The sequence below is a fragment of the Mycoplasma sp. 1573 genome (assembly GCF_053851775.1).
Window position 1 is genome coordinate 230,686 of the sequence record NZ_JBSQBG010000001.1, and the last position, 57,671, is coordinate 288,356.

46 protein-coding genes (2 of these 46 only partly in view) are annotated in these 57,671 nt (G+C 31.4%); 30 read left to right on the forward strand and 16 right to left on the reverse strand.

Features of this window, described 5'->3' with window-relative positions; genetic code table 4:
* On the forward strand, nt 1–110 hold the end of the coding sequence (locus tag ACWXVT_RS00910) for a ZIP family metal transporter (RefSeq protein WP_438341435.1). It extends 901 nt beyond the left edge of the window; the window shows 110 of its 1,011 coding nt (coding positions 902–1,011); its start codon lies off the left edge, out of view; it ends in the stop codon at nt 108–110.
* 2 nt (nt 111–112) lie between these two features.
* Nucleotides 113–880 carry a hypothetical protein gene (locus ACWXVT_RS00915; protein ID WP_455967697.1) on the forward strand — a complete coding sequence of 256 codons (768 nt, stop codon included), beginning with the start codon at nt 113–115 and terminating at the stop codon, nt 878–880.
* Between the two features lie 17 nt (nt 881–897).
* On the opposite strand, the gene uvrB is transcribed toward ACWXVT_RS00915, so the two are convergent.
* Nucleotides 898–2,895, reverse strand: a complete 1,998-nt coding sequence (uvrB, locus tag ACWXVT_RS00920; protein WP_438341433.1) for an excinuclease ABC subunit UvrB — start codon at nt 2,893–2,895, stop codon at nt 898–900.
* A gap of 58 nt (nt 2,896–2,953) precedes the next feature.
* On the opposite strand from uvrB, the gene ACWXVT_RS00925 reads away from it, so the two are divergent.
* Nucleotides 2,954–3,772: a leucine-rich repeat domain-containing protein gene (locus ACWXVT_RS00925; protein WP_455967698.1), complete on the forward strand. Its 819-nt coding sequence runs from the start codon at nt 2,954–2,956 to the stop codon at nt 3,770–3,772.
* 40 nt (nt 3,773–3,812) lie between these two features.
* Here the strand turns inward: ACWXVT_RS00925 and ACWXVT_RS00930 are convergent, their stop codons facing one another.
* Both ACWXVT_RS00930 and ACWXVT_RS00935 read right to left on the reverse strand, forming a co-directional pair.
* The gene (locus ACWXVT_RS00930) at nt 3,813–4,121 is read right to left on the reverse strand and encodes a hypothetical protein (RefSeq protein ID WP_455967699.1); all 309 of its coding nucleotides are present in this window, start codon (nt 4,119–4,121) and stop codon (nt 3,813–3,815) included.
* 77 nt (nt 4,122–4,198) lie between these two features.
* The gene (locus ACWXVT_RS00935) at nt 4,199–5,734 is read right to left on the reverse strand and encodes an MATE family efflux transporter (RefSeq protein WP_455967700.1); all 1,536 of its coding nucleotides are present in this window, start codon (nt 5,732–5,734) and stop codon (nt 4,199–4,201) included.
* A gap of 600 nt (nt 5,735–6,334) precedes the next feature.
* Here ACWXVT_RS00935 and ftsY point away from each other — a divergent pair.
* Genes ftsY through ACWXVT_RS00965 form a run of 6 tightly spaced genes read left to right on the forward strand, consistent with a single transcriptional unit; the run spans nt 6,335 to nt 14,215 of the window.
* The gene (gene ftsY / locus ACWXVT_RS00940; protein WP_438341428.1) at nt 6,335–7,393 is read left to right on the forward strand and encodes a signal recognition particle-docking protein FtsY; all 1,059 of its coding nucleotides are present in this window, start codon (nt 6,335–6,337) and stop codon (nt 7,391–7,393) included.
* Nucleotides 7,386–7,628, forward strand: a complete 243-nt coding sequence (locus ACWXVT_RS00945; protein WP_438341427.1) for a sigma factor-like helix-turn-helix DNA-binding protein — start codon at nt 7,386–7,388, stop codon at nt 7,626–7,628. Before ftsY ends, ACWXVT_RS00945 begins: the two co-directional genes overlap by 8 nt.
* Before the next feature lie 60 nt (nt 7,629–7,688).
* Nucleotides 7,689–8,405, forward strand: coding sequence for a UMP kinase (gene pyrH, locus ACWXVT_RS00950; protein ID WP_438341426.1), 717 nt, complete (start codon nt 7,689–7,691; stop codon nt 8,403–8,405).
* A gap of 21 nt (nt 8,406–8,426) precedes the next feature.
* Nucleotides 8,427–8,978 carry a ribosome recycling factor gene (locus tag ACWXVT_RS00955; protein WP_438341425.1) on the forward strand — a complete coding sequence of 184 codons (552 nt, stop codon included), beginning with the start codon at nt 8,427–8,429 and terminating at the stop codon, nt 8,976–8,978.
* 1 nt (nt 8,979) lies between these two features.
* A complete protein-coding gene (locus tag ACWXVT_RS00960) occupies nt 8,980–9,903 on the forward strand; it encodes a phosphatidate cytidylyltransferase (RefSeq protein WP_455967701.1) in 924 nt (307 codons plus the stop codon).
* Between the two features lie 10 nt (nt 9,904–9,913).
* Complete coding sequence (locus ACWXVT_RS00965) at nt 9,914–14,215, forward strand: PolC-type DNA polymerase III (RefSeq protein WP_455967702.1); 4,302 nt, start codon at nt 9,914–9,916, stop codon at nt 14,213–14,215.
* Nucleotides 14,216–14,281: 66 nt separating this feature from the next.
* Here ACWXVT_RS00965 and ACWXVT_RS00970 read toward each other — a convergent pair whose 3' ends face one another.
* The 5 genes from ACWXVT_RS00970 to ACWXVT_RS00990 all read right to left on the reverse strand — a co-directional run bounded on the left by ACWXVT_RS00970 (nt 14,282) and on the right by ACWXVT_RS00990 (nt 21,560).
* Nucleotides 14,282–15,202: an FAD-dependent oxidoreductase gene (locus ACWXVT_RS00970; RefSeq protein ID WP_438341422.1), complete on the reverse strand. Its 921-nt coding sequence runs from the start codon at nt 15,200–15,202 to the stop codon at nt 14,282–14,284.
* Nucleotides 15,195–16,142 carry a prolipoprotein diacylglyceryl transferase gene (gene lgt, locus ACWXVT_RS00975; protein ID WP_438341421.1) on the reverse strand — a complete coding sequence of 316 codons (948 nt, stop codon included), beginning with the start codon at nt 16,140–16,142 and terminating at the stop codon, nt 15,195–15,197. The genes ACWXVT_RS00970 and lgt overlap by 8 nt, the downstream gene beginning before the upstream one ends.
* A 50-nt stretch (nt 16,143–16,192) precedes the next feature.
* Nucleotides 16,193–19,015 carry an excinuclease ABC subunit UvrA gene (gene uvrA / locus ACWXVT_RS00980; protein WP_438341420.1) on the reverse strand — a complete coding sequence of 941 codons (2,823 nt, stop codon included), beginning with the start codon at nt 19,013–19,015 and terminating at the stop codon, nt 16,193–16,195.
* Between the two features lie 118 nt (nt 19,016–19,133).
* Nucleotides 19,134–20,741: an MATE family efflux transporter gene (locus tag ACWXVT_RS00985; RefSeq protein WP_455967703.1), complete on the reverse strand. Its 1,608-nt coding sequence runs from the start codon at nt 20,739–20,741 to the stop codon at nt 19,134–19,136.
* 54 nt (nt 20,742–20,795) lie between these two features.
* Nucleotides 20,796–21,560 (reverse strand): hypothetical protein, encoded by a 765-nt coding sequence (locus ACWXVT_RS00990; RefSeq protein ID WP_438341418.1) that lies wholly within the window; start codon nt 21,558–21,560, stop codon nt 20,796–20,798.
* A gap of 76 nt (nt 21,561–21,636) precedes the next feature.
* On the opposite strand from ACWXVT_RS00990, the gene ACWXVT_RS00995 reads away from it, so the two are divergent.
* Complete coding sequence (locus ACWXVT_RS00995; protein WP_455967704.1) at nt 21,637–21,789, forward strand: hypothetical protein; 153 nt, start codon at nt 21,637–21,639, stop codon at nt 21,787–21,789.
* A gap of 112 nt (nt 21,790–21,901) precedes the next feature.
* Complete coding sequence (gene adhP, locus ACWXVT_RS01000) at nt 21,902–22,951, forward strand: alcohol dehydrogenase AdhP (RefSeq protein ID WP_455967705.1); 1,050 nt, start codon at nt 21,902–21,904, stop codon at nt 22,949–22,951.
* A gap of 46 nt (nt 22,952–22,997) precedes the next feature.
* Here adhP and rpsD read toward each other — a convergent pair whose 3' ends face one another.
* On the reverse strand, nt 22,998–23,597 hold the full coding sequence (gene rpsD, locus ACWXVT_RS01005) for a 30S ribosomal protein S4 (protein WP_438341415.1): 600 nt from the start codon (nt 23,595–23,597) through the stop codon (nt 22,998–23,000).
* A gap of 251 nt (nt 23,598–23,848) precedes the next feature.
* Between rpsD and ACWXVT_RS01010 the strand changes: the two genes are divergently transcribed.
* The 8 genes from ACWXVT_RS01010 (at nt 23,849) to gap (ending at nt 34,148) form a co-directional block, all read left to right on the forward strand.
* Nucleotides 23,849–25,561 carry a hypothetical protein gene (locus ACWXVT_RS01010; protein ID WP_438341414.1) on the forward strand — a complete coding sequence of 571 codons (1,713 nt, stop codon included), beginning with the start codon at nt 23,849–23,851 and terminating at the stop codon, nt 25,559–25,561.
* Nucleotides 25,561–26,718, forward strand: coding sequence for a tRNA uracil 4-sulfurtransferase ThiI (thiI, locus tag ACWXVT_RS01015; RefSeq protein ID WP_455967706.1), 1,158 nt, complete (start codon nt 25,561–25,563; stop codon nt 26,716–26,718). Before ACWXVT_RS01010 ends, thiI begins: the two co-directional genes overlap by 1 nt.
* Nucleotides 26,705–29,692 carry a DNA polymerase III subunit alpha gene (dnaE, locus tag ACWXVT_RS01020; protein ID WP_455967708.1) on the forward strand — a complete coding sequence of 996 codons (2,988 nt, stop codon included), beginning with the start codon at nt 26,705–26,707 and terminating at the stop codon, nt 29,690–29,692. Before thiI ends, dnaE begins: the two co-directional genes overlap by 14 nt.
* Entirely contained in the window at nt 29,682–30,563 is an 882-nt protein-coding gene (locus ACWXVT_RS01025; RefSeq protein WP_455967709.1) for a 5'-3' exonuclease, read from the forward strand. Before dnaE ends, ACWXVT_RS01025 begins: the two co-directional genes overlap by 11 nt.
* Nucleotides 30,563–31,114 carry a dephospho-CoA kinase gene (gene coaE, locus ACWXVT_RS01030; protein ID WP_438341410.1) on the forward strand — a complete coding sequence of 184 codons (552 nt, stop codon included), beginning with the start codon at nt 30,563–30,565 and terminating at the stop codon, nt 31,112–31,114. The genes ACWXVT_RS01025 and coaE overlap by 1 nt, the downstream gene beginning before the upstream one ends.
* A 72-nt stretch (nt 31,115–31,186) precedes the next feature.
* Complete coding sequence (locus ACWXVT_RS01035) at nt 31,187–32,095, forward strand: DnaD domain protein (protein WP_438341409.1); 909 nt, start codon at nt 31,187–31,189, stop codon at nt 32,093–32,095.
* A 3-nt stretch (nt 32,096–32,098) separates the two neighbouring features.
* On the forward strand, nt 32,099–33,058 hold the full coding sequence (locus tag ACWXVT_RS01040; protein ID WP_438341408.1) for a hypothetical protein: 960 nt from the start codon (nt 32,099–32,101) through the stop codon (nt 33,056–33,058).
* An 85-nt stretch (nt 33,059–33,143) separates the two neighbouring features.
* Nucleotides 33,144–34,148, forward strand: coding sequence for a type I glyceraldehyde-3-phosphate dehydrogenase (gene gap / locus ACWXVT_RS01045; protein WP_438341407.1), 1,005 nt, complete (start codon nt 33,144–33,146; stop codon nt 34,146–34,148).
* 183 nt (nt 34,149–34,331) lie between these two features.
* Here the strand turns inward: gap and ACWXVT_RS01050 are convergent, their stop codons facing one another.
* Genes ACWXVT_RS01050 through ACWXVT_RS01065 form a run of 4 tightly spaced genes read right to left on the reverse strand, consistent with a single transcriptional unit; the run spans nt 34,332 to nt 42,528 of the window.
* Nucleotides 34,332–35,981, reverse strand: coding sequence for a hypothetical protein (locus ACWXVT_RS01050; RefSeq protein ID WP_438341406.1), 1,650 nt, complete (start codon nt 35,979–35,981; stop codon nt 34,332–34,334).
* Nucleotides 35,982–35,987: 6 nt separating this feature from the next.
* A complete protein-coding gene (locus ACWXVT_RS01055) occupies nt 35,988–37,799 on the reverse strand; it encodes an ABC transporter ATP-binding protein (RefSeq protein ID WP_455967711.1) in 1,812 nt (603 codons plus the stop codon).
* Nucleotides 37,792–39,642 (reverse strand): ABC transporter ATP-binding protein, encoded by a 1,851-nt coding sequence (locus tag ACWXVT_RS01060; RefSeq protein WP_455967713.1) that lies wholly within the window; start codon nt 39,640–39,642, stop codon nt 37,792–37,794. Before ACWXVT_RS01060 ends, ACWXVT_RS01055 begins: the two co-directional genes overlap by 8 nt.
* A 60-nt stretch (nt 39,643–39,702) precedes the next feature.
* Complete coding sequence (locus tag ACWXVT_RS01065) at nt 39,703–42,528, reverse strand: cation-translocating P-type ATPase (protein ID WP_455967714.1); 2,826 nt, start codon at nt 42,526–42,528, stop codon at nt 39,703–39,705.
* A 106-nt stretch (nt 42,529–42,634) separates the two neighbouring features.
* Between ACWXVT_RS01065 and ACWXVT_RS01070 the strand changes: the two genes are divergently transcribed.
* The 3 genes from ACWXVT_RS01070 to ACWXVT_RS01080 are packed head-to-tail and all read left to right on the forward strand — an operon-like array spanning nt 42,635 to nt 45,287.
* A complete protein-coding gene (locus ACWXVT_RS01070) occupies nt 42,635–43,468 on the forward strand; it encodes a Cof-type HAD-IIB family hydrolase (RefSeq protein WP_438341402.1) in 834 nt (277 codons plus the stop codon).
* A gap of 9 nt (nt 43,469–43,477) precedes the next feature.
* Complete coding sequence (locus ACWXVT_RS01075) at nt 43,478–44,461, forward strand: lipoate--protein ligase (RefSeq protein WP_438341401.1); 984 nt, start codon at nt 43,478–43,480, stop codon at nt 44,459–44,461.
* Complete coding sequence (locus tag ACWXVT_RS01080; RefSeq protein WP_455967716.1) at nt 44,451–45,287, forward strand: alpha/beta fold hydrolase; 837 nt, start codon at nt 44,451–44,453, stop codon at nt 45,285–45,287. Before ACWXVT_RS01075 ends, ACWXVT_RS01080 begins: the two co-directional genes overlap by 11 nt.
* 32 nt (nt 45,288–45,319) lie before the next feature.
* On the opposite strand, the gene ACWXVT_RS01085 is transcribed toward ACWXVT_RS01080, so the two are convergent.
* Genes ACWXVT_RS01085 through ACWXVT_RS01095 form a run of 3 tightly spaced genes read right to left on the reverse strand, consistent with a single transcriptional unit; the run spans nt 45,320 to nt 49,585 of the window.
* Complete coding sequence (locus ACWXVT_RS01085) at nt 45,320–46,654, reverse strand: C1 family peptidase (protein ID WP_438341399.1); 1,335 nt, start codon at nt 46,652–46,654, stop codon at nt 45,320–45,322.
* 2 nt (nt 46,655–46,656) lie between these two features.
* A complete protein-coding gene (locus ACWXVT_RS01090) occupies nt 46,657–47,994 on the reverse strand; it encodes a C1 family peptidase (protein WP_438341398.1) in 1,338 nt (445 codons plus the stop codon).
* Nucleotides 47,972–49,585, reverse strand: a complete 1,614-nt coding sequence (locus ACWXVT_RS01095; RefSeq protein WP_455967718.1) for an ABC-F family ATP-binding cassette domain-containing protein — start codon at nt 49,583–49,585, stop codon at nt 47,972–47,974. The genes ACWXVT_RS01090 and ACWXVT_RS01095 overlap by 23 nt, the downstream gene beginning before the upstream one ends.
* Nucleotides 49,586–49,837: 252 nt before the next feature.
* On the opposite strand from ACWXVT_RS01095, the gene lysS reads away from it, so the two are divergent.
* From lysS to ACWXVT_RS01135, 8 genes are all read left to right on the forward strand, one after another.
* Nucleotides 49,838–51,313, forward strand: coding sequence for a lysine--tRNA ligase (gene lysS, locus ACWXVT_RS01100; RefSeq protein ID WP_438341396.1), 1,476 nt, complete (start codon nt 49,838–49,840; stop codon nt 51,311–51,313).
* A 66-nt stretch (nt 51,314–51,379) separates the two neighbouring features.
* Complete coding sequence (fmt, locus tag ACWXVT_RS01105; RefSeq protein ID WP_438341395.1) at nt 51,380–52,234, forward strand: methionyl-tRNA formyltransferase; 855 nt, start codon at nt 51,380–51,382, stop codon at nt 52,232–52,234.
* Nucleotides 52,215–52,880 (forward strand): uracil-DNA glycosylase, encoded by a 666-nt coding sequence (locus ACWXVT_RS01110; protein WP_455967720.1) that lies wholly within the window; start codon nt 52,215–52,217, stop codon nt 52,878–52,880. Before fmt ends, ACWXVT_RS01110 begins: the two co-directional genes overlap by 20 nt.
* Before the next feature lie 65 nt (nt 52,881–52,945).
* Nucleotides 52,946–53,920, forward strand: a complete 975-nt coding sequence (gene asnA / locus ACWXVT_RS01115) for an aspartate--ammonia ligase (RefSeq protein ID WP_438341393.1) — start codon at nt 52,946–52,948, stop codon at nt 53,918–53,920.
* 9 nt (nt 53,921–53,929) lie between these two features.
* A complete protein-coding gene (locus ACWXVT_RS01120; protein WP_455967722.1) occupies nt 53,930–55,288 on the forward strand; it encodes a M17 family metallopeptidase in 1,359 nt (452 codons plus the stop codon).
* 1 nt (nt 55,289) lies between these two features.
* Entirely contained in the window at nt 55,290–56,645 is a 1,356-nt protein-coding gene (locus ACWXVT_RS01125; protein WP_438341391.1) for a M17 family metallopeptidase, read from the forward strand.
* 155 nt (nt 56,646–56,800) lie between these two features.
* Nucleotides 56,801–57,478, forward strand: coding sequence for a hypothetical protein (locus ACWXVT_RS01130; protein ID WP_455967724.1), 678 nt, complete (start codon nt 56,801–56,803; stop codon nt 57,476–57,478).
* 61 nt (nt 57,479–57,539) lie between these two features.
* Nucleotides 57,540–57,671, forward strand: the beginning of a protein-coding gene (locus tag ACWXVT_RS01135) for an MIP family Ig-specific serine endopeptidase (protein ID WP_455967726.1). The gene runs 1,773 nt beyond the window's last position; the window shows 132 of its 1,905 coding nt (coding positions 1–132); it begins with the start codon at nt 57,540–57,542; the stop codon falls past the right edge of the window.

Here is a 57,671-nt window from a genome sequence, read left to right on the forward strand (position 1 = left end):
TTTTTTCAATCATTTTATTATCATTCCACACTCACAATGGTTCAGTGTCATTGCAAGGCGGTGATATCATTTACGAACAAGCAAAAAATCTTAAATACATAATGGTGTAAGTATGAGAAAAAGTCTTAAATTTATTTTCGGTTCGTTAGTTTTAACAGCATTTCTTGCAACACCAATGATTGTTACTTCTTGTGATAACAAAACAAATGACTTAAATGTTTCACAATTAGAAGAAGTTTTCAAAGGTTTTAAAATTGAAGTTAATAGTACCAACAATCTTTCTTTTGAAGAATTTCGTTCGTTGTTTGAAAAAACATATAAAAAAGTAAACAAAGATATTAAAAAAGTATTTAAAGATGAAGAAATTGCAAAATCAGTCAATGTAACATTGTTCAATGTTAATAAACTTTCATCAGGACACACAATAGAAATAAATCCAGTATTCAATAACAGCACAAAGCAATTTAAATTAAGAGTCAAAATTATTCACACTGCCGGAGAGTATGTAGAAGGACAAAAAGACATAACACAGGTAGGTTCTTTTGTTAAAAAAGGCTTGAGTGAAGAAGAAAGAAGCCAAGCTATCCAGTCATTCAAAAATGACTCAAAAACACTGCTTTTTACACTCAAAGAAGACTCAAAATACCAAGATTTCATTGACTCAATTGATACTAAAAATGTTTTTAGTTCACTATTGAAACAAAGTGTTATTTCTTTTAAACCACAAACAAATTCATATGACAAAAATATTTACTCAACATCATACAATCTTCAAACTGATGATGAAAGCAAGACAGCAACATTGTTAGTAGAACTTAAACAAAAAGAAGGTTCAGTTGTTTTATATTCTTATTTGAAAAAGATTGAGTTCAAAAAATAGAAAGCTGCAACAGCTTTCTATTTTTCTAAATCTCCACCTAATTCTAAAATCATGTCTCTTAATTTAGCAGCTCTTTCAAAATCAAGTGCTTGTGAAGCTTCACGCATTTGCTGACGTAATTTTTCAAAAAGTTTTTCTCTTTCAGTAACAGGAACTTTTGATTTTTTCGCTTCTTGTGCCATTTGTTCAACTTCTTCAAGTAATTCTTCATTTTCGATTGGTTCAACAATTTCTTTAATAATAGTTTTCGGAACAATGTTATGTTTTTGATTATATTTGATCTGAATTTCTCTTTTTACCTTGTTGTCTTGAATTGTTTCTTCCATTGCTTTACTCATTGTGTCAGCATAGAATATAACTCTCCCATGATCATTTCTTGCTGCCCGTCCAACAATTTGAATCAAACTTGTTGTATTACGCATGAAACCATTTTTATCTGCATCAAGTAAACAAATCAGACTGACTTCTGGTAAGTCAATTCCCTCACGTAAAAGATTAATTCCGATAACAACGTCATAAATTCCTTTACGTAGTTTCCTTAAAATTGTATTTCTTTCAAAAGTGTTAAATTCTGAGTGAATGTAAGCAGCCTTTACGCCCTTTGAAACTAAAAACTTATTCAATTCTTCAGCGTTTCTCTTGGTTGTTGTAAGAATTAGAGTGCGATCATTATTTTCTTTTTGTTTCTTAAGTTCATCAAAAATATTTTCCATTTGATTTTCGGTTGGTCGTATTTCGATGATAGGATCCAGCAATCCAGTTGGGCGAATAAATTGGGTAATAACTTCACCTTCTGTTTTATCAACTTCATAATCACCTGGTGTAGCAGAAATATAAACTTTTTGGAAAGGATATTCTTCAAATTCGTGGAATTTTAAAGGTCTATTATCTAGTGCCGATGGCAAACGAAAACCATATTCAACAAGAGTTTGTTTTCTAGAACGATCTCCATTAAACATTCCGTGTAATTGTGGAAGCATAATGTGACTTTCATCAATAAAAATAATTGCATCACTTGGTAAATAATCTAATAATGTGTATGGTTTTTGTCCTGGCTCACGTCCATCAATGTATCTTGAGTAATTTTCAATCCCACTAACATAACCGAATTCACTCAAACTATCCATGTCATTATTGATTCTTTCTTTTAGTCTTTGATACTCAAGAAGTTTACCTTGCTGTTCAAATTCTTTTAGTCTTTGCTGTAATTCTTCATTAATTTCACTGACTATTTTCTGTACTGTTTCAGGTTTAGTAGTGTAGGCTGTGGCAGGAAAAATGGTAGTAGCATGAATGTTTTTTAATACCATTCTGCTAACAGGATCAACAGTGACAATTTTTTCAATTTCATCATCAAAAAATTCTATTCTTAAATTGAATTCATCAGTTCAAGAAGGAGCGATTTCAAATGTGTCTCCTTTGAGTGAAAAATTACCCCTGTTGAGTGTTAATTGGTTTCTTGAATAACCCATTTGAACAAGTTTAACCATGAAGAAACGGCGATCAAAATTCATTCCAACTTCAATTGGCAAAAATGACTCACGATACTCACTAGGATTGAAAGCACCATAAATTGATGCAACAGACCCAACAACAATTGTGTCTCTTCTTAAGCTTAAAGCATTAACTGTTCTGTGTCTCATTGCTTCAATTTCTTTGTTATTTTTTGAAGTTTTGTCAATAAAAATATCTCTACTTGGTATGTACGCTTCAGGACGGTAGTAATCAAAATATGAAATAAAATATTCCACCCTGTTGTTTGGAAAAAATGTTTTTAATTCACTATATAACTGACTGGCTAATGTCTTATTGTGACTCAAAACTAAGCACGGACGATTAACACGAGCGATAACGTTAGCGATAGTAAAAGTTTTTCCCGATCCAGTAACCCCAAGCAATACTTGGTCTTGAACTCCATTGTTTAAATTTTCAACTAAGCGCTCAATTGCTTGCGGTTGGTCACCTGTTGGTTGATAGGCAGCAACAAGTTCAAATTTTTTATCTTCTTTTTCCATACTAACCTCCAAATTTATTAAAAATTATATAAGTTTTGTATTTGGTATAATAGTTTTTATGAAATTAACAAAGAAATTATTACTAACTTCAGTGTTATCATTGAGTGTTTTATCTTTACCAATTGTAGCTTTAAGTTGTGGGCAAACAGCGCAGGTAGTTAATGACTCTTTTGCAGTAACACAATGACAAAAATACCTAGATCAATATAATTCTTCAACTAAAACTTGAGATTTATCACAAGCCGACATTAAAGAAATTCCTAATCAAGGATTCAGTTTCATTGCTTTAGCAAATCTAACATATGGCGAAGAAAGAAAAGCAGATGGAACTATTGACAATTCTAAAGTTAAAAGAGCAGTTATTGAAAATATTATCTTACCAGCTTCATTACAAAAAATTGGTGACAGAGCCTTCTATAATGTCAGTGCATTAAAAAATGTCGATTTTTCAAAAGCAACCAGTCTATCATCAATCGGTTCTAATGCATTTGAAGGAACAAGTATTGAAAATATCCAACTTCCTGAGAGCTTAACTCAAATTGGTTCAGAGGCCTTCGAGAACACAAAACTAACCACAGTAAAAATTCCATCTTCAGTAAAAATCATTGAAAATAGTACATTCTTCGGTGCTAATTTACAAAGCGTAACTCTTGATGGAGTACAAAAAATTAGAGGTTATGCATTCGGAAATAACCCAGAACTAAAAGAAGTTGTACTTCCTGAATCAGTAAATGAAATGGATATCACTGCATTTGATAATGACCACGGTCAAGAATATCAATCACCAGTGAGTTTAACAGTAAACAATGTCGAACTTAAACAAGCACTAACAACAGAATTGCAAACAAACACCAATCACAATTTCACTATTAAATAATGAGTATGAAAAAAACTTGGTTCAAACAACCAAGTTTTTCTTATTCCATTGGAATTTTGTGAGTGAAATCATCCTTTATTAGCTCGGTATAATCGCTCATATCTTCCATTTTGAAAACATTGAAGCTGATCAATGATTTCTTGAACCATTCTACATCACGAAGACGTGTAACTAATTTATGAATTTTAGCTAAAACATCAAGAGTTTTACTGAAGTAAAAACTGTTTGATAATCAATGGAAACCATATTTACGCATCAAGGCACGAATTTCTTCATACCCTTGGTGATAGTCGCCTTTGTATTCTTTAATTAGTTTTTCTTTGTCAAGGTAAAAAACAATTCCGTACATCTGTTTACCTCCAAAATAAAAGCCCGTAACGGGCACCATTTTTCATAGATTTATAAAAATATTATAACAAAGTAAGACTAGAATTGCTTAATATACTTGTGTCAGGTCTTTCTTGTTCATCGTACAGTATAGATAAAGGATCTTAATAATGGGTCGCTAATTAGGCCAACAAATACTCAAATAAAGCACTCACTGGCTGTTTTGATTGACCCTTGTCCTTTATTGTAACCGACATTGATAATTAGATAAACTATTGATACTTGTACTGCCATCATAGTTACTATCGAAATAAGAATAGGTACTCAAATGTCACTAGCACTTCATAATGCTCTTAAGAATGTTAAATTAGCAACGTCAGCCAGGATTTTTGCAAGTGTTAGTGCTACAATAGCATATCCTAATGTTTTGATAACGTCCTTATCGACTTTGTAAAGCATGAAGAAAGGATGTGTTAGTGCTAAAAATACTATTCCAGAAATAATGGTTATATAGATACCTACCATAAACAATTGTCAGCCAAGATTGTAAGCTCTTTTTAAGTCATTTCTACCTATTTCAACTCCTATTAACACATTAGTAACAGCACCCAGAGCAGTGTTGAATGCAGAAAAGAACCCGCTTAAAACGACAATAACTCTTCACAATGCTACATATCTATCGCCTAGTTCACCATTACTAATTGCACTAGAAACTAAGAACTGACTTATAGTTCACACTCCATATTCCAAAGCAATAGGAGTACCTAATTTAAACGTGTCTCAACAGTATTTTCACTGAAATAGTTGTTTTATAGGAGTAGGGTATTTCTTCAAAATTAAAAAGTAGCAAAAAGCAAAATTGATACACAATTGAATAAAGGCACTAAGTACGTAATATGCGGATGCTCACATGATTGTGTCACCACTTTTTGGAATATATAGAACCATGTATAAAAATGCTATACCAACAAAATTACCAGTAATTGCACCAATAACAGCTATATTATTTTTCTTAATTGATTGCAGTGCGGCAGCGAAAACTTGTGCTGCTGAGTAAACAAACAGTCAATAAAGCATATTACGTAAGTATTGAGTAGCAAAAACTAACTCACTCCTGTGTAACACACTACCATTGACATCATAAATTGCTTTTGTATCTCTTGCACCCATTGCTTTTAACAATACACCAGCTAAAAAGTACATTAGAACAAAGAATACGAGTGAAATAATTAAATTGACTACTACTCCAGTTCAAATTATCTTTGGTAATTCTTCTCTTCTTTCTTGACCAATAACATTAGAACAAATTATTAATACACCACTTGTAACCAAAGAGGGAATAAACTTAATCAAGTTAAAAACGAGAATAATCTTGGCAGCAATGTAAAAATATGTCCCAGTTGTATCATTAGTGTCAGAGTGATAAATTTCTTTGTATCAATTAATACTTAAAGAAGCAACTAGTGTTGCAATCACGGTAATAAACACTTGAATAAAAATAGGGGTTGTTAATTTCATAATCATGCCGAAATCACGAGGTCAAAATAATTCTTTTAATGAACTAGTTTCAGTCTTTTTAAGAATTCATGACTTAATTTTGTTCGGTTTTTTTGTGATTTGTTCTTGATTTTGCATAATTTAAAAATTTTATAACATTTCTTAATTTTTTAAAATCCTTTTTGTTTGCTTGTGGTTTGCTTTTAGACCAAAGAATATATAATTAAGAATTATGAATAAGAAAAGAAGATTTTGTTTGCAGCTAGTAGGAGTTTTGATTATTTTAAATCTTTTTTTATTACCTGTTTTAATTCCTATAGCGCATCATCTTGATAGTGTTAATTGAGTCAAAAAATATTTCTTGAGTGTAGGACCAAATCTTGGATTAATCATAATTTTGTACTCATCTTGTGTACTTTTTTTATTAAAGCACGGAAATACTTGATACCACTCAATGTTCTTTTTCGCGAGTGTTAAGAAGATTGAAATTACGTTTAAAAAGCAGATATATTTACAAAAATTTTCAGGTCTAATAATATGCCTAGCCGCATGCTTTTTGACAATCTTTTTGAATGTTAGAAACGATTGATATTGATACATAAACTTAGGTTTCATACTGGCATTTTTATTAGATTTAGTTGTTGTCAATATTGTTTCAAAAAGAGAAAAATTGATTTTTTAAGTAAATAGCTTTGCCATTTGCTTTTATATAATTACTTATGATTAATGGAGTAAAATATGGGTTTTTTCAAAAAATTAAAAGACAGAATTTTTAAATCAAAAGAAGATGAAATTGAAAAAGTTAACGAAGAGATAAAAAACAAAAAAGCAAAAGAAATAGAAAAAGAGCTATCAAACAAGAAAAAAGTTGACAAATACATCTCAGGATTAAGTAGGTCGAATACATCTTTCAGTGAAATGATTAAATCACTTGAAAATCAACACAACGAAATTGATGAAGACTTTTTTGAAGAGTTAGAAGAAGTTCTAATTATGTCAGACATCAGTGTGAAGCTGGTTGACATAATAGTTCATGAAATCAAAAAAGAAGTAAAAAATGAAAATATTAAAGATATCAAGCTAATTAAAGAAATTATTGCTGACAAATTATTTACCATTTACACAGCAAACAGTGTGGTGGATACAACTTTAGATATTCAAAAAGGACGTTTGAACGTCATTTTAATGGTTGGAGTAAATGGAACTGGAAAAACAACTTCCATCATTAAAATAGCTAACAAGTTGAAAAATGAAGGTTATAAAGTTTTAGTTGCAGCAGGAGATACATTTAGGGCAGCCGCTGTAGAACAACTAGAAGTATGAGCACAAAGAGTAAATGTTGATATAGTTAAACCTAATGAAAACGAAACAGATCCAGCTAGTGTGGCGTTTAGAGCTTGTGATAAGGCTCTCGAAGGACACTACGATGTTTTATTGATAGACACTGCCGGAAGATTGCAAAACAAAGCAAATCTTATGAATGAACTAGCGAAAATCAAAAGAGTAATAAGTTCTAAAATCGAAAATGCTCCACAAGAAACACTTCTTTCCATTGATGCAACAACAGGACAAAATGGAATCAGTCAAGCAAAATTATTCGGTGAAGTTACTCCATTGACTGGAATTGTCTTAACAAAAATGGACGGAACATCAAAAGGTGGAATTGTCTTAACAATTAGAGATGAACTGGGTATCAATGTAAAATTCATTGGACTTGGTGAAAAAGTGGATGATTTACAAGAATTTGACTTAGATAATTTCATTTACGCGCTGACAATGGGGTTAAGTGATGAGTAAAATTGATGATAAAGACTTAGAAGAACGTGAATATTTAGTTGAATTATTTGAAAAATATCAACAACTTTTGCCAACTTCACAACGCCAAGCACTCTATCTTCACTTAATTGAAGATCTTTCATTTAGTGAAATGTCAGAGGAATTAGCAATGACTCGTTCTGGCGCTTTCGATGCAGTGAAAAAAGGCAAGAAAAAACTGTTGGAAATTGCAAAAAAATTAGAACAAAATCCATAGCTTTTTGACTTTAGGCAGTTAAAATGTTAAAATTTATTTAATAAATTTAGGAAGGTGGCTATGGCTTATAAAAGAGTTTTAATTAAATTATCAGGAGAAGGATTAGCAAACAAGTCTAAATCTCTTGCTATTGACTATGAACTAGTTAAGAAATTTGCCTCACAACTTAAAAAAATAGTTGCTAAAAATGTTGAAGTGGCAATTGTTGTGGGTGGAGGAAACTTTTGAAGAGGAACCAGTGCTGAAAAAAACGGAATTAATCGGGTAAGAGCTGACTACATCGGAATGTTGGCAACAACCATGAATGCTTTGGCACTACAGTCAGGTTTCGAAAATCAAGGTCTACAATGTCGTGTTCTTAATTCATTGACAATGGATCCAAAAGTGTGTGAAGTGTATGTTAATGAGAGAGCTAAAAAATATCTACAAGATGGTGAAGTAGTAATCTTTGCCGGTGGAACAGGTAGACCATTCTTTACTACCGATACAGCTTCAACTTTATTTGCTTCAGAAATCGGAGCCGAAGCTATTTTAATGGGTAAAAACAATGTCGAAGGAGTTTATGATAGCGATCCTAAATTAAACCCAAATGCCCAAAGATTTGATGAAATTACATATGACGAAATTCTTGCAAGAGACTTAAGAGTAATGGATCAAACTGCAGTATCAATGGCTAAAGATAACGATATTGAATTATTAATTTTTAACATTAATGAGGAAGATTCACTATTGAAAGCCATTGATGGCAACATTGTTTCAACAAGAGTGCACAAATAATTTTTAATAAGGAGACAAACTATGGAATTAGATTTTTATTTAATGCAATTAGAAGAAGAATGTCAAAAAGCAATCAATAATTTTGAAATTCAAATGCAAAAAGTAGCCGTAGGAAGAGCAAATCCTAATTTAGTAAACAAAGTTAAAGTTAATTACTATGATTCTATTATGAACCTAGATGAAATAGCAGCTATCTCAGTTGCGAGTGCATTGCAACTATTAGTAAAACCATACGATATGGGTTCAATCAAAGAAATTGAAAAAGCAATCAAAGATTACAAATTACCAGTTTCAGTTTCAAACGAAGGAAATCAAATTCGTCTTTCATACCCAGCAATGACCACCGAAAAAAGAAAAGAAATGGTTAAACAATTAAACCAACTAACTGAGCAAGCAAGAGTTGGAATTCGTCAAGCCCGTCAAGATGTTAACAAAGCAATCAAAGCTGACAAAGAATTAAGTGAAGACTTGCAAAAAAATTACCTTGATGTAGTGCAAAAACATGTTGACAAGCAAGTTGAAGTTGTTAACAAAATGAGCGAAGAAAAAGAAAAAGATTTAATGACTATATAAAATGAAAAATTTAACAAAAAGAGCATTCAGTGCCACGATTTTATTTTTAATACTAATACCTTTTGTTTTTATTACTTACTATGCCAATTTTGTCGGAAGAATAATTGGCATTTGTTTTTATATTGCCTTTGCACTTTGAGCAAGTTGGGAAATTATTAAGCATTTTAATATCGATTTAGCCTCAAAAATACTGCTTATGACTGGTATTTTACTCATGATGTTGTTACCTTATGAGATCTTTGCCAATCTAAAAAATCAAGCATTTTGAGCAATAGATTCCAAAATTTTATTGAACCGTTATGCCTTTTTGGCAATTTCGTTTAGTGACAAGCTATATTTTACAGACCTGATTTTTGCTTTTATCCCCTTTTTATTAGCCATGCTTTTAAATATAAAAAAAATCATATGATCACAGTGGCTTATTGCCTTGCTAGTACTGCTTATTGTGCCAATTTTTAGCAAGATTCTATTCATTGTTAATGTCAAAAATATTTATATTTTATTAGCAATAGAATTAGTGGCAGTTTCTGTCGATACTAGTGCAATGCTGGGTGGTATGGCTTTTGGACAAAAGACCATTAAAAGAAAATTTGCTCCTAGATTGAGTCCCAAAAAAACATGAGAGGGTGCGTTGTGTGCGTTTCTACTGGGTAGTTTAGCAGTCTATATGTTATTTTGTCTTCCAGGGATGGTGGCCAAAAATAGCATCACAACAATCTACACAAGTGATTTGCAAGTTGCTTTTGGAGTTTTGTTTCTTGCTCCTATTACAATCTATGCGGATTTATTATTTTCCGCTTTCAAAAGAAGTCTTAAAATTAAAGATTTCAGTAATTTAATTCCAGGACACGGTGGAATCATGGATAGATTTGATAGTGTGTCAATTCTTACCATTGCTTCAATGCTAATTTACACATATTTATAAAGAGGTAATTATGGAGATTTTTAAAAAGCTTTGTCTAAAATGTAATATTAAAGTCGATGATGAATTTAATTCATTTTCAGTACCGTATGCTAAATATAGTGAAGTAACCGATGCGATTGAGATGCAAATTGTTTTTGACCACCACATAACTCTTTCAAAATTCCGTTATTTTTATGAGTCATTAAACAAATGCTTTCCTAATTTAGATCTTAAGCTTTCAGTGCGTTTTAATTCAATGGATGCACACTTAATTTTTGACTATCTTCTGTTAGCAGCAGAGATGAAAAACAAGTCCCTTTATAATGAATTAATTAAAATATCTAAAACTAATGTTTCATTATCAGATGGAACATATTTAACAATTACCAGTTCTTACAAAAAAACTCTTGATGTTCTTAGTGCCTACAAAGATACAATTAATGCTTTTTTAGTTGGTTGGGGATTCAAAAATATAAGTCTTAAATTATCACTTAAAAAAGAAGAAACAAGAGATACAAATAAAGAAATTGAAAGACTCATTTCTGAAGCATCGGCACAAATTGAAGAAAGCAAAAAAATGGTCGAGAACGAGCAAAAGAAAACTGCTTTTGTTCCTCGAAAATCTTCACCACGCGAATACAAGCAAATAGCAATTAAGGATATTGATATTGAGTATGTTGAAAACGTTGAAATTAAAGGTCAAGTGTTCGGTATCGATGAAAGAAAAATTCGCGATAACTTTGTAATAAAAACCTTCACGGTTAGTGATTTTTCTGAAGCTATTACTGCCAAAATAATTAATAAAGACATTGAGATAAAGGAAAATTCCTTCGTTTCTATTAAAGGAAAAATAGAAATGGATCCGTATTTAAAAAGAAAAATTCTTCGTGTCGATTCTGTCGCCGAAATCGAACCATTGTGAAATAATAAAACTGACAATGCTCCAGAAAAAAGAATTGAGCTTGCATTGCGTTCAAATATGTCAACGCAAGACGGAGTTGTGTCAGCCTCTGACTATATCAAAACAGCTCAAAGATACGGACATCAAGCACTAGCAATAACTGATATAGATGGTGTTCAGGCCTTTCCAGATTTTTTCAATGCTACTAAAAAATTAGATTCATTAAAACCTATTTATGGAGCAACTTTATCTTCTATCACCAAGGATAATGGAACTGTATTATCAAGCCAAGATTTTGACCTAGCGACTCAAAGATACATTGTTTTTGACTTAGAAACAAGCGGGTTGAGTCCAATATTTGATGAAATCATCGAGTTTGGAGCAGTAATAGTTGAAAATGGCGAGACTATTGACAAAATTCAGTTTTTTGTTAAACCTTCGAAACCAATATCTAAATTTACTACTGAACTTACTAACATTACTAACGAAATGTTAGAAACATATGGAATTAGTCAGGAAGAAGCAGCACACAAAATTCACAAAATTCTTTCAAGTGGTATCGCAGTAGCTCACAATGCAAATTTTGACATCAGTCACTCAAAAGAACTGTTTAAACGTTGAAATTTACCATATCTAGATATTAAGGGTATCGACACAATGTTTGTTGCCAGAATTTTATTTCCACTAAACAGCAAATTCAGATTAGGAGTAGTGGCAAAAAAATTCGATGTTGTTTATGATGAAGAAACAGCCCACAGAGCCGATCAAGATGCGAAAGTATTGGCTGAAATTTGAATTAAAATGATAAGTAAACTAGCACGAGATTTGGAAATTACTACATCAGCTCAGCTACGTCAAAAAATCGATCCTGAATTCTATCGAAAAAAATTTCCTTATGAAATAAGATTGTTGGCAAAAAATCAAAAAGGATTGAAGAAACTATTTCAAATTGTATCTAAAGGAAGTACTGAAGACTATCACAATGGGTTAAGAGTATTTCTTGAAGATATACAAAAAGGTGAAGATTTATTGATAGGAACTTCTACTCATCTTTCTTATTTCTGAGACAAAGTTTTCACTGGTTGTTCAGAAGATATAGAAAAAGAAATTACTCGTTATGACTATATTGAATTCGCTCCCTTATCAACAATGCAATATCGTGTAGTGCGAGGTGATATAAACAGTCTGGAAGCAATAAAAACCGCTTATAAAATGGTTATTGAATTAGCAAAGAAACATAATATACCTTGTGTTGCGGTTTCAGATGCTCGTTATACTGAAGAAATTGAAAAAATTCTTCACCATGTGTATATTTTTGCGGATGGTGTTGGTGGTAAAAAACACTGATTGCACTCATTTAAAGATCAAAACACTAAGGCATACCCGGTTCTAGATTACAAGACAACAGAAGAAATGCTGGCTGAATTCAGTTTCTTGAATGACGATAAACTAATCAAAGAAATAGTTATTTATAACACTCATTTAATAGCAAACCAGATTGAAAAAATTGAAGTAATCAAGAAAGATTTATTTAAACCTATTTTTGATGATAGTACCAATAAATTGACTGAACTTGTATACAAAACAGCCCGCGAAAGATACGGTGAAATACTGCCTGAAGCCATTGCAAAAAGAATTGATAGAGAGCTTAAACCAATCACTGAAAATGGATACAGTGTTATTTATTGAATAAGTCATAAGTTGGTAAAAAAATCTAATGATGAAGGCTACTTAGTTGGAAGCCGTGGTTCAGTAGGTTCATCTATCGTTGCAAATTTATCTGGAATTTCAGAAGTTAATCCCTTAAATCCACACTACTTGTGTTCACAATGTAAGTTTTTTGAAATGTTCGATCCTAGTCCTGAATTATCAAGCGGTTGAGATCTAAAAGATAAATTGTGTCCGAACTGTGCTATTCCTTTGACAAAAGACGGACACTCAATTCCTTTTGAAACATTTCTAGGTTTTAATGCTGACAAGGTTCCTGACATTGATCTAAACTTCTCTGGAGACTATCAAGCATACATTCACAACTATGTTCGTGAATTATTTGGAGAAAGTCACACTTTTAGAGCTGGTACCATTTCAACTATTGCTTCAAAAACAGCATATGGTTTTGTTAAAAAATATGATGAAATAGTCAATGCTCAATCACGCTCATTTTCTACCGCCTACATTGAATTTTTAGCAGGAAAATCAACGGGAGTAAAACGTACAACAGGACAGCACCCTGGAGGAATTATCATTGTTCCAAAAGAATATGACGTTGAAGATTTTACTCCAATAAACTATCCAGCTAATGATAAAAGCAGTGATTGAAAAACTACTCACTTTGATTTCCATTCTATTCACGATAACTTACTGAAACTTGATATTTTAGGACACGATGATCCGACTGCTATTAGAATGCTAGAAAGACTAACTAAAATAAATGTTAAAAATATTCCTAAATCGGATGAAAAAGTTATCAAGTTATTTTCTACAACTGAGTCACTGAATATTGATCCAAATCAAATTGGCGGTGAGGTAACAGGAGCTAAAGGATTGCCAGAATTCGGTACTCAATTCGTGCGCCGGATGTTAAAAAGTGCAAAAGCCAAAAAATTTAGCGATTTAATTTCTCTTTCTGGTTTGAGTCATGGTACAGATGTTTGAACTGGTAATGCTGAAGAATTGATTAAAAAATACAATTTTGATCTATCGCAATTAGTTTGTTGTCGTGATGATATTATGAACACCTTAATCTTGCATCAAGTAGATCCTAAAAAAAGCTTTGATATTATGGAAAAAGTTCGTAAAGGTAAAGGATTGACTCCTGAAGAAGAAAATCTTCTAAGAGATCATAATGTACCTGATTGATATATTGAATCACTGCAAAAAATTAAGTACATGTTCCCCAAAGCCCATGCTACTGCCTACGTTATTATGGCCTGAAGAATTGCTTGATTTAAGATTTATTATCCACTTGAATACTACGCAACATATTTCACTACTAGAACAGAATCAAATGACATTAAGGTACTATCAGATTCAAAAGAAGCAATTGATCAAAGAATTGAAGAAATTAACACACTAATTAGAAATAAACAATCAACTACTAAAGAGCAAAATTATTTGGATGGTTTAGAAATCGGTCAAGAATTATATGCTCGTGGTTACAAGATTCTTAATGTTGACTTAGAACGTTCGCTTGCTAAAGAATGAGTAATTGATTATGACAAAAAAGCTTTGATTCCACCTTTTATCAATGTTGATTCACTTGGAGAATCAGTGGCAGAATCGATAATTAATGCTCGTAATCAAAATCCATTCTTGTCTGTTGAAGATTTGCAAGAAAGAACACAAATCAACTCTAGAATTTTAGAAAATCTAAAATCTTTAAATATTTTAGACAAATTAGACGAAAACAATAATATTAGTTTATTTGATTAAAATTAGCCTTGTGCTAATTTTTTTGTAACAAAAAAAAGCACCCAAAATGAGTACTTTTTCAGTCAATTATAGTTTGTTAGTAATATTCTTGGCAGCTATTGTTCCGTCGCTTACAGCTGTAGTAATTTGACGAATCTCTTTTACTCTAACGTCTCCTGCTGCATAGATATTAGGAACCGCTGTTTCCATGTTTTCATTGGTTATAATGAAGCCATTAGGAGCTAAAATATTTAAATCCTTTAAAAAACTTGTCGAAGGAATGAATCCAATGTATGGAAATAGTGCTGCCAATTTAATTGTTTTTATTTCTTCACCCATTTTAACCACAACACTTCCTACACTATCATTTTCATTAGGAAGTATTTCAAGAATTTGAGAGTTTTTAATAATTTCAACGTTACTTTTAGCTTCCAGTTCTTCGACTAGTTTTTTCTCAGCAATAATTTCATCTCTTACAAAAATATAAACTTTAGATGCAAAAGAAGCAACATATGCCCCTTCTTCAATGGCAGAGTTTCCACCACCGATGATTCCAATAGGTTGGTTTTTAAAGTTAGGCCCATCACAAATAGCGCAGTAACTTACACCTTTACCATCAAAATAATCAATACCTTTGATTTCTTTTGGGATTCTGTTTTGCATTCCGGTCGCAATAATTATTGTTTTTGTTTCAATAACTTGTCCATCATTTAGAATCACTTTTTTAGCAAAATTATCATTAGGATCGTTTTCTATTTTAACAACTTCACCATAAATAAATTCCGCACCATTTTCTTGTGCTTGTTGAAACATTTTTGTCGCTAACTGAGCTCCTTGAATTAATAATTCTCCGGGTCAATTTTCAATCTTTGACTGAAATGGTAATTTTCCACCAGGAACTTTGTTTTCAATAAAGACAGTTTTCAAACTGCTTCTTGTTGTATAAACTGCGGCAGTTAGTCCAGCAGGACCTCCCCCAATAATAACCACATCATACTTGTTATTCATGTACCGCCTCCAATTTTTCTTTGTTTTTTAGCAAATTGATTCTTTCAATTTCTTTTTGGCGGCGCATAGTAAATGAAACTGAATCTTCTCAAACAATGAAGTAAATTCATTTGGTTCCATACTGATTAACTTTGTAAATTGTGTAGCGTTTGTTAGTTGTGAATTCAAATACAAGTACAAGAAGTACACCTACAACTATGTAAATTACCGAAAGAACATTATAGAATGTATAACTTTCAGCACGTAAATTTTCCATTGATAAACGAACCACACCGTATCAAATTCAGTATAGTCCACCAGTAGTTCCTGGTCTCAATCAATTTCATTTATTTAGAACTCAAACTAAAATAATATATCCTAGCAAGTTTGCCATCGATTCATACAAGAACAATGGAGCACGGTATGCTGTTTCACCACCGTCAGTTATATACATGTGTGATTTGATGAAGTTTGGCAGTCAAACTATTGATCAATCGTCAGCACCTACAATTTGTCCAAAAACTTCATGATTTGCGAAGTTTCCTCATCTACCAATTGCTTGACCGATGAAGACAGTTGGCAAAATGATTGAAAGACATTTGCGTAAATCTACTTGTTTTCTGAAAAATGATAGAAAAATCAAGTCAGCAATGGCAGCAGTGACAACCCCCCCTTGAATTGAGAGTCCACCCTCTCAAATTTTGTACCAATGCTTAAGTGTTATTCAATCCTTGACTGCAATTCTTTCGAAAATAAAGAATAAACGCGCTCCAATGATAGCTGAAGGTAAAGTGACTATTACTACTCACACGAAAAGGTCAAATTTATATTTCTCTCTTTTTCAAAATCAATAGACGGTAAGAATAGCACAAAACATTCCTAGCATCATTAAAAAAGAATAAAGACGAAGATCTCCTAATTTTAAGACCGTACTTTGATCATCAGGGATATATGCTGTCATATTCCTCCTTTATGTATCTTAAATTTTAATAAATAACCTTTAATATTGAGTTATTTTTTCAACATTTCAGCAAGGTATTTACCTGTCAGCGAACCGTTTACTAAGCTAACTTGCTCTGGAGTACCAGTAGCCACTATTTTTCCACCATATCTTCCGCCACCTGGACCTAAGTCAATTATGTGGTCAGCAGACTTAATTACATCTAAATTATGTTCTATTACTAAAACACTGTCGCCACTATCAACAATGCGGTTAATTACTGAAAGTAATTTTTTAACATCGTGAGTATGAAGACCAGTAGTTGGTTCATCAAGTACATACAATGTTTTACCTGTGGGTTTCTTTTGTAAAAACGTTGCTAGCTTGACCCTTTGGGCTTCTCCACCACTCAATGTTGTTGCACTTTGACCTAGCTGAATGTAATCTAAACCAACATCCATTAGTGTTTTTAGTTTGTCTTGAATTTTCTTTTTAGCAGCAAAAAATTCATAAGCTTCTTTTATTCTCATATTTAGTACATCATTAATGTTTTTGCCATGATATTTGATTTCTAAAGTTTCCAGATTGTAACGTTTTCCATCACAGTGATCACAGTCAACATAAACATCAGGCAAGAAGTGCATTTCGATTTTAATTACTCCGTCCCCTTGACATTTATCGCAACGCCCACCAGGAACATTGAAACTGAAACGGCCTTTTGTGTATCCTCTGAATCTTGACTCTTCAACATTAGCAAAAACATCACGAATATCATCGAAAACAGAAGTATAAGTAGCTGGGTTAGAACGCGGTGTACGACCGATCGGACTTTGTGTTATTTGGATAATTTTGTCGATATTGACATAACCACTCATTTTTGCTATCTCAGACTCATAATTGAACTCATTTATGTATTTATTTAATTCATTAACTATAACTTCATTTACTAAAGTACTTTTCCCTGAACCACTAACACCAGTAACACAGACCAATTTACCTAAAGGAATATCAACATCAACCTTCTTTAAGTTATTCATTGATGCACCTTTGATTTTTAACACTTTGCCATTTCCACTGCGGCGTGATTCTGGGACTGCGATTTTTCATTCTCCAGAAAGATATTTACCAGTGATAGACTCAGGTGCTTTGGCAATGTCTTCAACTGAGCCAGTAGCTACAACATAACCGCCTTCTTCTCCAGCTTTAGGTCCTATATCAACAATATAATCGGCATCAAAAATTGTTTCTTCATCGTGTTCTACAACAACAAGAGTGTTACCGATATCAACCATTTTTCTTAGTGAATTCAGTAACTTACGATTATCAGCCTGATGTAATCCAATGCTTGGTTCGTCTAAAACATATAAAATTCCAGTTAAATTTGCTCCAATTTGTGTGGCCAAACGAATTCTTTGGCTTTCTCCCCCACTCAATGTTTCAGCCTTACGATTTAGGGTTAAGTAGTCTAAACCAACGTTTACCAAAAACTCAAGACGGTGTTTAATTTCAATAAGAATTAAGTTAGCAATTTCCTTTTCGGTTGCATCTAATTCTAAGTTATTAATAAATTCAAGCAAGGTGTTTATGTCATTTTTGCAAGCTTCATAAATATTTTGATTTCCTAATTTAACTGCCAAAGCTTTAGGATTTAATCTAGCTCCCTTGCAAGAAGAACAAACAATTTCTGACATAAATTTTCCATATCAGGCTCGAATATCTTCACTAGTGGTTTCAAGATATTTACGTTCTAACATTGTTGCAATACCTTCAATGTACCCACTGCGATTATATTTATTTCCTGAAGCTGAAATCAGTGTATAAGTTAAAGGTTCATCTGAACCATACAATAAAATTCTCATTTTATCTTGTTCGATTTTCTCTAGCGGTAAGTCAATACTAATGTCATAGTGATCAAGCAGTACTTTAAATTCTTGTCACTCAAGATTCGTTGTGTTGACTGTATTTTCAAAATATTTAATTCCACCACCACGAATGCTTCGTTTGAAATTAGGAATTAATTTGTTGACATCAACTGATTGTTTAACACCTAGACCCTTACATTCCTCACACATTCCAAATGGAGAGTTGAATGAAAATAATTTAGGTTCAATCTTAGGCATATCAAAATCACCATACTCACAAGCATGGAAAATTGAAAATTGTTGAGTAGCACCATCAACTTCATGAACATTGACTAGTCCTTTTGAGTATCCTAAGGCAATTTCAACTGCTTCAGAAATTCTTTGACGCATGTCATATTTCAAGGTTAAACGGTCAATGACTATATCAATATTTCAACGTTTATTTTTATCTAATTTTATTTCATCGTCAAGACTAAAAATTGCGTCATTAATTTTGACACGCACGAAACCATCTTTTTTTAGTTTTGCTAGCAGTACTTGATGAGTTCCTTTTTCACCTTGTACAACAGGAGCGAGAATATATAATTTAGTATTTTCCGGTAGTTGAAAAATTGCATCAATAATGTCTTTTAATTTTTGTGCCTTTATTTCGATATTATGTTTAGGACAATAAGCTTTTCCAATTCTTGCATATAACAATCTTAGATAGTCATAAATTTCTGTAACAGTTCCAACAATTGAACGAGGGTTATTGTGAGTAGTTTTTTGCTCGATACTGATCGAAGGACTCAATCCTTCAATACTATCAACATTTGGACGTTTTGTGTTACCTAAAAATTGACGTGCATATGAAGAAAGTGAGTCAACATATCTTCTTCTTCCTTCTTCATAAATTGTGTTGAAAGCAAGGCTTGATTTTCCTGAACCACTAAGTCCTGTAAAAACAACTAATTTTCCTCTCGGAATTTCCAAATCAATATTTTTTAAGTTATTTTCTCTTGCTCCTTTAATGATAATCTTGTCATTTTCCATAATTCTAAAATTATATTCTATTGAATATAAAAGTTAAAAAATTAATTTTTCAATGCTTAAATGGGAGAAAAATTGCTTTTTTGAGAGATTTAAAAAGCAATAAAAAAACTAGGACAACCTAGTTTTCACTTTGTACTTGTTTTGCAGTTGTAATTTTTTCAATTTCGTGGTTGACATTTCTTTTTCAGTCATTTCTGTGTTGTACGACTTCATAAATTGCTAGCCTTACTAGGTCTCAACAATAGAAAATAAAGTATGCTCAAGCAATAGAAATGTTTGTGTGTGGCACTATTGCAAAACGAATAATAATTAAGAAAATGAATTGAGATCATTGTGCTACTAAAGTAGTTAAACTACTCAAGTTTGAACGCCCACCACTAGCTATTAGTGCATTAGTTGTGTAGAATCAAGCTCATAGTGGATTAACTAAAGCAACTGTCAATAAAGTTCAACAAATCAAATTACTATTTACATTTTTTGCATAGTTACTCATTGCTGTGATTAATGCATCTTTATCTGTGTTAGTTCAATCATATAATGAGTAAAATTTACTTCCTTGAAGATCATTTTGAATTGTTGAAAAGTCTTTATCTTTGTATAGTGTTTGAATCTTTTCAGCTATTCCACCAGACAACATTTCAGTTTGATAAATAATAAATACAAATATCAATAATATTAATGAAAATAAAGCACCCGCTGTAGCATGGAATCCTTTTAAGGCATGAGCATGTTTATCTGCTTCATCAAAATCATTTTTTCCTAGATTTGATGCAACAAACACACTGACATTAGCCCCGCAGGCGACTGTCACCGCTCCAAAAACAGTGGAAATACTTTCTGTTAGTGAAAGCACAGCAGCAGCATTCATATTCATTCATTTTTCGCCTACTCTGCCAGGTATAAATCCATCGTTTCAAATCGGCATTCGCAATGGAATAACAATCATTCCCGCTATTGCAATACCAAATGAAAAACCTCTCTTAAAAAATAAAACTGTAATTTCGCGACTTATTTTAAATAGGTTTTTAACTTTTATTACAATCTCTTTTCTTTTCCTACTCATTCAAAAATTATCCAAAAAGATTGAAATAAAGACCGAAGCAATTGTTCCATAAGCAGCGGAATAAGTTCCTAATTTAAAACCATAGATACAAATAGCATTAATTGTTGCATTGATAGACAAGTTTAAACAAGCAGTAAAGAAAGCATATTTTGAGTGTCCTGTCTCATTCAAAAGTCCATTAGTATTTCAAGCAACTGCCAACAATATTCAACAAATAGCAATCAAGCGGATGTAACTTACTCCGGTGTTAACTGCAGGTTCATCATCTCTTCCAATCAACCGAATCATTTCAGCCGGCATCGACCAAGCACAGATTGCAAAAATTACTCCAATTGACACATAGGTTCAAATTCTTAAAGCCATTATTTGATTAATTTTTGAATATTGTTTACTTCCATAAAATTGTCCTACTAACATTCCGACAATCATATTAATGGTAATGAAAATAGTTGTTACTATTCCTGATCACGTATTAGCATAGGAAAGCGCTGTTGTTCCATTTTCGATTGGAGCAACCATGAAATTATCAATAAAAGAGGTTAAAGAAAAAACTAACTCTGCCACGACTACTGGTAGAGTGTTTTTTAAATATCTTAGTCAATCTTGTTTCGAAGCAGGAAAATGTCTTCGAATAATATTTCTTCTCTTAGTGATTTTCTCCATACTTAAAGTATTGTAACAAAAAAAGCCAGTTTTTGACACTGGCTTAGTTGTTGTCTAGATGTCCCAAATTTTTTCTTTCAGTTCCTTTATCGTCATTGAGTCTTCCAACTGAAATTGATTCAACAATTTTAAAAATTCTTTTTTATGATTCAACAATTTTATCATTTCATCAATATCGTCTCTGCGTTCATCAATTCAGAACATTTTTAAAACATCATCTTTTGAATATTGTTTTAATTCTTTTAGAACTGTTTGCCGACTAATTTCCAGGTTGTATCTTTTAAAGGGGATTTTTCTTTGTTTTTGCATACAAAATAACAAGCATCCCACAAAGCTAGCTAGTGAGCCATCATGGACAAATTTATTTTCTAAAACATTATTTTTAGTATTTGAAAGAATCGCATTTCTTACTTCGGTAAAGTATGGCTGATTAAAATCTTTGTGAGTTATTAAGTCAAGCGAGACAGTTGCATGTGATAAGAGCGGTTTTACTTCATTGTTAGGAAAAAGTTCTTTAATTATTTTCTTTTCCAACACTGGGTTGTGACCTACAAAAATAACTTCACTCATTTTTATTGTGTTATCGATGCGGTTAATATCTCTGATTATTGCTTCACGCATTACTTTCATATAATCAGATTTTTTGAAGTCATTTACAAATGTATGAGTTTTTATCACATTAAAATTATTTTTTATTCCCAAAGTATAACAATATGGAGTTCCACTTTTTAGACCAATCATTTTAGCAAAAGGATTAGTTATTGCCTCAAAATCGATATATATTTCAGTTTTTTTGTGATTACTTGACTCTTTTTTCATAACTTTAAATTTTACTTACTTTTAAATAAACATTGTAATTTTGAACCTATTTTTAAAAAAGAATATAATAAGCATTATGAAAAAGAATTCATCAAACAATGTATCAGAAGTAAACACAAAGAAAAGTCCAAAACAAACTTTGAAATTAATATTATCAATTTTATTACCTTTATTTGTTGTTGTGGTCTTTATTGCTCTTTTAAGTTTTTTACCCAACGCTAACAGTTAGAAGTTTTAGAAAAAAGTACTTGTTGTGAGTACTTTTTTTGATACCTCTTGACTTTAATTTAGGCATTTAATATAATTTAAGTGAAAGAAAAAACATTTAAGGAAGCAAAAAAATGTCTGCAAAAATGAAAGCATTTGTGGTGCGTTCACCACGTCAATGAAGTGTTGAGGAAGTTGATATTCCTGAACCAAAAGAAAAAGAAGTTTTAATTAAAATGGAAACTAGTGGTATTTGTCATACTGACTTACATGCTGCTAATTTCGATTGATTAGTACAACCAAAATATCCACTAATTCCAGGACATGAAGGAATTGGTATTGTAACAAAATTGGGTCCTGGATGCACCCACTTAAAAATAGGAGACAGAGTTTGTTTAGCATGGTTACATGATGCATGTGGACACTGTGAATACTGTTTAACAGGTAAAGAAACTCTATGTCCTAACCAAAATATGTCTGCATATACAAAAGATGGATCATTTGCTGAATATGCAATCGGTCATGAAGACTATGTAGGAAAAGTTCCTGCAAATCTAGATATCATCACAGGTGCTCCAGTTGTTTGTGCTGGTGTTACAACATATAAAGCAGTAAAACAAGCAAAATTAAAACCTGGTGAATATGTAGCAGTTATCGGGGTTGGTGGACTAGGTCAAATGGCAATTCAATATGCCAAAGCAATGGGATATCGTCCTATTGGAATTGACTTATCGGATGACAAGGTAGAACTAGCATTAAAATCTGGTGCTGAATATGCATTCAACTCTAAGAAAGTAAATGCAGTAAAAGAAATTTTAGAAGTTACTGATGGTGGAGTTCATGCGGTAATCAACACATCAGTATCAACAAAAGCTGCTTACGAAGGAATGGAAATGTTACGTCGTGGTGGAAGACAAGTTTTAGTGGGTCTTCCAGCTAAAGACAACTTAGGAAAAGATGAGTTCCCTGTTTCTGTCTTCTGAACTGTATTATTTGAAAGAGAATTAGCAGGTTCAATAGTAGGAACAAGAAAAGATCTACAAGAAGCTCTTGATTATGCTGCAAGAGGATTAGTAAAAAGTGAAGTTACAAAAACTGTTAGCCTAGAAGAAGTTGCTGATATTTTCGAAAAATTGGAAAAAGGTGAGTTCTTAGGAAGAGCAGTTATTGACTTCAAAAAATAAGTTAATAAAAAAGTTCAGGCGCAAGGGCTTGAACTTTTTTTGATAATTAACGGTTGTAGAACTCAACGATTAGTGATTCGTTAATGTCTTTATTTAATTCATTTCTTTCAGGTAAACGAGTGAAAGTTGCTTTGAAGTCTTCTCTTTTTACTCATTCAGCAACAGCTCTTTGTTCCATAGCTTCTTTAATTTCTGAGTTATTTCTTGATTTTTCTTTTAATTCAATAACTGAATTTACTGATACTAACATTGAAGGAATGTCAGCCTTGTGTCCGTCTAGTGTGAAGTGTCCGTGATTTACTAATTGACGAGCTTGTGCTCTTGTTTTAGCAAATCCTGCACGGTATACTAAGTTATCTAGACGTGATTCTAGAGTTTGTAGGAAATTTGTTCCTGTAACCCCTGATTTTTTAGAAGCTTTAACGAAAGTATTGTGGAATTGTCTTTCATTTAGACCATACATGTAACGAACTTTTTGTTTTTCGTATAAGTGTAGTCCATAGTCAGTTAATTTTGCACGTTTTTGTCCGTGTTGTCCTGGAGCGTATTTTCTTTGTTTTCCTTTTGCAAATTCTTTATCGTTTTCTAGTAATGAAAATCCGTAACGACGTGATTTTTTAAATAAAGATCCTCTAAATCTTGACATATTTTAATCCTTTCCGCAAGGACACAAAAACTCTTTATAAATGTTTTTTATTTAATGATTTCGGTTTTGACAGCTTACTTACTTTCAAATCTACACGAATTCAAAACAGTTTTATAAATGCTTTATTGCTGTATCAATGCTTTATATATTGTACACTAATTTATTTAAATCAATTAAATACTATATTTACTATTATTTCCCCGTTTTTCTTTTATAACTTGTTTGCTGTTATAAAATTTAATAAAATGAGTATGGACAATCAGACAACGTTAAAAATTTTTATAGTTTTTCTTTTAATTTTATCTTTTGCAGCTCTTGTTATGGCAATAGCTGTTTATGTTTATTTTTACTTTCAGGTTTATCTAAATCAATATTTTCAAAAGCAAAAAAAATGGCTTAGCGACATCAATGCTAAACACTCGAAGACAAATGAAATGCTAGAAACATACTCAAAAAGCAGCCAAAAATATGAAAAAACTTATGAAGTCTTTTTAAGAAATTTCTACCAGTTTGTTTCACTTAAAGACAAAATTTCTTTTAATATGACAAAAGTTTTAATTTTGATCAACAAGAATGCAAATAAGATTTTCAAAGAAAGAATAAAAAATTTCAAAAAAATTCACGATGAGTCAAAAGAACTGAAAAAAATGATTCGTGAAATAAAAGTTTTAAGCAAAAGACTGACACACTACACAAAAGAAAAAACATCAGAGACGCAATTGGTATTAACAAGATACCAAAAAGTACTGTATGCTAACTCAGAAATTTCTTCAATAATAGTCCAACAAAGCGATAAACTTACGTTTTTTAAGGCAGAACTAGAATTACTTGCTAAAAAATGAAAAAAAGAAGTTTCATATTTTTCAGAAGACAAGCATTTAAATAATGTAGAACAACAAAATAATTTCAAACTTGAAAAATTAAATTCTATAGTTCAAAACTTATGTCTAATAGTTGGTGAAGGTAAAAAAAGCTTAGATTTTTACAACACGAAGATTCGAACATATGATGAGCGAAGATTAACATACATTATGCAAAACTACGATGTATTTGAAAAATTGTATCAGGAGCAAAAATTAGAAAAAAAAATTTATGCAATAAGAGCAAAAAATAAAGAGATAGAAAAGCTTTTTAGTCAACAAGATTATGTAGCAAATCGTGAAAGAATTCAAACATTACTAAAAGATAATTTCTTACTCATGTCAGAGTTTTCAGCTATTCTTAATTTTGAAAATTCTGCACGTAACTATTTCGAAGAACAAAGTTTTAGTTTAGAACAAATAAACCAAACAATATCAGAGTTAAATAAACGTTTTTTTACACTACAAGAAGATATAAAAGTTTATAAGTTAGATTCAAATTTCTCACACACCAAAATCAAAAAAATAAATCAAATCATGAAAACTAATTTCTACGAAGCAATAGATTTTCTACTGTCTGATAAAACAATTTCTTCTACTCTTCGTTTTAAAAGACTAGAAGAATTTTTAAAGAAATTAGATCAAGCAGACAGGCTTTTATTAGAAATTGATAATGAATTAGAACAACTAAAACAAATTTTAAATACATTCAGTGATTTAGAAAAAAAGGTGATGCAATTATCATTCGAGTGACAAAGCAGTGAAATAGTAATGAATCCACAGCGTAACTTTTATCTCGAAGCAGTCTATAAACAACAAAATAGAATTCAGAATGCATTAGAACAAAATTTAGTGAATTTTGATCAACTTAAAAACGAAATAGACCTTTTTGAACTTCTGGTTAATGGATTAGATGTTGAAAATTTAGTAACAAAGGATGCTAATGATGTTTTCTATGTGATTAGTAATCACCTAAATAGATATCGATCTCATAAAGAAAATATTGCAGCAATGCTAAACGTTGCAACAGTTGAAAACAATTCAGGAAAGTATGTTAAAGCTTTAGAAACAATCAAAGAATTCTTAGCAAAAGGAGAAAACTAATGGAAAAGAAAATCTTACTACGTTATGGTGAATTAACACTAAAAGGTAAAAACAGAGAAAGTTTTATTAAAAAGTTACGTCAAAATTTAGAAAATATCATGGAAGGTGAAGTGGTTTGTAAGTTTGACAGGGGATATTTAGAATATAGCCAGAAAAACATTGAAAACCTAGCATATATTTTTGGTCTTTCAAGCTATAGTGTTATAACTATCACTGCTAACGATTTTGAATCTATTCAGCAAGCGATTTTAGAAGAGTTAAAGGACAAAAACTTTGAAACTTTCAAAGTGGATACCAAGCGTTCAAACAAAAACTATCCATTAACTTCAAGTGAAGTGAGTCAAAAAATAGGTGGTTTTGTGTTAAAAAACACTGAAAATAAAAAAGTAGCAATGTACAATCCTGATTTAACTATTTTTCTTGAGTTAAGAGGGGATAATTGTTATGTTTTTTCAAATTGACATCAAACAAGAGGTGGAATGCCAGTTGGTATAACTGGAAAAACGTTGCACTTGATAAGTGGCGGGATTGATTCTCCTGTTGCTGCCAACTTGTTACAAAAACGTGGTCTTGTTGTTGATTATTTAAACTTTATTACTCCGCCGCACACGGATGAAAATACAACACGTAAAGTAGAAGAAATCATTCAACAACTCACAAAATTCCAAAGTCATGCAACTTTATTTCAAGTAAATTACACAAAAATGATGAACTATATTGCACTTATAAGCCAACAAAAGTACAAAATTACATTGATGCGTCGTAGTTTCTATCGTATTGCTTCACAAATTGCCAACAAATATAATTACCTATCACTTTCAAATGGAGAAAATATAGCTCAAGTTGCTAGTCAAACATTGGAAAGCATGGCTGTAATTAATGAAGTAACAAATATGCCTATTTTTCGCCCATTACTAACTTTTGATAAACTGGAAACAATTAAAATTGCTCAAGAAATTCACACACTTGAAATTAGTAATCAAAAAGCATGCGAAACTTGCGAACTTTTTGCGCCAAAAGAACCAGTGACCAAACCGCAACTAAAAGACGTTCTTAGAGTGGAACAAGAATTGCCATTACTTGCCCAACTTGAACAAGAAGCAGTTGAAACAGTATCGATTTTCAAGTTCAAAAATACTTTAAATGAAACTAATTAATCTTCATACGAACACAACTTTTTCTTTTTTAGAATCAACAATCGAACTAGACAAATTGCTTCAATGAGCTCAAGAAAACGAATTGGATACTGTTGCAGTAACAGAGCACAACAACATGCTAAGTTATGCAAGTTTTTGCACTAAAGCTCACAAATTGGGTATTAACACAATTTACGGGATTGATTTAGATGTAACAATCGAATCAACTGTTTATCGTTTTATTTTATTAGCAAAAAACTTTTTAGGATTGCAAGAATTATTTGCAATCAATTTTGACTTTTTCAAAAACCATAAAGTAGATTTAGAACAAATTCTAAAAGCTAAAAACATTATCATTATTGACCACCCAACTAAAGGTTTTTTTGTGTCAAATAACTCAGTCTTACTGAAAAAAGAAAATTTTTATACTGGACTAACCGCGGATCTAGCAGAAAAAATTGATATCGATTTTGACAAAAACAATTTTTTATTAGTTAATGAAAACCGATGTTTTGACAGTTTCGAATCTAAAACCCTTTCAACTTTAAATTGAATTAAAACACAAGAGCACGAAAATAAATTAGCCACCGGAATATACACAAGTTTTGAAAATCCGAGCCCAAGAATGGCTCAATTAATTGAGAAAACTAACAATCTTGCCAAACAATTGGTTGTTAAAATTGAGCACAGTAAATTCAAAATGCCAGTCTATCCAAATCCCGACAATGTTTCAAGTACTGAATATTTAAAGAAGATAATTCTTGAAAATATAGATTGAAAATTGAAAGGTAAACAATCACTTTACAACACATACAAAGCCAGAATCAAATATGAACTAGATGTCATCGAATCATTAGGTTATTGCGACTACTTTTTGATTATTTGAGATTTTATTAAATGAGCTAAAGAAAATAATATTTCAACAGGACCCGGAAGAGGTTCGGCTGCTGGATCATTGATTTCATATTTAATGGATATAACTCAAATGGACCCCATTGAATACGGTTTACTTTTTGAACGTTTTTTGAATCCAAAAAGAATTTCGTTGCCCGATATTGATATAGACGTTCAAGATGATAAAAGACAAGAACTAATTGATTATTTAATTAGAAAATATGGAACCGAAAATGTTGCTACTATTGTAACTTTCTCAACACTTGGAGTTAAATCATCAATGCGTGATGTTGCAAGAAGTTATTCAGTCCCTATTCCACAAATTGATTCATTAGCAAGAAAAATTCCTTCCACAGCAATTACATTGCAAGAAGCTTATGACGAAAGCTTCAGCTTTCGAACTGAACTTAACAAATATATTAACAATCAAACAGGCAATAATGACTTGATGGAAGCATATGAAGAAGCATGTCAAATTCAAGGTTTTTATCGTCAAAGTGGTACTCACGCAGCTGGAATTGTCATTAGCCAGGACAAAGTTGCAAATAAAATACCAGTAATGCTTGATAGTCAAGATCACCTACAAACACAACTTTCAATGGATTATCTAGAAGATTTCGGACTACTGAAAATTGATATTTTAGGTTTAAGAACATTGACAATCATTAATGAAATTTTGATGCAAGTTTGAAAAATTAATCCTGACTTTGACATTAATAAAATTGATGTTAATGACAAAGAAACATTCCGACTTCTTTCGGAGGCAAGAACTGCCGGAATTTTTCAACTTGAAAGCCCTGGTATGCGTTCAACATTATTGAAAGTTAAGGTTGATCATTTCAATGATATAGCGGCTATCATTTCACTTTTCAGACCAGGCACTGCACAATATATAGATCTTTATGCAAAAAGAAAAAATGGTCTTGAAATTATTAAGAAAAAAGATCCAGTTTATGACGAAATTATGGCTTCTACTTACGGAATAATGATTTATCAAGAACAAATTTTGCAACTGGTGCAAAAAATTTCAAACATGGATTATGCTGAGGCAGATTTATTGCGTAGAGCAATCTCAAAGAAAAAGATTGAAGAATTTGAAGAATTTAAAGCTATTTTTGTAGAAAAATCAGTCCAAAATGGCTATAGCGAACAATTTGCACTTGACATTTTTAAAGATATTGAGAAATTTGCAGGATATGGTTTTAACAAATCTCATGCTGTTAGTTATTCACTGATAAGTTATCGTATGGCTTATTTAAAAGCTCATTTTCCGCTGGAATTTTACTCAGCTATTATCTCTTCAAGCATTAATTCCTTAGAGGATATGAATAAATATTGTCTCGAAGCACAAGACTTAGGAATAAGAATTTATAGCCCTTCTTTAAATCATAGTTCAAACATTTCAGTAATTGATCGTGAAAAAAATGCCATTTATCTTCCTTTTGCCATGATTAAAGGTTTAGGTAAGGTAACTGAACGCGACATTATCCTAAAAAGACAAGAAAGAGGCGAATTCAAAAACTTATTGGAAGCCATTTTGTGTCTAAGAGAAGCAGGAATCGGTGAAGAAAAAATCAAACTTTTGGTTAAAGCTGGAGTTTTTAGAGATTTCGGCAATCAAACAATGATTTTAAATAATCTAGAAAATAGTAGTGAGTTAAAGTTTGAAATTGCGAATGCCTTTGATGCCAGAAACAAAAAAGTCTTTTGGGACAAAATTGATTGGAATATTAACTTGTTACACTACAAGCAAGATATTGACCAAGAAATGATTAATGAAATTACTTATTTAGGAAGAACCTATAATGTTAGTCCAACTATTGGCTATGAAAATAAAAATTGTAAAATAATAGACATTCATCGGGGAACTCAACATGTTGTCGCTGCTTATGTCAAAGATGCAGTAGTAAAAATAACTAAAACCAATAAACCGTATACACATGTTGTATTATTAGACTCTAGTGCGACAATTGATGTAAGAATTTGAAAAGAATCTGACATAGTTAATGCTAAAAATAAAGTCATTTATGCAACTTTAACAAAGAAAATGAATGGTGATTGAGTTCTTGGAAAATGAGAGGAGAAACATCGTGAAGAATAAAAGAATTATTGTTGTTGATGGGACATATTTGATGTTTAAGTCATATTATGGAACATTGTATTCAAATCAAAGATTAGAAACATCAACAGGAATTAAAACTAATGCTTTAGTTGGCTTTTTCAATACTGTTTTTAAATTAAACAATTTGTATCAACCTGACCACATTTACTTTTGTTTCGATGCCTATGGAAAAACTTTTCGCCATGAAGAATATTCAGAATATAAAGGACAAAGACCAAAAGCTCCTGAAGATTTTTACACTCAGCTTGTATTAATTAAAGAACTTTTAACCAACCTTAACATTCCTACGTTTGAATATTTAGGCTTTGAGGCTGATGATATTGTTGCTACAATTACAAACCAGACAAAAAACGAAAATTATGTGCTAATTTTTTCAGCAGACCAGGACTTAAATCAATTAATCGACAAATCGGTAGCAATTTTGAAGCCAAAAAACCGTGATTTAGTTGTTATAAATAATAAGAATTTTTATGAAACTTATGGATTCAATCCTTGACAAGTCACTGATTATAAAGCAATAGTTGGTGATTCGAGCGATAACATTAAAGGAATCAAAGGTGTAGGACCTAAAACTGCATGTAAGCTGTTAGAAAAATATGAATCAGTTGAAAACATTTACAGTAATATCGAAAATTTAGATGCCAAAATGAAAACTAAATTCATTGAAGATAAAGAATTAGTTTTCAAAAACAAATTCCTTACCCAGCTTCGTGATGATGTTCCAATTGATTTTAAAAAATTAGAGGCTGAATTTTTGGACTTGCGTATTTCTCCTAAAGCACATGAAATTTTAGAAGAATTAGAACTTAAACAAATTTATCACCGCCTGAAAGATTTGGAGTCAAACTAATGATCGCGATTATTGGAAAAAGTGGTGTGGGAAAAACGACAATTCTCAACATTCTGGAAGCGAAGGGTTTTAGAACTTTTAATGCTGATATTTACGTGAAAAATCTCTATAAAAAAGGTGGTTTAGGTTATAAAAAAATGCAAGAAAAATGGGGTAATTTATACATAAATAATGAAGGGGTTGACAAAAATGCCTTGAGAGCAAGGCTTATTGAAGATCCAAACTTTATAAATGAGGTTGAAAAGCTTATTTACCCCTTGATTGAAGAACACTTAAAATTCAATTATTATGACTTCGCAGAGGTGCCAAATTTGTACTCTCCTAATGGAAATTTTGTGGGACTTTTTGACAAAATAGTCAGAATTGAAATGGACGAAAAATATAGACAAAAAAATTTACAAAAAAGAAATGTAAATAAATCTCAAAAAGCGGTGATTGATACTTTAAATAAGGGCTTTTTTGAGAAAAATGTTGTCAATATCAAGTGTAAAAAAGTTACTACAAAAAGGTTTTTTGACAATCTTATGGAAATTTATTTTGCTGCTTTTTAAAATATTGTTACCCTTCAGCGATGAAGGGTCAAAAGTTAAAACAATATTAATATAAAAAGGCAGGACAAAATCATGAAATATGACAGTTTTTACATTGAAAAAAATTTAGTAGTAGATCAAAAAGATTTTGAAATTGTAAGGCTGTTATATCTACCTATTATTGGTGTTGAAGCTTCGAGTTTTTATTGTGCTTTAATTGATGAAGCAACTCTTTTACAATCAGCAAGAGTTCGTATTAGTCAAAAAGAACTCGCTTATTTATTAAATATAAGTTCACAAGAATTAATACAAGCAAAAGAAAAATTAGAAGCTGTTGGCTTAATTAATTATTTTGAATCAGATTTATACAATAGTGGGCTAATTGAAATTCGTAAACCAATGGATGTGAAGACATTTTCAAATAGCATTATTAGCAAATCATTAATCGCTAAAATCGGACAACAAAGATTTGACAAAATTCTTAAACACAACGCAATTAATAATTATTCAAGATCAGATTATGCTAACAAAACTAAAAAGTTCACTGAAGTTTTTGCTAATGAAGAACTAGGAGTTTTTGTTTCAAATAATCATGATCTTCGCGCAACCCAACAAATTGATTTAGATGATTTAGAAAATGAAAAGAGATTGTCGCCACGTGATTACATCAAGCATTTAACCAATTTAGAACCTAGTCCTTCGCAAATTAATATGGTTTCAAAACTTTCAGACTTAGGTTTTACTTTTAATGCAATAAATTTATTCATTGATTATTCAATGAAAATTAATAAAAGTATTGTTTGCCAATACATTGAAAAAATTGCTCGTGATTACGCAAATAAAAATATCAAGTCAGATATTGATGTTGAAAACGAATTACAAAGAGCACTTTCATATAAAATTTCAACTAATACTCAAATTGACACACAATATTTAGTAAGAAAAAGCTTTAAAGAAGAAGAATCAGTTCTAAACTGAGCAGAATTAGGTTTTGAGGATTAATTTATGTCTGAATTAAAACAAGTAAGAAACTTATCTCAATTGTCAGTTTCTGATACTCAGCATAGCAAAAGCCGTCTTGACGCTTACCGTCAAGAGGTTTTTAATAGTGAAATAATCAAAAAAGTAATCAAAAAACTTAAACTGACTGACTGACAAATTAAAAACGGTGAAACAGTTCTCTTCGATTATTATAGCTATTTTAAAACGCATAATAAATTGCCAAATTGAAGTCCGATTTTAAACGCTAACAATTCTCTTGATCGTGATTTTTCAAAAGAAAGTTGATACAAAAGTGCTTTAATGCGCGACAAGTTTTGACTAACCGCAATAACCCCTTTAGAGCGTGACCTTGATTCAATAATTGACAAAAAATTAAAAAAATCTTCGCGTGAAGGTAAAAGAATGATGGACGATTTAGAATCGATTATTTGCGATACTAATTCATATTGAACAAAAGACTTAGATTTACTCAAAAAAGTAGTATCTCCAAAGTATTCTTTACCAGCTTATTCGCTTTATTTAGTAGATTACAACATTTTTCGCTCTTTGACAGTTCTGAAATTTCTAGCTTATCAAGAGGCAAGCAAAGGACACAGTGTAGCACTGTTAGACTACAACGATTTGTATCTTTTTTACTCAAAATCAAGCAATGAAGAAAGAAGAACACTGACAGATCTACTGAGCGAAGTAGATAATTTATACATTAGTGATTTTGGCTCAGGTTCAAAACCAGACTGATATGTTAACTCATTCATAAGTTACATTTTAAGAATCCGTGTAACTTATGAAAAAAGTACTTTTATTACTGCTTCGGATGATTATTTTGATGGAAAATTGTCGCTAATAACCAAAAAATCCAGTGTCGAAGACACACAGAATTCCAAGATAATTCGCAACTTGAAACTAATAATCGACAACGGATTCAAGGTTATTAAACCAAAGCGTTCAAACAAAGCTTTTTAACCATTTTTATGTCCCCAAACGAACATTTTTTATTTGACATAAGGGGTTAATTTTTTTATAATTAAGTTAAATAATAAGGAGAAATATGCAACCTAAAAAAATAGCTATAAATGGTTTCGGAAGAATCGGAAGATTAGTGTTCCGTGAAATCTATAATGACCCAAATTTAGAAGTTGTTGCTATTAATGATTTAACAGATGCAGCAACACTAGCACACCTATTAAAGTACGATACAGCACACCGTGCTTTTAAACACGACGTTAAAGCAGAAGATAATATGCTTGTTGTTGATGGTAAAAAATTCCCAGTTTTTGCAGAAAAAGATCCTTCACAATTACCTTGAAAAGACTTAAATGTTGACATTGTTATTGAAGGGACTGGGCGTTTTGTTACTGAAGAAGGTTCATCACTACATCTACAAGCAGGAGCTAAAAAAGTTCTAATTACTGCCCCTGCAAAGAATTCAAAATCAGTAAAAACAGTAGTTTACTCAGTAAATGAAGAAATTTTAACTAAAGACGATGTTATTGTTTCAGCGGGTTCATGTACAACTAACTGTTTAGCACCAGTTGCGAATGTACTTGAAAAAGAATTCGGAATCGTTAAAGGATTCATGACAACAGTTCATGCTTACACAGCTGATCAAAATCTACAAGATGCTCCTCACCGTGACTTACGTCGTGCTCGTGCAGCAGCTCAAAACATGGTTCCTACTACAACAGGTGCTGCAAAAGCAATTGGAAAAGTTATTCCTACACTAAGCGGAAAATTAGATGGTACATCATTACGTGTTCCAACAATTACTGGATCAATTATTGATCTAACTGTAGAACTTGAAAAACAACCAAGTGTTGAAGAAATTAATCAAGCAATTAAAAACGCTTCTTCAGATTCGTTACTATATACAGAAGACGAGCTAGTTTCAAGTGATATTATCGGAACAACTTATGGTTCAGTTTTCGACTCAAAATTGACTACATTTGTAGAACATGAGGGAAAAAGATTATACAAAGTTTTTGCTTGATACGACAACGAGCAAAGTTTTGTTTCTCAATTCGTTAGAACACTAAAACACATGGCAAGTCTATAATTTAGGCACTTCACAAGGACACTTAATGCCCTTGTTTTTTTTTTTTTTTTTTTATTCTTTGAAACTTTTGCCATAGAAGTTTTTTACTTTTTTAGCAAAAAAAACATTTTCTTGAGTGCTAACAATCAGTAAAAGTTCACTTTTATCTAATGTGACTAAAAAACATTAAAAAAAATGGCATTATTAGCCATTTTTCGAACTCAGTACTTTAGAAAGTGAAACGGAAATATTTTTTTTATCTTTCTTGTTTAAAAGTGAAATTACTTTCTTAAAGAACTTTTTAGTTTGTGCAATATCCTTTTTATTTTTCAAAACTTGATTATAGAATACTAATTCGTCTTCATTCTTGTCAAATTTTATTCCTAGTCATTCACTATTATCAAACACTACTTTATACACATATTGATTTTCATATGAACGATAATCTTTCATAGGTATTTGATTAAAAATATAACGATTAGCAATTTTTTTAAGTTGCACTAATATTTCAAGAAAATCTTTTACAAACTTTCTATTAATGGGCACTCTGAAAATGTCCACTATTTCATTACCATATAGTTTGTTTTGTTCTTTAAAAACCTGTTTAATGCTCTTATTTTGACTTTTGAAATAGTTAAGCATTTCAATCATAGTAACAAAGAACATTACAGCATTGTTTTCACTCATTAAAGGTTTTTTTACATACATTGCACCATCTTCATCGAAGCTCATGAAATATTGTGCTCTAATCAATAAGAAATCTCTTTTATCTAAAAATATTTTTTTGTGAATGTTACCATAATATTTTTCGTCCAATTTATAGATATTGTTTCTTAAAAAAGGACTAATGTAAATTTCTTCATAACGTAAACTCTTTTGATTTTGTTTCATTTGACTTCCGACAAAATCTAAATAAGCCATAATCAAGTCATTAGGATTTATTTTCTTATAAAGGAGCAGAAATTTCCTTTGATAAACATTTAAAACTTTTATTTCAGGATTAAAAACAAACAAAAAGTTATCATGCTTATAATTGGATTTTTTGAATTTTAAAAAATCTTTATTGAAAATTAAAGTTGCATTTTTATGAGTTTTTTTAGTTTTCAAGTAAGAATAACTATAGTCCATCTTACCTAGTATTTTTTGCACAGCTAATTGTGAAGCAGGATTATTTACTAGTTTGATTTTTAGTTCTTTTTTGTCAAAAGGTCTAATTTGTAATTTAAGAATTTCACTTACATATTCTTCCATTAACATATCTACTTTTAGATAAAAGAAATCATCTAAAAGACTTGGTGTTAAGAATATGTTTACATTTTGTAAGTAGTAATTGTAAATTTCATTGATATCTTCGTCAAAAAAACGTCTTAATCTTTCATCAAAGAAGTACAGTGCTTTTGTTTTGTGTGACTGACTAAAATCACTGAAGAAAACTAGATTATGCAAGTCTTTTGTTTTTTGCATCACGTAAAAGGCAAAGTCTTTTGAAACATGAGCAGATTTTTCAAATAAGTAAACCTTGATATTTGAAGCCATCAAGACTTGACCGAATTCGTTGATTAAGCGGCTGAATTGAGCATCACTTCCATCAGAAGCTAGCAAAATTCTTATTGGTTGTGTGGAATCATATTTAGATTTAAGGAAATTGGCATATGAGTGTGCTAAGCCCCTGATTGTGGCTTCATTGAATTTATTGTATCCATAACCAGTTTGAGCGACGAAAACTCCTTCGTTTATTTTAATATCTTGATAAAATTCACTGTTTTCATCAGATGACTGGTATTTTTTTATTTGTCTAAGAGCTTTACGATTTTTACCATAAAACTCACATCATAATTTATATTCTTTTTGCATCTTTAATTAATCATTATCCTCAAAGTTTGAATGGTACATTTTTTCATACATACCTTTCAATGCTAATAGTTCTTGGTGATTTCCTTTTTCTACAATTTGCCCTTTATCGACAACCAATATACATGTAGAGTTAACTATTGTTGAAAGACGGTGAGCAATGATGAATGAAGTTTTTCCTTTCATCAAGTTAAGCATTGCTTTTTGAATATTTTTCTCTGTGTGTACATCGACATTACTTGTTGCTTCATCAAGAATTAAGATGTCCTTATTACTTAAAATAGCTCTTGCAATAGCAATAAGTTGTCTTTCTCCTTGAGATAAGTTTGAACCGCTTTGATCAATTACAGTATCATATCCGTGTTCAAGTTTTTGAATGAATTCATCAGCATGTGCTAATTTAGCGGCTTCATGAATTTCTTCATCAGTAGCTTTTAAGTTTCCATAACGAAGATTTTCTTTGATAGTTCCTTTGAATAAGAATGTGTCTTGAAGAACAACAGAAATATTGTCTCTTCATGATTCTTCGCTATATTGTGTTAAGTCACGATCGTCAACCAAGATTTTCCCACCTAGTGGTTGGTAGAACTTCGAAAGCAAGTTAACAATTGTAGTTTTTCCTGCTCCGGTAGGCCCCACAATGGCAATGCTTTGCCCTTTCTTAGCTCAAAAACTTGCTTTTTTAAGTTGTAAGTTTTCCGGATTGTTTGTGTATGAAAAGTCAACATTTTCAAATTTAATATCACCTTTGATATCGGTAATTGTCAATAATTTCGAATTGTCAATTTCTGGTTTTAAAACCATCATTTCACTGATTCTAGAACTAGAAGCAACTGCCATTTGAATAGTTGAGAAAACGTTCATTACTTGAATAAATTGGTTGGTAAAAATTACTAAATAGATATTAACTGCTGATAATGCTCCAAGTGTCATAACTCCATTACCACCAGATTTGTTATTCATAATTAGAAATGCCGCAAGACTGATTACTGCTAAACGTAAAATCATAGCAGCCAGATTTGAGTAAGGATATGTAATTCCTCCCAAAATTCCAGCTTTCATTGCAGGTTTAACTAAATTATCGTTGTGTACTTTGAAACGTTTAATCATTTCTTCTTGGCGATTGAAAGAAGTAATAATATTTTGTCCCTTGATAATTTCTTCAACAAATCCGTTAACCATTGAAATACTGATTTGTTGTTGATGGAATGCAGGCATAGCAAATTTAATAAATAGAAACATTGCAGTGTAAAGAACTGGAATCAAAGCAACCGTAAATAGTCCAATGAAAGGAGCTGTTACAAATATCGCTATTAAACAAATAATAGTAAAGTTGATAGTTATCATTGCTTGTGAAATCAAGGTCATTAATCCCATGGCAACGTTATCAATGTCATTTGTAAGTGTTGACATTAATTGTCCACTATTTTTAGTTTCAAAATAGCTTAATGGCATTTTCATTAAGTTTTTATAGGATTGTAGCCTCATTTGTGCTGCAGCCCGCATAGCCATTTTGGCACTGAATCAGTTAATTATTAAAATGAATGCTTGTCCTAATATGTAACAAATTGCTAGATATATTAGGAATATTATGAATTTGTTTTGGTCAAAACCAGCAATTTTATTAGGTAAAAAGAATTTATCTATAAGTTTACCTACTAAAAAGTTTGCAAGAACAGTGACAGCAGCAGAAAGTAAACTAACAAAAAAGATTGAAATTGTTTTAAGTCCATTTTTGTCAAAGTACTTAATCATTTTTTTGAATTCTTTTCAGTAGCTTATTTTTCTGTAGGGAACAGCATGCATATTATATCTAGGCATCATTTCCTCCTAACTGTGCTTCAGCCACTTCACGATAGTATTTATTAGTTTTTAATAAGTTTTCATGATTGTCAAACGCTGTGATTTGTCCATCTTCAATAATTGCGATTTTGTCACATTCAATAATTGAAGAAAGTTTTTGACTGATGATGATTGTAGTAGTATCTTGATAATATTTTTTAATGTTTTGACGAACTAACTTGTCAGTTTTATTATCAAGTGCTGATGTTGAGTCATCAAAAATTATGATTTTTGGATTTTTCAGCAATGCTTGAGCAATAAAAATACGTTGTCTTTGTCCGCCACTTAAGTTAGTTGATCCTTGACTCACAGGGTGGTCTAGACCGTCATTAAATGAGTAAACAAAGTCATAAGCTCCAGCGATTTTTAAAGCATGATCTATTTCTTCTTCAGTTGCATCAGGATTTCCAAAAAGCATATTTGAACGAATAGTTCCTGATAACAAGAAAGGTTTTTGATACACGTGACTTATTGATTTGTTAACGTTGGCAATACTATAGTCAGTGATATCAATGCCGTCGATAAGTAAATTTCCTTCAGTAACATCTCAGTCATGAGTAATTAGCTTAGCAATTGAACTTTTTCCTGAACCGGTAGGTCCAATTATTCCAATAGTTTGTCCTGCTTGAATTTCAAGATTGATATTTCTTAAAACATATTCTGGTGAGTCTTTGAAATATTTAAAGAACACATTGTCAAATTTGATTGTTCCTGCTTGAATTTCATCTTTTGAGTCTAAATTTTGTTTTAGACTATTTTTCATTGCCATAATGTTTCATACCCGTGAGGCTGACACTTGGCTTCTAAAGAAAAAGACTGAAACAAAGATTGACATAATTAATCCGCTCGAAACAACCCATAGATATCCAATAAAGGCGTTAATCGATGTTAAGAATTTTGCATATTCAGCTAATTTTTCTTGAATTTCATTACTTTGTAATCCGCTTAAGTCCGGTCTTTCAAAGATACCAGCAATAACGAAGATAACTAGTGTACTCAAGTTTACAATCAGTGAAACAACTGGGATTGCCATACTTTGAATCAGGTTGGCACGAGTTGAAACACTTAGTCAATTATCATTAGCTTTAATATATTTTTTTTCTTGATTGTTTTCAAGATTGAATGATTTAATAACTTTGATTCCACCAATGTTTTCTTGACTTTCTAAGTTGATAGCATCTAATGCAGTTTGTTGCTTCTTAAAGTAAGGAATACCTTTAATTGCAACAATAACTGTTACTAAAAGAAGTAAAGGAATTAAAATTGCCATCGAAATTGAAAATTTTAAATTAGTCATTAAGGCCAAAATGAAACCACCAATAAAGAAAATAGGCCCTAGAATCATTGTTCTCAATGAAGTCAGAATTCCATCTTGAATTCTTGCTATGTCACTAGTAAAAGTAGTTAACAAGCGAGGTTGTGAAATTTGAGTTAGTTTTTTAGCATTCAGTGTCTGAATGTGAGCAAAAAGATTTGCTCTCAATCTTTGTGCTGTTTTAACAGCGATAACATTAGCACAAACACTGGCCGAAACTCCTAGAATTAGTCCCACAAAAAGAGTAACTAAAAAAATAATAGTTATCCTAGTCATAGCTGATTGTGGATCTTTGTATGAGATATGGATAATATTTAGAATATCAATCGAAACTGGTTTGGTTTCCATTAATTTTTGATTGGCCTCATAAAGTCCAACTTGTGTTATAAGTTGTGCTAAGAAGTTAGGCGCTAGAATTGAAATGATTACTTGTCCAATTGACATGAAAACAGTCAACAAGGCAAGCATCTTGTATTTGAATTCCATTGCCCGAAAAACTCTTCACATATTTTCCGTCCTTTCTAAAAAATAAACAAAAATAGATTTTTCAATCTATTTCTTTAAATTTTATTCTTTTTTAAAACCTTTTTTGAAAAAACCAGTAGGTTTTTGGGTAAGTTCAAAACTAGTAATTTGGTGTTTTTTCATTCTTGAACTTATCACTAAATTGGTAATAATTTTATGAACTGCACACACTGGAATAATTATTGCTACTAAACCATACGCGTAGGCATTAAGTATTGAATATTTAGCAAAGTTAGTCATTAAGTTAAATACTTCAGCAATGTTTGATACGTATGTTACTAGCAGTAAAAATCCAATTGAAAAGATAACAGAACTGTAAACTTTTCAGTATTTTAATGGGTTTAAGCAAATAATTGGTTTTCTAGACATTAGTGTCAATGTATTAAATGTTGCACCAATTCCTAGAATGATGAAGGCTACAGTAGAACCGGCATTTACGAATTCTGAACCATGACCATTTTTTAGCGCTCAACTAGCTCCTAATCAGTAACCTATGACTGATAGTGAACCCATAAAAATTCCTTGTCAGATTGTATTAATACCCATTCCACGAGCAAAGATAGATTCATGTTTTGAATATGGACGTCGGTTCATATAATTTTCATTATTTTCTTGCAATCCAAGTGCTATTCCTGGAAAACCGTGAGTAAATAAGTTAATTCACAATAATTGAGTAGCTGATAGAACAAAGAAATCTCATCCAGCAACTTCTGAACTGTATTTATTAATTTCATTTTTGAAAACTAAGCGGAAAATGATTAGTCCAAAGAAAACTAAAACAATTTCAGCAACAGATGTAATAAGTAAAGACTGAATGACATTCTTAATTCTTTGGTAAATTGAGCGTCCATTTTTAACAGCTTCAACCACAGTTGCAAAGTTATCATCTACTAAGATCAAGTCGGCAGCTTCTTTTGAAACTTCAGTACCAGTAATTCCCATTGCACAACCAATATCACTGGCTTTTAAAGCAGGAGCATCATTAACTCCGTCTCCTGTCATGGCAACTACTTGATCTTTTTGTTGTCACATCTTAACAATTCTAATTTTATCCTTTGGAGCAACACGAGCATAAACCGAAATGTTTTGAATTTCATTTAAAAGCTCTTCATCACTCATTTTTTCAAGTTGTACACCATTAACTGCGATGTCACCTTCTTGGTAAATTCCTAGTTCATGAGCAATTGCTTTTGCGGTTACTAAATTGTCACCAGTAATCATAATTGGTTTAATTCCAGCTTTTTTACAGATAGCAATTGCTTCTTTTGAAGATTCTCTTGGTGGGTCAATCATTGCTACCATTCCACCAAAAATTAAATCATTTTCAATACTTTGCTCTGATAGTAAGTCAATATTTTCAGCTTCTTTTTTATTTAAAGGACGCATTCCTAAAGCTAGAACACGATAACCTTGTTTAGCTCATTGTTCGTTAATTTTGTGTAGTTCATCTAGATTTGACTTGTCTTGTAGAGCATTGAAAATTTGTTCTGGTGCTCCCTTTACAATAACTACTTTCTGATTGTCGATTTCATTAATAGTAGACATTAATTTTCTATCGCTATCAAATGGGAATGATTTAACTCTTGGATATAAAGAACGAATTTGATCAACTGTTTGATTATTTAATTTTTTTAGTGAGTGAAGTAAAGCAGTTTCAGTCGGATCTCCAACTTCTTTTAGCTCATCGTTTTCATAAAAAACATTAGCATCAGTACATAAAGCAAACAAAATTGCTGTTTTTTGAAAATCTTTCTGATTATTCTCACTCATGAACTGATTGTTTCAGTAACTTACAACAGTCATTTTGTTTTGAGTCAAAGTTCCTGTTTTGTCAGAACATATAACTGCAGTTGACCCAAGTGTTTCTACTGCCATAAGACTTTTTACAATTGCTTTTCGTTTTGCCATTGAGCGAACGCTCAATGAAAGAATAATAGTTGTGAAGGCAACTAATCCTTCAGGAATTGCAGCTACAGCAAGTGAAATTGAGTTAACTAGGCTTGAAGATCAAAAACTAGTTTTATCAAAACCTTGGTGTCCAACTGCTTGGAATATTATTTGCATAATGAATGAAACTACAAACAATATAATTCCACCAAACCCAAAAACTTTTCCTAGTTTGTTAATTTTGATTTGCAATGGAGTTAATGAGTTTTCTTGTTCAGATATTAGAGTAGAAATATTTCCGATTTGAGTTTGTTGACCAACTTCAGTAACTAGAACTACTCCTCTTCCTGTTGCAACGGCGGAAGAAGAGAAAACTTTAAAGTCTTGATCTGCGATTGGTAAGCTCAAGTCTCGAGTAGCTTTTGCATCTTTTTGACTTGCAGTAGATTCTCCAGTTAGAGAAGATTCAATACAGCTTAGATTTGTACTTTCAAGTAGCAAACCATCAGCTCCAACAATATCTCCGGATTCAATAATTAAAATATCACCAACAACAATGTCTTCGGCTTTAATGTTTTGTAAAATTCCGTTTCGAATTACTTTCGACATCAAGGGAGACATATTTTTTAAGGATTCAACAGCTTTTTGACTTTTTATTTCTTGTACTGTTCCTACTATTGCATTTGTCATTACAACAAATAAAATGATGAATGGTTCAACAAAAGAAACCACTAGTGAGGTTTGTCAGTTTCATTTTGTGTGTACCCCTTCGAAAATTGCAAGTGCAAAGGCGATAACGGTAGCAACAAGTAACAAAATAACCATTAAATCTTTAAATTGTTCCAAATAAACAATAAGTCAGTGCTTTTTCTTTGCTTCTTTCAAACTATTTTTACCAAAGAGTTCACGACTTTTAGCAACTTCAGCATCGTTTAAACCTTTAGCAATATCAGTTTTAGAAAAGTATTCTTTTGAGTCCATTTTCCTCCTTAAAATAGTGCTTATCTAATATTAATAAATATTAACATACAAAACAAAAAAAGCACAATTTTAATTTTTTGTGTCTGAAAAATATAAAATATTTTTTATGAATACAAAAAACCTAAATTATTTTATTTTTGACCTAGATGGGACTTTGTTAACGAAAGAAAAACAAATTGACCCTAGAACATTAAATACTATCAAGGAGTTAAAAAAACACGGAAAAAAATTCTCACTTAATACAGGGAGAACACCTTTTCTATCTTTAAAATTTATGGATCAAATTGAGCCTGATTTTCCTTGCTCTTTCTGCAATGGAGCACTAATTTATGACTGAAAAAATAAGTCTTTCATTTCTAAACATGCGATTCCATTAAGTGATGCAACGAAAGCATTCAATATTCTTTGAAAAGAAAAATCAACTATTTTAGTTTATACTCAGGATTCAATTTATTACAAACACTTCAATGAGCAAAGTAAATGAGTAAATTTCATTAAAAAAACTAATGATGCTGTTGAAAAGGAATATCGTGCCAAAGTTTTAGAAATTGACTTAAATACTTTCAAACTAAGTGACCATGAAATTTACAAAATCATTTGCATCAGTGATGAAGTATTGGGAAGTATTGAAGAAATTAAAAAAGAACTAAATGAATTGCAAGACTGCTACCCACTACAATCTAACTCAGCAATTTTAGATATAATTCCTAAAAACATCGATAAAGGTACTGGTTTACAATACTTGATTGATAACAATTATGTAAAAAAATCGGAAACCGTTGTTTTTGGTGACGAAAACAACGACTTACCAATGTTTGAGGTCAGTGACTATTCAGTAGCATTAGGGCAAGCAAGAGATGTTATCAAACAACAAGCAACTTTTGTTACTGAGTCAAATGATGATAATGGAATTGGAATCTTTTTAGAAAAAACCATTTAAGGAGCAAGTATGAAAATATATTTAGCTAAAAAATATTCACCTTTTTACACTCTTACAATGGAAGAGTTGTTAGTTAAAGATGATTCTAATACCGAAGATATTATTTACTTTTACCAACATGAAAATGCAGTTATTATTGGACGTAATCAAAATGTCTATGAAGAAGTTAAAATCGATGAATTAAACAAAAATAATGTTGAACTTTACCGTCGTTTAAGTGGTGGTGGAGCTGTTTATCATGACCTAGGAAATGTTAACTTTAGTTTCATTACAAAACGCGAAAACGGACAAAGTTACGAACAATTTTTACAGCCAATTTTAGAATTTTTAAAATCTTTAGGTGTTAATGCTTATTTCAAAGGACGTAACGATTTAGTTATTGATGGACTTAAATTTTCAGGAAACTCACAATTTATTTACAAAGACAAAATTGTGCACCATGGAACATTACTTTTCGACGCTAATTTAGAAAAAGTTGGAAACTATTTAATTCCTTCGAAATTAAAAATGCAATCTAAAGGAATTAAAAGCGCAAGACAAAGAGTTACAAATATTATTGACACATTACCAAATAAAATTGACGTTAAAGAATTTGTATCAAGACTTGTAAGCTTCTTCGAACATAAACATAATGTTAAAGTTGAAGATCTACCTGCTAAATACGAACAAGAAATGCTTAAATTAGCAGAATATCGTCACTCAGATGAATGAGTATTTAAAAAACAATTCCCATTCAGTGTTATCAATGAAGCAAAATGAGATGGTGGAATTTTAAAAGTAAAATATTCAGTAAAAGAAAACGTTTTTGAACACATTCGTCTAGAAGGTGACTACTTATCATTAACAGATCATGATGAAGTTGAAAAACAACTAACTGGAAGCGAATATAAAAAAGAAGTGACAAGAAAAATTCTTGAATCATTTGATAATTTCAGTGAAATGTTTGGAACACTAACCATTGACGAAATTATAACAACTATTTATGGAGAATAATAACTGACTAAATATTCAGATACTCAATGAAAATGTTCATTGCTATGTAGAAAATAATAACCGTGCTAAAAAAGTTTTATTTGTGCACGGTTTTAATTCTTCATTAAATATTTGAAAAGCATTCATTGATACTGAACGTGATTATGATATTGCTATGCTAGATTTGCCTGGGTGTGGGTTCACTACTGCTTGCAATCAAATAACTATTGAATACAATCAAAAAATTGTTGCTGAATTTGTTCGTAAAATTGGCTATGAGGATTGCTTAGTTGTGAGTCACTCAATGGGAGCATGCATTGCTTTATATCTCTTAGAAAATAACTTAGCAAAATATGGAATTCTGTCTTCACCTTTCAATTACAAAACAAATTTCTTCACTTCTGAATGAGCTAAAAACTTTTTCAAATCTACAAACTCATTTCTATCCTTAGCAAAAGCAAATAAAAATAGTGACAAAAATAATACTTTATCACTTACAAAAATCACTAAAAATTTAGTGAAAAAAACTTCAGCTTTGATAGGTTCGAGTAATAAATTCGCTTACTTAGTAAGTACTCAGCTAATGAACAAAAAATACACATCTAACAAAATAAAAGAATTGTACGAAAATGTACACAATTACATGTTGATTACCGGTTCAATTGACACTTGTATTCAAAAAGATGATGTTGAAAATGTAGCTAAAGAACAAGGTGTCGAAATTATTGTTTTTGATAATATAAACCATGGTTTTTGGCAACAGATCAATAGTAAACAATTTCAAGACATTGAAAAATTAATAGATGAAAAATTAAATCAGATACAAAAAATAAGCCGACAGCTTTAACTAAGAAAGCAATTGTCGGCTTTTTATTACTTTTAGTGTAAGTATGCTAACGGATCATTAATGTCAAGCATGTGTGGTTCTTCATCTAAACCTTTTAGATACTCAGGATCAACATATTTTTTGTCAACTACACATTGGAAGTTTCATTCTTTGAATCACTCATTTGACATACTGAACATACCTTTATCAGCGATGTCGTCACCTCATGAGTTTTCAACTTTTCATTTGATTACTTTACCATTTTCATCTAAATCAACTCCAACAAAATTCATTAAGTGAGTTGGAAGACTCATATGATAATTTAGTCTTTGTGCTTTAGTTGTGTAGATATTGGCTACAACATCTTCAAATTTGTATAACTCTTGATCCATAATCCCAAGTTTACGATCATGAAATTTTGAAACGTCACAAGCAAATGGAACACTAATGTTGTCTAAAATTGATAATTTTGTAGCTTTAACTAATTCTTCAATTGGTACATTTAATTGGTTGTTTCCAACAGCTTCATAAACACTTCTAAAGTATTTTGAACTTAAAACTTTTCCGTATGGGTGCTCTGGACGTGGATCATTAACAAGACACACTTTGTTTTTCAGTGAATCACCAATAGTCAAGTCAAAGAATTCTTTTGGAGTTGTGTTTAATATTTGTTGAAATTTCTTGTCCTTGTCATAGTATTTGTAGTCAAAAGTTTTTGGTGGAATACCCAAACTTATGGCGCAGATTGAGTAAATTTCACTCATTGTCTTTTCTTTTAATTCATAAAGTTTTTCAACATTGTGATTCTTTTGTCAGTTTTGTCTTAACTCCATTGCTGCTTGTTTTAGTTTTGAATTTAGAACGAACATTAAAGTATCAGTGTTTTGGGCTTCAAATACATCTGGCATTACTGATTTTGGCACAATTCCATATTTATTAATAAGAGCTAAGAATCATTCTCAGAACCCACCATCGTCTGCCGGACCATCCATTAGTTTAACAAACAATGTATCATTGAAGTCAAGCTCTAAACCATATTCAATAAAGTTTTGTAAAAATGTATTTGATTTTTCGATTTTGTCATAAAAAAGTAAGAAACTTTGACTAAATTCAATGTCTTCGATGTTGAGCTTTTTAGCAGCATTAATTCTTTCCATATTTAATGAAGCAAAAATTCAGCATCTTCCTGAATGTTTTTGATTCGTTACTGCCCCTGAATTAATAACACTTGAAAACACGTGATTGTGTTTGATTTTTACTTCATTATTGAAACTTACTTCTTTAATTCCGTTTTTTGTAACAGCATTTATTAGTGTTTTATTAAAGTTATTTTTAACAAAATCGGCTTCAAATTTTGTTAGTAATTCTTGAGTTATTTCTTTTTTCATAATTACGCTAGAGGGTCTCAAGGTTCGACAATAATAGGATCCTCTTCTAATCCTTTCAAATATTTTTCGCTTACAAATTCTTTATCTACAATCACTTCGAAAACGTAGTCATCAAATCACTTATCTGACATTGAAAAAATTCCTTTTTTAGCAAGATCTCCGCCCCAAGAATTTTCTACTTTTCAGTTTTTGGTTGTGTCATTTTCAATGTCTACACCAGTCAAAGTCATTGCGTGGTTGAGTGAAATCAGTCCTGTTGCAAATTTTTGTGCTTTTGTTAACTGTGAAATTTTTATTCCCATTGCGTCATAATTGTAAATTTCAGAATCAAAAATTCCTAGTTTTCTATCAACCATTTGACTAACATCACACCCGAATCAAACCGCTTTATTAGCTAGCAATGATTTTTTAGCTGCAAGTTTCAGTTCTTCAATTGGAACATTTAGAGCTTTGTTTAAACTTCCTTCAACAGCGGTACGGAAATATTTTGCCTCAATCATTTTTCCATAAGGATAAATTTCTCTAGGATCTGAAATAAGGGTAATTTTTTGACTCAATTCATCCTTAAGAAATTTTTCATAGAAACTCATTGGTGTCATATCTTTTAGACGATGAAATTTTTTATCTTTGTCATAGTACTCAAAATCAAATTCATAAGGAGGAATTCCGAAAGCTTGAGCACAAATACTGTAAACTTGGTCTAAAGTTTGAATTCTAATTTTATCTAAATCAGCCTTTTTGTTGTTTGCATATTCTTGACGCATTTTTAAAGCGGCCATAATGACTACATTATTCAATAACTCACTTACTTTGTCAGTTGCTTCAGAACTAATTGTTTCTGGCATTACTTGTTTTGGAACTGCTCCATATTTGTGAACCAAACTCTCTCATCAAGCATAATAACCACCATCCCCAACTGGATCTTGTAAGAATCTTTGCATCAGGCGATCATTAAGATCCAGTTCTAAACCATAAGCCATAATGTTAGTTAAGAAAGTGTTAGCTTTTTCTACTTTTTCTCAAAAATTGAAGTAGTTTTCACTAAATTCAAAGTTTTCAATGTTTAGTTTCTCAATGCTTTGAACCCTTGCCATATTCAAAGAAGCAAAAATTCAACATCTTCCAGATTGTTTTTGGTTAGTTATATCTCCAGTCTTTAATTCGTGACTGAAAACATGGGGATGACGAGCAATAACATCATTATTGTAAACTGTGTTATTAATTCCGTTTTTGATTATCGAATGACTCAAAACATTCAAATTTTTGTTGCTTTTGAAATTATTTTTTCATTTATTTAACAATTCTCAGTCAATCATATTAGTACCCCATTGCTTCTTCATATTCATCTAAGTTTCCGTAGAATAAGAAACTTTCATTATTTTTAACTTCTAAAATCACATTAGCTGCTTCTTTAACTAACCCCCGGTTGTATGTGGTGAAAATAGTTCCAGATTTATATTTTTGAATAGCTTCAACAAGCGAGTCAATGCTTTCTGAGTCCAAGTGGTCAGTAGGTTGGTCAAAAACTAAGAAATTACTTTCTTCTAACATTAGTTTTGAAAACATTAATCTTGCTTTTTCTCCCCCAGATGTTACTTTTACTTTTTTAAATACTGAATCATTCGAAAATAGCATTCTTCCTAAGTAAGCACGCATACGGTGATCTGAATTATCCTTAGTTTCTTGTGTCGAATTGTTTAGTGGTCATTGACTAATTCACTCCAAAATAGTCATATCATTTTGGAAAAATTTTTCGTTGTTGTTCGGGAAGTAGTTAGGAGTAATAGTAATTCCCCAGTTTACTGTACCACTAGTTGGTTTTTCAAGCCCCATAATGATTTCTAGTAATTTGGTTTTAGCAATGTCATCGTCACCAATGATTGCCATTTTTTCACCAGGTTTCAAGGTAAATGAAACATTTTGGAAAAGTGTTTCGCCCTTATCATTAATGTAACTTAAATTTTCAACTTCTAAAATTTGTTTACCAGGTGCACGGTTAAGATCGAAGTTGATAAATGGATATTTACGCGATGAAGGTTTAATTTCGTCAATGACAATTTTTTCTAAAGCTTTCTTACGGCTTGTTGCTTGACGACTTTTTGAAGCATTAGCACTAAAACGAGCAATGAATTCTTTTAATTTAGCTGCTTGCTCTTCTTTTTTTAGATTAGCTTGTTTTTGCATTTCCATGATCAATTGACTTGATTGTTTTCAAAAACTATAGTTACCAGTGAATAATCTAGCTTCGTTAAAATCGATATCAACTGTGTGGGTACACACAGCATCTAAAAAGTCACTATCGTGGCTAACAACAATAACTATGTTTTCATAATCAATTAAAAAGTTTTCTAATCATTTGATTGTTTTTAAGTCAAGGTGGTTAGTAGGTTCATCCATTATTAGAATGTCTGGATTGCCAAATAAAGCCTTAGCAATCAATACTTTAACCTTTTCATTAGCTTTTAGCTTAGCCATTGGCATGGTTCATTTTTCTTTATCAATTCCTAAGCCAGATAGTAAGGTTTGGGCATCATTTTCAGCATTTCATCCACCCATTTCACCAAATTTTTCTTCCAAAACGCTAGCTCTTTCATAATCTTCCATCGAAGCTTCAGGATTAGCATAAATGGCATTTTTCTCTTCTTGAATTTTGTATAAATCTTGATTACCCATAATAACAACTTCGGTAACAATAAAATCGTCAAACTCATTTTGATTTTGACTCAATACTGAAAGACGAGAACCTTTTGATTTAATAATTTCTCCGCTACTTTGTTCTTCTTGTCCTGCTAGGATTTTTAGAAATGTACTTTTTCCGACTCCATTTGCCCCAATTATTCCGTAAGTGTTCCCGGGTAAAAACTTCAAATTAACATTTTGAAACAGTTTTTTATCACTGAAAATTTTGCTTAAATTTTGTACTTCTAACATAAAACCTCCATTTAATGTATAACATTAACAATTTTACAACAATTGCAAATTTTAGGCCAAATAATATTATTTACGTGTTTCACAATAGATTATTTTTGTGTCTTTTTTCAGTCTCTTGAATATTCTTTTGTTTACTTTATGACCTTAAGAAAGCAATTGTGTAAATTCTGTAGTCTTTTTTTATAAAATATTAAGCATAAATATTTTTAAACTCATGTTTAATTAATTTTTTTTGACTATTGGAGACACATTATGGAAAGAAAATTTTCAGAACAAGAACTTGTCCGTCGTGAAAAAATTGCACAATTGCAAAAACTAAATAAACCAGCATTTAGTTTAGCGATCAAAGCAAGTCACAACTGTGGACAAATCCATGAACAATTTGATTCATTCGACCGCGAACAACTAGAACAAAAAAACGTAATAGTTTCAGTAAACGGACGTCTAATTGCTAAGCGTGGGCCTTTTTTGGTGCTTCAAGACAGAGAAAACACAGTGCAACTTTACATTGATAAAAAATCACTATCTGAAGTACAAAACGAAGTTCTAAAATTAGTCGATTTAGGAGACATCTTACATGCTGAAGGGTTAGTTTCAAAAACTCACACTAATGAAATTATGGTTAAGGTTGCTAAGTTTGAATTGCTAACTAAAGCTCTAAGACCATTGCCAGATAAATTCCATGGATTAGTTGATCAAGAAGAAAGATACCGTCGTCGTTATGTTGATTTAACAGTTAACAAAGATACGAAAAGAACATTCATTTTACGTTCAAAAATTATTGCTTCTGTGCGTCGTTTCTTTGACTCAAACGGCTATTTGGAAGTTGATACACCAGTTCTTCAACCAATTTTGGGTGGAGCAGCTGCTAGACCTTTCACTACATACTACAATGCTTTATCAAGTGATTTTTATTTACGTATTGCAACAGAATTACCACTTAAAAAATGTTTAGTAGGTGGACTAGAAAGAGTTTACGAAATAGGTCGTATTTTTAGAAATGAAGGAGTTGACACAACTCACAATCCTGAATTTACATCTATAGAATTCTATGAAGCACACTCGAACATGGAAGGAATGATGGAACGTTGCGAACAACTATTCAATTACTTGGCTAACGTTTTAGGATTTGAAACAGTAAATTTTGGTGGTCAAACTATTTCATTTAAAGCACCATTCAAACGCATTAATATGGTGGATGCTGTGAGTGAAAAAGTAGGATTAGATGTAAGAAAACTAAATGACCAAGAAGCTGTTGAACTTGCTAAAAAACATGGAATTAAAGTTGAAAAATATTTCAAATTAGGACACGTAATTAACGAATTGTTTGAAAAATATGTAGAAGAAACATTGATTCAACCAACATTTGTGTGAGGACACCCAATTGAAATTTCACCTTTAGCTGCTAAAATGCCTGAGGATGAACGTTTCACATTAAGAGCAGAATTATTCATCAACAAAAAAGAATTTGCTAACATGTTTACTGAGCTAACTGACCCAATTGACCAATTAGAACGTTTTGAATCACAATTAGAAGAACGTGAAGCAGGAAACGACGAAGCTAACGAAATTGACTGAGACTTTGTCGAAGCTTTAGAATATGGAATGCCTCCTGCTGGTGGATGTGGAATTGGAATAGATCGCTTAGTAATGTTACTAACTGAAAATGAATCAATTCGTGAAGTTTTATTATTCCCACAATTGAAAAATTTACCTAACCATGAATAATATTCAAGTGCCCAAATGGCACTTTTTATTTTCTGTTGCCAACAAGGTTTTTGTATAATTCAAGACATGAAAAAAACTAGAGTTATCCTTGCTGGAACTATTGATTTCAGTGCCAAAATTTTTTCTCATTTTATTAATAACGAAAAATATGAGGTTGTAGCAATCGTTTCACAACCGAATCGTCAATTTGATAGAAAAAAACAACTTTTGGATACATCAACTGCAAGCCTTGCTAAACAAAACGCTATCAAGTTATACCAACCTGAAAAAATTGGCGAAATTTATGATGAATTGTCTTCGTTGGACTATGATTTTTTGATTACTGCTGCTTTTGGACAATATATTCCTGAAAAAGTTCTTAAGTTAGCGAAAATAGCATCAATAAATGTGCATGGTTCATTGCTAGAGAAATATCGTGGAGCAGCTCCTATTCAACATGCGCTGTTGAATGGAGATAAGCAAACTGGAGTAACACTAATTTATATGACTAAAGCAATGGATGCTGGTGACATGATTGCACAAGTTTGCTTTGATATCGAAGAAAATGACACTGCTTTAGAGCTTTATGAAAAAATGGCTGATCACACAACAAAGAATATTGATAATTGACTGAATGATTTAATTCAAGGTTCAAATGAAGCAGTAGTTCAAGACGAAGCAAAAGTTACTTGAGCACCAAAAATAGAAAATCACGAAGCCGAAATTCTGCCAGCTGATTCTATTGATAAAGCGCTAGCAAAAATTAAAGCTTTTAATGACCAACCAGGAGCATTTATAGTTGAAAATGGAAAGAGAATAAAAATTTTCCGAGCAACTAAGAAAAAGGTTTCTACTCCTATGAAAATAAGTATTAACAGTGAGTGATTGTACTTAATTGAATATCAAATAGAGGGGAAAAAACGTGTCAAACAAAACGTTTAGTTTCAATGACTTTTTAGAGCAAGAGCAAAAGCAAGAATATTTTGTCAAAATTGCAAATAATTTGAATCAAATCGAAGATGAAAAACTAGCTCCATCAAAAGACAACATTTTTAAATGCTTTGACTTGGATTTTGAAAATCTTAAAGTCATAATACTAGGTCAGGACCCTTATTTTACCAAGGGAGTTGCGGATGGTTTAGCTTTTAGTTCCAGCAGTAACAAACGACCACCTTCATTAAATAATATTTTCAAAGAAATTAAAAATTCATATCCTGATTCAGTCTTTTTGACCAATAATCTAATAAATTGACGCAATCAAGGAGTTCTTTTGCTTAATACAACATTAACTGCTGAAATTGGTAAGGCTTTGTCGCACAAAGACTGAAATTGAAACATTTTTACTGCCAAGACTCTTAGTGAAATTTGTAAAAGACACAAAAATTTAGTGTTTTTAGTTTTTGGTAATTACGCCAAAAATTTCTTAATCAAGAACAATTTGATTCTCAAAGACAATTTTTACTTGTTCACTTCTCATCCTTCAGGATTAAGCGCTTATAGAGGTTTTTTGGGTTCTAATGTTTTCAAAAAATGTAATGACATATTGACTAGTTTAAACAAAACAACTATTGATTGATCTACTAAGTAACTGCGATAATACAGTTATTTTTTTCTTTTCGAAAAGTTTTAAGAGATTGCATTAAAATTTATTCTATGAATAAACTAAACATAAAAGAAACACAATTTGCTATCGAAAAACTTAAAGACATTTTTTCTCATAACTTACGTAAAGAACTAAATTTAACAAGAGTATCTGCTCCATTATTTTTAGCCAAAAATAGTGGATTAAACGACACATTAAATGGTGAAAAAGCAGTAGCATTTTTTGCTAAAAATTTTGAATACGAATTAGAAGTTGTTCACTCACTTGCAAAGTGAAAGAGACATGCTCTTAATCGTTATGATTTTCATGTTGGAGAAGGGATTTATACTGACATGAATGCAATCAGAAGAGAGGAAATTTTAGATTCCTTACATTCATTTTATGTCGACCAATGAGACTGAGAGAAAGTTATTGGCGAAGATCAATACAATATCAAGTACCTTAAAAAAGTAGTTGAAACAATTTACAAGTGTCTAAAAAACACTGAAAAAGCAATCAATCGTTTATATCCGGTTTTGGAACAAAAATTACCCAAAAAGATAACATTTATCACTTCTCAGCAACTATACAGCCTTTATCCAAATTTAGATCCAGGACAAAGAGAATATGAATTTATTAAAAAACACAAGGCTGCGTTTATTAGTCAAATAGGGTATGATTTGCCAGACAAACAACCACACTCGAAACGGGCAAAAGATTACGACAATTGATTATTGAATGGTGATATTGTGGTCTACGATGCAACTAACGATCAAGCACTAGAATTGAGTAGTATGGGAATCAGAGTAGATGCAGAATCAATACAACGACAATATCAATTAAGTAAAGAAGAAATTAAAGCAATCAGTCCTTATCATGCCAAAATTATTGATAAAACTTTACCGCTTACAGTAGGTGGAGGTATTGGTCAAAGTAGAATAGCAATGTTTCTTTTAGAAAAGCACCACATTGGAGAAGTACAAGTAAGTGTTTGAGATGATGAAACGGAAGCTCAAGCAATTATGCGTAAAATTCCACTTTTATAGGAGGTTGAAATGTTGAAAAACTATACTAATAAATTACCTAAAAACAAAAAAGTTTTGCAGGCTGTATATAAAAATGGCACTGCTCCAGAATTTATTTCACGCATCAAGGATAAAGTGACTTACGATAATGCCAACAAAAAATATTACGTTTATTTAGACAAAATTAAGAATTATGTTGAATTAAGAAAAGCGGTCGATAAAATCATAAATTCTGACTATGAATTTGATGTTATTGACTTAGACTCTTTTGTGAATGAAAAAATATCAAATGAAGACGTTTTAACTGCTTTTTACACACGTTATCCATTTTTTAAAGAAAATATTTACAATGTAAAAACTGAAAAAACCAAATCTTTCAAATATCCTACATTGGTTATGAGTGATGCCAAATATCGTTCTTTAGTAAAAGAGTTATTGATTATCAGTGAAAATGTAACAAGAACTCGTGACTTACAAATCACCCCGCCAAATGTATGCAATAGTGAATGATTGGCTGACTATATAGTTGAGGATTTTAGAAATCTAGAAAATGTTGAAGTACAAGTTTTAGGAAGAAAAGAAATCGAAGATCTCGGAATGGGTCTAATGTTGAGTGTTAATCGCGGATCAACTTTTGAACCACGAGTTGTAGTAATTAATTACACAGGAAATACTAAAAAGACGCAAAGAATGGCTTTTGTTGGTAAAGGAATTACTTTTGACACTGGTGGAGTTAACACTAAAGGATATTTCATGGAAGGTATGAAATATGATATGTCAGGAAGTGTAATTGCTGCTTATGCTTTAAAATCAATAGCACAACTAAAACTAAAAGTAAATGCCAGTGCAGTGATGATGATTACAGATAACAGATTAGATGGTGATGCTTCACTACCTGAAAACGTGTATGTTTCAATGTCTAAGAAAACTGTTGAAATAGTTGATACTGATGCTGAAGGTCGTTTGGTTTTAGCAGATGGTAATACTTATGCAAAAGATGTTTTAAAAGCAAACTTGATTGTGGATGTGGCTACTCTAACTGGTTCAATGGTAAGAGCCTTAGGTTCAGTTTATAGTGGAATTTATTCAACTAGTGATGAAAATTGATTGCTTTTTGCGCAAGCGTCACAAATTGCAAGAGAAAAAGTTTGAAGAATGCCTTTACATGAAGATTTTCATAAATATAATCAAGAATCAAAAGTAGCTGATCTATTAAACTGTTCAAATGACACACCAAGTGATAGCAATACAGCTGCAATGTTTTTAAAAGAATTTGTTGACGATGTTGATTTTATTCATTGTGACGTAGCAGGAACTGCTGACAGAAAACAAATTCCGCAGGGTGAATTGGTCGCAACACTAACATATTTCGCAAAATTGAGAGGTTAAAATGACTAAATTAGAAAATCAAAACAATAATGCTTGATTACTAAAGGCCGACTATTCTTCAAAAGCAAAAAACAAGCACAAAAAAGTTGAAGAAGATGTTGTAACAAAACAAGCAAAACTATATTTAGATTTAAATAAATTAAAAAATGTCAGCGACTTTAGTCAAATTGCCAAAAATTTAGTTACAGATGCTAATCGTGAATACACTTTTGAGCTAGATTCTTTTAAAAACAACAAATTTGAACAATTAGACCAAATTCTCTACTGACTAACTTATGGTCTAGAATATGCAAAGTTTGACTCATTTACTTGAAAAAACAATGACAAAGTACACAAATTTGATCACAAGATTTTAATAAGTGAGACTAGTGAAGCATTTGACAAAGCTTATCAAAAAGCACTGATTGTTTCAGAAGCACATAACCAAGCAAGATACTATCAAGCAATGGCACCAAACATTGCCAACAGCGAATTTTTAGCACAGGAAATTGTTAAAAAATTTAAAGGGCTTAAAAACATAGAAGTAAAAGTTCTTTCTAGAAAAGAAGTTGAACAATTGGGAATGAATTTATTCTTGAGTGTAAACGCAGGTTCTGTCTATGAACCTAAATTAGTAGCAATAACTTATAAACCAAACAAAGACTCACAAGAAAGTTTAGCTCTAGTAGGTAAAGGAATCACCTTTGACTCAGGTGGTTACCAAGTAAAAACCAAAAAAGGAATGCCTGGAATGAAATATGACATGACAGGAAGCGTTGTGGCCGCTTTCAGTCTATGAGCGATAGCTAAACTGGGTGGAACTAAAAACATGAGTGCTATTTTGATGTTAACTGATAACAAAATAAGCTCACTTGCATCAACACCTGACACAGTGTATCGTTCAATGAATGGTTTAAGTGTTGAAGTTAACAATACTGATGCTGAAGGTCGTTTGGTTTTAGCTGATGGAATTACTTATGCTGTAAGAAATTTAAAAGCAACTCAAATTATTGATATTGCCACATTGACTGGAGCAGTAAGTTACTGTGTTGGAGAAACCTACAGTGGAATTTTTTCTTCGAGTCAAGAACTTTTTGATAAGCTAGAAAATGCTAGCCAAGTTGCTGGTGAGCTGATTTGACAATTGCCTCTAGATGATGAGTATTTAGAAGGATTAACTAAATCAAAGATTGCCGATTTATATAATTCAGATTCCTCTGGAAATGCAGGAAGTTGTACTGCCGCTATGTTTTTACAACAATTCAAAGAAAACGCAGATTTATTACATATTGACATTGCTTCAACTGCAAAGAAAAATAACTACTCAACTGTGCCTATGTTGTTGTCGTTGATTGAATTAGGATTACAGGAGGATTAGTCACAAAGACATTCATTAGTAGACTGAAAAAAGAATTTACTTTCAGTGTTTATGATTTAGCAGTATTCGGAATTTTATTAGCTCTTTACTTCATTATTGAGTCAATTGAAAGATACGCTTTTGTTGGTGCTTTTAAAATTTCTATTACTTACACTTTGTTTATTATTTTTGGAATAGTTTTAGGACCAATAAAAGGAGCATTTTTATCATTTTTCTGTGACCTTGTCACACAACTAATCTACGGAATTCATTTTTATATGTTAGTTTATGCCATTATTCCACCTTTGATTGCTATTTTGGCATGATTGATGTTTAAAATGCGAAGTTTATCAAAAAAAACTATTTTTCTAACAGGATTCGGTACTTTACTGCTTTTAACAATTTTGTTTGTAGTATTCATAAGTACCCAGTACTCACTGATTCAAAGTGGAATGAGTGCTAAAAAACCAAAATTAGTAAGTATTCAGACAGTTATGATTGTTTCTAGTTTGTGTATTTTAACAATATGAGCAATCGCCATATTCTGTTTATTTATGAGTGAAAGAAAATCATTTCAAAACTTCTTTGTTATATTAATCATCGTATTTACAATAATTATTATTTTTAGATGGTTATGAGGACCTTTTGCATATATAACTTTTTATAATCGTTACTTTGCAAGAAGTTCAAAATGAGCGTATGGTGATTACTATTTCTATTTTATGATTCCGATAATGTTTAAAACATTAATTGAAATTCCGGTTTACGCATTCATTTTATTTGGATTGCAACATCTAATTATTTGAATGCAAAAGCAATTCAAAAATCAACAAAAAATGCGTTATTTTAATTAGTTAAAGCTCTCGGGCTTTTTTTCTTTTTGTCCTGCATTTCACTAGTATAATATTTGTAATTATGAAGAGAAAACTATGAAGTTTTATGACACCTTTAGCTTTGTTGCCTGTCATTAGTGCACCAGTTATGTTGAGTGCTTGTGATAATGGTGCTGAAAAGAAAAAAATAACTGAGCTTGAAATAAATATCCAA